41 protein-coding genes and 1 riboswitch (1 of these 42 running past the window's edge) are annotated in these 49,426 nt (G+C 44.8%); of the genes, 8 read left to right on the top strand and 33 right to left on the bottom strand.

All coding sequences use genetic code 11. The annotated features are described in order from the left end of the window. Positions 1 to 535 precede the first annotated feature (535 nt). The 12 genes from lysS to pth all read right to left on the bottom strand — a co-directional run bounded on the left by lysS (position 536) and on the right by pth (position 15,669). Entirely contained in the window at positions 536 to 2,035 is a 1,500-nt protein-coding gene (gene lysS / locus FFM84_RS08180; protein ID WP_130844108.1) for a lysine--tRNA ligase, read from the bottom strand. 102 nt (positions 2,036 to 2,137) lie between these two features. Beyond that, positions 2,138 to 3,154, bottom strand: a complete 1,017-nt coding sequence (gene dusB / locus FFM84_RS08175) for a tRNA dihydrouridine synthase DusB (RefSeq protein WP_130844729.1) — start codon at positions 3,152 to 3,154, stop codon at positions 2,138 to 2,140. A gap of 8 nt (positions 3,155 to 3,162) precedes the next feature. Beyond that, positions 3,163 to 4,050 carry an Hsp33 family molecular chaperone HslO gene (hslO, locus tag FFM84_RS08170; protein WP_130844109.1) on the bottom strand — a complete coding sequence of 296 codons (888 nt, stop codon included), beginning with the start codon at positions 4,048 to 4,050 and terminating at the stop codon, positions 3,163 to 3,165. A gap of 90 nt (positions 4,051 to 4,140) precedes the next feature. Next, positions 4,141 to 6,309: an ATP-dependent zinc metalloprotease FtsH gene (gene ftsH / locus FFM84_RS08165; protein WP_130844110.1), complete on the bottom strand. Its 2,169-nt coding sequence runs from the start codon at positions 6,307 to 6,309 to the stop codon at positions 4,141 to 4,143. A gap of 97 nt (positions 6,310 to 6,406) precedes the next feature. After that, entirely contained in the window at positions 6,407 to 6,949 is a 543-nt protein-coding gene (gene hpt, locus FFM84_RS08160) for a hypoxanthine phosphoribosyltransferase (protein WP_130844111.1), read from the bottom strand. After that, on the bottom strand, positions 6,946 to 8,325 hold the full coding sequence (gene tilS / locus FFM84_RS08155) for a tRNA lysidine(34) synthetase TilS (protein ID WP_225424763.1): 1,380 nt from the start codon (positions 8,323 to 8,325) through the stop codon (positions 6,946 to 6,948). The genes hpt and tilS overlap by 4 nt, the downstream gene beginning before the upstream one ends. A gap of 143 nt (positions 8,326 to 8,468) precedes the next feature. Further along, the gene (locus FFM84_RS08150; RefSeq protein ID WP_130844112.1) at positions 8,469 to 9,017 is read right to left on the bottom strand and encodes a S1 domain-containing RNA-binding protein; all 549 of its coding nucleotides are present in this window, start codon (positions 9,015 to 9,017) and stop codon (positions 8,469 to 8,471) included. 125 nt (positions 9,018 to 9,142) lie between these two features. Next, entirely contained in the window at positions 9,143 to 9,541 is a 399-nt protein-coding gene (locus tag FFM84_RS08145) for an FtsB family cell division protein (RefSeq protein WP_130844113.1), read from the bottom strand. 116 nt (positions 9,542 to 9,657) lie between these two features. Continuing rightward, positions 9,658 to 9,933 (bottom strand): RNA-binding S4 domain-containing protein, encoded by a 276-nt coding sequence (locus FFM84_RS08140; RefSeq protein ID WP_306418189.1) that lies wholly within the window; start codon positions 9,931 to 9,933, stop codon positions 9,658 to 9,660. An 8-nt stretch (positions 9,934 to 9,941) separates the two neighbouring features. Next, positions 9,942 to 11,543 carry a putative polysaccharide biosynthesis protein gene (locus FFM84_RS08135; protein WP_130844115.1) on the bottom strand — a complete coding sequence of 534 codons (1,602 nt, stop codon included), beginning with the start codon at positions 11,541 to 11,543 and terminating at the stop codon, positions 9,942 to 9,944. A gap of 19 nt (positions 11,544 to 11,562) precedes the next feature. Next, on the bottom strand, positions 11,563 to 15,090 hold the full coding sequence (gene mfd, locus FFM84_RS08130) for a transcription-repair coupling factor (protein ID WP_130844116.1): 3,528 nt from the start codon (positions 15,088 to 15,090) through the stop codon (positions 11,563 to 11,565). A gap of 21 nt (positions 15,091 to 15,111) precedes the next feature. Continuing rightward, positions 15,112 to 15,669, bottom strand: coding sequence for an aminoacyl-tRNA hydrolase (gene pth / locus FFM84_RS08125; RefSeq protein ID WP_130844117.1), 558 nt, complete (start codon positions 15,667 to 15,669; stop codon positions 15,112 to 15,114). Between the two features lie 291 nt (positions 15,670 to 15,960). Between pth and FFM84_RS08120 the strand changes: the two genes are divergently transcribed. The 3 genes from FFM84_RS08120 to cbpA all read left to right on the top strand — a co-directional run bounded on the left by FFM84_RS08120 (position 15,961) and on the right by cbpA (position 19,681). Next, on the top strand, positions 15,961 to 16,923 hold the full coding sequence (locus tag FFM84_RS08120; RefSeq protein WP_130844118.1) for an L-lactate dehydrogenase: 963 nt from the start codon (positions 15,961 to 15,963) through the stop codon (positions 16,921 to 16,923). A gap of 561 nt (positions 16,924 to 17,484) precedes the next feature. Beyond that, positions 17,485 to 18,879 carry a L,D-transpeptidase family protein gene (locus FFM84_RS08115; RefSeq protein WP_130844119.1) on the top strand — a complete coding sequence of 465 codons (1,395 nt, stop codon included), beginning with the start codon at positions 17,485 to 17,487 and terminating at the stop codon, positions 18,877 to 18,879. A 163-nt stretch (positions 18,880 to 19,042) separates the two neighbouring features. After that, positions 19,043 to 19,681, top strand: a complete 639-nt coding sequence (gene cbpA / locus FFM84_RS08110) for a cyclic di-AMP binding protein CbpA (RefSeq protein ID WP_130844120.1) — start codon at positions 19,043 to 19,045, stop codon at positions 19,679 to 19,681. Between the two features lie 241 nt (positions 19,682 to 19,922). Here cbpA and FFM84_RS08105 read toward each other — a convergent pair whose 3' ends face one another. From FFM84_RS08105 to argC, 6 genes are all read right to left on the bottom strand, one after another. Continuing rightward, positions 19,923 to 20,429, bottom strand: a complete 507-nt coding sequence (locus FFM84_RS08105) for a QueT transporter family protein (RefSeq protein ID WP_130844121.1) — start codon at positions 20,427 to 20,429, stop codon at positions 19,923 to 19,925. Positions 20,430 to 20,435: 6 nt separating this feature from the next. Further along, positions 20,436 to 20,480, bottom strand: a riboswitch (PreQ1 riboswitch). 49 nt (positions 20,481 to 20,529) lie between these two features. Then, positions 20,530 to 21,552: an ornithine carbamoyltransferase gene (argF, locus tag FFM84_RS08100; protein WP_137643810.1), complete on the bottom strand. Its 1,023-nt coding sequence runs from the start codon at positions 21,550 to 21,552 to the stop codon at positions 20,530 to 20,532. Beyond that, a complete protein-coding gene (gene argD / locus FFM84_RS08095; RefSeq protein WP_130844123.1) occupies positions 21,549 to 22,712 on the bottom strand; it encodes an acetylornithine transaminase in 1,164 nt (387 codons plus the stop codon). Before argD ends, argF begins: the two co-directional genes overlap by 4 nt. Continuing rightward, the gene (argB, locus tag FFM84_RS08090; protein WP_130844124.1) at positions 22,709 to 23,455 is read right to left on the bottom strand and encodes an acetylglutamate kinase; all 747 of its coding nucleotides are present in this window, start codon (positions 23,453 to 23,455) and stop codon (positions 22,709 to 22,711) included. Before argB ends, argD begins: the two co-directional genes overlap by 4 nt. Positions 23,456 to 23,468: 13 nt before the next feature. After that, a complete protein-coding gene (gene argJ, locus FFM84_RS08085) occupies positions 23,469 to 24,674 on the bottom strand; it encodes a bifunctional glutamate N-acetyltransferase/amino-acid acetyltransferase ArgJ (protein WP_130844125.1) in 1,206 nt (401 codons plus the stop codon). A gap of 15 nt (positions 24,675 to 24,689) precedes the next feature. After that, a complete protein-coding gene (gene argC / locus FFM84_RS08080) occupies positions 24,690 to 25,718 on the bottom strand; it encodes an N-acetyl-gamma-glutamyl-phosphate reductase (RefSeq protein ID WP_130844126.1) in 1,029 nt (342 codons plus the stop codon). Positions 25,719 to 25,985: 267 nt separating this feature from the next. Here argC and FFM84_RS08075 point away from each other — a divergent pair, with 267 nt between their 5' ends. Beyond that, positions 25,986 to 27,059 carry a carbamoyl phosphate synthase small subunit gene (locus FFM84_RS08075; RefSeq protein WP_130844127.1) on the top strand — a complete coding sequence of 358 codons (1,074 nt, stop codon included), beginning with the start codon at positions 25,986 to 25,988 and terminating at the stop codon, positions 27,057 to 27,059. After that, positions 27,052 to 30,105, top strand: a complete 3,054-nt coding sequence (gene carB, locus FFM84_RS08070) for a carbamoyl-phosphate synthase large subunit (protein ID WP_130844128.1) — start codon at positions 27,052 to 27,054, stop codon at positions 30,103 to 30,105. The genes FFM84_RS08075 and carB overlap by 8 nt, the downstream gene beginning before the upstream one ends. A 573-nt stretch (positions 30,106 to 30,678) precedes the next feature. Here carB and FFM84_RS08065 read toward each other — a convergent pair. The 9 genes from FFM84_RS08065 to FFM84_RS08025 all read right to left on the bottom strand — a co-directional run bounded on the left by FFM84_RS08065 (position 30,679) and on the right by FFM84_RS08025 (position 39,532). Further along, positions 30,679 to 31,071: a type II toxin-antitoxin system PemK/MazF family toxin gene (locus FFM84_RS08065; RefSeq protein WP_130844129.1), complete on the bottom strand. Its 393-nt coding sequence runs from the start codon at positions 31,069 to 31,071 to the stop codon at positions 30,679 to 30,681. 170 nt (positions 31,072 to 31,241) lie between these two features. Further along, a complete protein-coding gene (gene alr, locus FFM84_RS08060) occupies positions 31,242 to 32,390 on the bottom strand; it encodes an alanine racemase (protein WP_130844130.1) in 1,149 nt (382 codons plus the stop codon). Further along, entirely contained in the window at positions 32,390 to 32,752 is a 363-nt protein-coding gene (gene acpS / locus FFM84_RS08055) for a holo-ACP synthase (protein ID WP_130844731.1), read from the bottom strand. Before acpS ends, alr begins: the two co-directional genes overlap by 1 nt. 218 nt (positions 32,753 to 32,970) lie before the next feature. Further along, positions 32,971 to 34,569, bottom strand: coding sequence for a degradosome RNA helicase CshA (gene cshA, locus FFM84_RS08050; protein WP_130844131.1), 1,599 nt, complete (start codon positions 34,567 to 34,569; stop codon positions 32,971 to 32,973). A 275-nt stretch (positions 34,570 to 34,844) separates the two neighbouring features. Further along, positions 34,845 to 36,221 (bottom strand): UDP-N-acetylmuramoyl-tripeptide--D-alanyl-D-alanine ligase, encoded by a 1,377-nt coding sequence (locus FFM84_RS08045; RefSeq protein WP_130844732.1) that lies wholly within the window; start codon positions 36,219 to 36,221, stop codon positions 34,845 to 34,847. 196 nt (positions 36,222 to 36,417) lie between these two features. After that, positions 36,418 to 37,206: a hypothetical protein gene (locus FFM84_RS08040; protein ID WP_165450061.1), complete on the bottom strand. Its 789-nt coding sequence runs from the start codon at positions 37,204 to 37,206 to the stop codon at positions 36,418 to 36,420. 63 nt (positions 37,207 to 37,269) lie between these two features. Continuing rightward, positions 37,270 to 38,172: a zinc metalloprotease HtpX gene (htpX, locus tag FFM84_RS08035; protein ID WP_130844133.1), complete on the bottom strand. Its 903-nt coding sequence runs from the start codon at positions 38,170 to 38,172 to the stop codon at positions 37,270 to 37,272. Positions 38,173 to 38,183: 11 nt separating this feature from the next. Beyond that, on the bottom strand, positions 38,184 to 38,750 hold the full coding sequence (locus tag FFM84_RS08030; protein WP_130844134.1) for a LemA family protein: 567 nt from the start codon (positions 38,748 to 38,750) through the stop codon (positions 38,184 to 38,186). 77 nt (positions 38,751 to 38,827) lie between these two features. Continuing rightward, positions 38,828 to 39,532 carry a class A sortase gene (locus FFM84_RS08025; RefSeq protein ID WP_130844135.1) on the bottom strand — a complete coding sequence of 235 codons (705 nt, stop codon included), beginning with the start codon at positions 39,530 to 39,532 and terminating at the stop codon, positions 38,828 to 38,830. 748 nt (positions 39,533 to 40,280) lie between these two features. Here FFM84_RS08025 and FFM84_RS08020 point away from each other — a divergent pair. After that, on the top strand, positions 40,281 to 41,420 hold the full coding sequence (locus tag FFM84_RS08020) for a baeRF6 domain-containing protein (RefSeq protein ID WP_130844136.1): 1,140 nt from the start codon (positions 40,281 to 40,283) through the stop codon (positions 41,418 to 41,420). A gap of 65 nt (positions 41,421 to 41,485) precedes the next feature. Here the strand turns inward: FFM84_RS08020 and FFM84_RS08015 are convergent, their stop codons facing one another. The 6 genes from FFM84_RS08015 to FFM84_RS07990 all read right to left on the bottom strand — a co-directional run bounded on the left by FFM84_RS08015 (position 41,486) and on the right by FFM84_RS07990 (position 47,632). Beyond that, complete coding sequence (locus tag FFM84_RS08015) at positions 41,486 to 41,728, bottom strand: type B 50S ribosomal protein L31 (RefSeq protein ID WP_130844137.1); 243 nt, start codon at positions 41,726 to 41,728, stop codon at positions 41,486 to 41,488. A gap of 112 nt (positions 41,729 to 41,840) precedes the next feature. Next, entirely contained in the window at positions 41,841 to 43,133 is a 1,293-nt protein-coding gene (gene rho, locus FFM84_RS08010) for a transcription termination factor Rho (protein ID WP_130844138.1), read from the bottom strand. 94 nt (positions 43,134 to 43,227) lie between these two features. Beyond that, positions 43,228 to 44,502 carry a UDP-N-acetylglucosamine 1-carboxyvinyltransferase gene (gene murA / locus FFM84_RS08005; protein ID WP_130844139.1) on the bottom strand — a complete coding sequence of 425 codons (1,275 nt, stop codon included), beginning with the start codon at positions 44,500 to 44,502 and terminating at the stop codon, positions 43,228 to 43,230. A 255-nt stretch (positions 44,503 to 44,757) separates the two neighbouring features. Then, on the bottom strand, positions 44,758 to 46,368 hold the full coding sequence (gene pyrG, locus FFM84_RS08000; RefSeq protein ID WP_130844140.1) for a CTP synthase: 1,611 nt from the start codon (positions 46,366 to 46,368) through the stop codon (positions 44,758 to 44,760). A 173-nt stretch (positions 46,369 to 46,541) separates the two neighbouring features. After that, the gene (rpoE, locus tag FFM84_RS07995; protein ID WP_130844141.1) at positions 46,542 to 47,147 is read right to left on the bottom strand and encodes a DNA-directed RNA polymerase subunit delta; all 606 of its coding nucleotides are present in this window, start codon (positions 47,145 to 47,147) and stop codon (positions 46,542 to 46,544) included. A gap of 44 nt (positions 47,148 to 47,191) precedes the next feature. Beyond that, positions 47,192 to 47,632, bottom strand: coding sequence for a YwiB family protein (locus tag FFM84_RS07990; RefSeq protein WP_130844142.1), 441 nt, complete (start codon positions 47,630 to 47,632; stop codon positions 47,192 to 47,194). Positions 47,633 to 47,813: 181 nt separating this feature from the next. Here FFM84_RS07990 and FFM84_RS07985 point away from each other — a divergent pair, with 181 nt between their 5' ends. Together FFM84_RS07985 and FFM84_RS07980 are read left to right on the top strand one after the other, a co-directional pair. Further along, positions 47,814 to 48,626, top strand: coding sequence for a lipoate--protein ligase family protein (locus tag FFM84_RS07985; protein WP_130844733.1), 813 nt, complete (start codon positions 47,814 to 47,816; stop codon positions 48,624 to 48,626). Positions 48,627 to 48,670: 44 nt separating this feature from the next. After that, positions 48,671 to 49,426 carry the 5' portion of an HD domain-containing protein gene (locus FFM84_RS07980; RefSeq protein ID WP_130844143.1) on the top strand. Its footprint extends 564 nt past the window's final position, so only the first 756 of its 1,320 coding nucleotides appear in the window; the start codon lies at positions 48,671 to 48,673; its stop codon lies beyond the right edge, outside the window.

The raw sequence follows: 49,426 nt of genomic DNA, 5'->3' as shown, positions 1-49,426 counted from the left end.
GCAAATGTTTGTTGTGCTAACCTAAGTTAGCAGACCCTACACATTTGATTTGTCGAAACTTTGTTCAGTTTTCAAAGATCTAAATTCGTTGGTTGATTACCTCAACGCAACTTAATCATCATATCAAGTTATCAACATCTTGTCAACAACTTTTTATAATTTAATTTTCGTTGGAAGCAAGCGACTAACCGCTTTGTGCGCCTCAACAACGTATACTAATTTACCAATTATTCAGACTAATTGCAACCCCTAAATTGCAAAAATAACCGGTCATTATTATCATGTTTTGATTTACTTTTTATCAACGTACGGAAATTAATCATCGAGTCCTTTTACAGCCTAACTTTTCGACTAATATTGCCAACTTTTGGCAAGTATTAACAGACAATCGCCATAACAAGATCAACAATTGTTCGGCTAAAAAAATCTGAATTTTTTTCAAAATAATCCATTAACATCCTATTATTGCGTTAACTATAACAAAAAACTGCTTCAAAACCGGTATAAAACCAGTTTTGAAGCAGTTAAATTGTTACTATTTATCTTCGTCCGGACGCATCGTTGGGAATAATAAGACGTCGCGAATTGAATCCGCATCAGTCATTAGCATAACTAAACGATCAATCCCGATTCCAAGACCACCAGTTGGTGGCATCCCATATTCCAAAGCTTCAACGAAGTCTTCATCAATATGTTCTGCTTCATCATTTCCGGCAGTCCGTTCAGCAGCTTGAGCTTCAAACCGTTCACGTTGATCAATTGGGTCGTTTAATTCACTAAAGGCATTGGCATATTCGTTACCTAAGATGAACAATTCAAACCGATCCGTAAAACGTGGGTCGTCTGGGTTCTTCTTAGCCAATGGTGAAATTTCAACAGGATGACCATAGATGAAAGTTGGTTCATTTAAAGTATCTTCGACAAATTGTTCGAAGAACGCATTAATGATGTGACCGACCTTCCAGTATGATTCATACTTAACATGATGTTCATCCGCCAATTTTTGTGCGTCTTCAATCGACATTGGTTGCCAAAAATCAATTCCTGTTTGGGCTTTGATTGCATCGACCATGTGCACGCGCTTAAATGGTTGGTTAAAATCAACCGTTTGACCATGATAAGACACAATACCATCATCAGTCACAGCCTTAGCAGCAGCTTTGAAGATACCTTCAGTTTCATTCATCACATCATGGAAGTCAAAGTAAGCGACATATGATTCAAGCATCGTAAATTCAGGGTTATGTTCACGGTCCATCCCTTCATTCCGGAAAACTCGACCAATTTCGTAGACTTTTTCCATGCCACCAACAATCAAACGCTTCAAATGAAGTTCTAGCGCAATCCGCAAATATAAATCAATATTTAACGCATTGTGATGGGTAATAAATGGCCGTGCAGAAGCACCACCCGCTTGGTTGTGTAACATTGGTGTTTCAACTTCTAAGAAGTCATGGTCATCTAAATGATGACGAATCGCTGAAATGATCTTTGTCCGCTTCAAGAAACGATCAAAGCTTTCGCGATTTGAAATCAAGTCTAAATACCGTTGCCGATAGATTTGTTCCACATTTTGTAAGCCATGGAACTTGTCTGGTAATGGACGTAAGGCTTTCGACAAGAAAGTTAAGCCGGTGACCTTCAAGGTTAATTCACCAAAGTCAGTCTTGAAGACTTCCCCAGTAATCCCTAAGAAGTCCCCAATATCAGAGCGTTTGAAAATATGATAGACGTCTTCACCGACAACATCTTTCCGAATATATAATTGCATCTTACCGGAACGATCCCAAACATCGGCGAATCCGACTTTACCTTTACCCCGTTTAGCTAACATCCGACCGGCAATGGTGGCGGTCACTTCTTTAGCATCAAGGTCATCTTTATCCATTTCACCATACTTATCATGTAAATCTTGGGCTAAATCAGTCCGTTCAAAGCGGTGACCAAAAGGATCAATGCCTTCTTCACGTAATTCTTGCATTTTATCACGACGGACCTTAAGTTGGTCGTTCATCGTTTGTTCTTGTCGTGCCACTAGTGTTCCTCCATTTCTGTTCGACGTGCCAGATACTCTCTGACAGCGTTCCAACATTCAGTATACATTACAATTTTGACAATCGGACCAGCAAAATGCAAGTTAATTCTTCACTTTGTCCGCTGACCGCGCCAAATAATCAGTCAATTGGGCTTCAAAGGTCGTTAAAATCTGCAACATAGCGGTCGAAGAATCAGCTTCCATCAAAGCAACCTTAGTACGTGCTGAGCGCGGAATCCCTTTTAGATAATAAGGCGCCTGTTCGCGGAACTCATGACAGCCACCGCGTTCCCCTTTTAACGTCACTAAACGTTGCAGATGTTCACGAGCCGTCTGCATCTTCGCCATGGGACTAGGGGCTGGCAACAGCTCCCCCGTAGCCAAATAATGTTGCGTCTGTCGTAACATCCATGGATTGCCTTCAACGGCGCGACCAATCATCACTGCATCGGCCCCCACTTCCGTCAACATGCGTTTGGCATCCTGAGGCGTTAGCACATCGCCATTTCCCATAAATGGAATCGTCAAGGCATCGGCGACTTGCTTCAAGATATCCCAATCCGCATGACCTTGATACATTTGCTTCCGTGTTCGCCCATGCATTGCCACCGCACTAGCCCCAGCGCGTTCAGCAGCCAAAGCATTCGCTACCGCATAAATATGCTCGTCATCCCAACCCGTTCGCATCTTCACGGTCACCGGTTTATTGACAGCTGCGGTCACCGCCGCGACCATTTCATAAACCTTATCAGGATCTAATAGCCACTTGGCCCCGGCATCAGTCTTCACGACCTTGTTCACAGGACACCCCATATTAATATCAATGATATCAGCACTTGTCTGTTGATCAACAAACTGAGCAGCAGCCACTAAGCTTTCTTTAGTCCCACCAAAAATCTGAATGCTCATCGGATGTTCCTTAGCATCGACAAACATCATCTCTAACGTTTTCTGATTTTGATAACGAATGCCTTGGTCTGAAATCATTTCGCAAACCACGAGTCCAGCGCCAAATTCTTTACAAATAATCCGAAAGGCCGCATTCGTCACACCAGCCATCGGCGCCACAACTAGGCGATTTGGAATTTGGACATCACCAATTTGAAGGCCACTGTTCAACGACAACATTAGGCTTCGCCGTGTGACGCTGCTAAAACAGCTTTTAAGTCAGCTTCAGAATAGTGATACTCGTTCCCACAGAAATGACAAAGTGCCGTGGCCCCATGATCTTCATCAATCATGGCTTGAATTTCGTGTTTTGGTAAAGCTGCAAGTGATTCACTAAACCGTTCCTTGGAACAGTCACATTCAAACTTCACTGGCATCCGATCCAAGACTTTCACATCGTCATCAAACAATAAATTCAAGATATCTTCTGGCGTCTTACCATCACGTAATAATTGCGACACTAATGGTAAGTCTTTTAGTTTAGCTTCAAGACTATCGATCGCTTCATCAGTCGCATTTGGCAAGACTTGAACCAAGAAGCCCCCGGCAACATCAATCGTATTGTCTTCATTAACAAAAACTGACAGACCGACCGCTGATGGAATTTGTTCAGATTGGGCTAAGTAATACGTAAAGTCTTCACCCAATTCGCCCGAAACCAAAGCCACTTGACCAGTAAACGGATCACCGACGCCTTGGTCTTTAGTCACTGCCAAGAAGCCTTCAGTCCCTACCGCACCTTTAACATCAATTTTATGTTTCTCATTTAATGGTAAATGGACATGTGGTTCTTGGAGATAACCTTTTACCGTCCCATTAGCATTCCCATCAATGACGATACCACCGACTGGCCCATTCCCGTTAATTTTAACGGTCATCTTTTCTTGACCTTTTAAAACGGAGGTCGCCAGCAACAATGTCCCAACTAAGCTTCGACCTAAAGCCGTTGAAGCGGCACTCCATGTATCATGACGCCGCTGTGCTTCAGCGACAACCCCCGATGCATTGACCGCGTAGGCCCGAAACATGCCATTACCGGCAATGCTTTTAACTAAATAATCTTCCATCAATAAGCTCCTATCTACTGGTTAATATTCTGATTAATCATACAACAGAAAAAGAGCCGAGACAAAGTCTCAGCTCTTTTATTTGTTAGATTAAGCTTGGCTGCCAGAATTATCACTAGAATCTGCCGCACTAGTTGGTTCAGTTGCGCTTGACGCGTTAGCTGACGTACTGGTTACATCCGCTGCACTAACAGCAGAGTCAGCCACGTCACTAGCTGCCGATTCACTTGGGAAAGTGGTTTCGTCAGCAGTGCTAGTTTGGTTTTCCGCATGCTTTTCAGCTTCGCGGCGTTCTAATTCACGTTTAGATTCTTCGAAAGTGGCCGCTTTTTCACTAGGAAATTCGCTGGCACTATCTTTTTCAGGCATCTTCCCAGTATTAAATAAACTGAGAATTTGCTTTTCATCCAAGGTTTCATACTTCAATAAGGCTTCCGCAATCAACTTATGTTGGTCACGGTGTGATTGAATAATATCAATCGCAGTTTGGTGCGCTTCCGTTGCCAAGTTGCGAATTTCGTCATCAATCAATTGAGCCGTATGTTGTGAAAAGGCGCTAGCGCCCATCCCTTGTTGATAAGCAGCTTGCTGGTTGGCGTTTTCTAATTCAACAGGGCCAAGTTTTTCGCTCATCCCATATTGAGTGACCATGGCCCGTGCAATTTGCGTGGCTTGTTCAAAGTCATTAGAAGCACCAGATGATTGTGCATCGAAGATAATTTCTTCGGCGGCACGACCACCCATTAACCCAGCCATTTGTTCCTTGGCATCGCGTTTAGACATCAGCATCTGGTCTTCACGTGGCAACATGATCGCGTAACCGCCAGCGCGGCCCCGTGGCACAATAGTTACCTTGTGAACAACCCGAGCATCGTTTAAGACTAACCCAACAATCGTATGACCCGCTTCATGGTACGCCACAGTTTCCCGTTCGTGCTTAGAAACGACCCGATCATGTTTAGCTGGTCCGGCGATAACCCGATCTTCAGCTTCATCTAAATCAGCAGCGTCAACTTGTTTCTTATTACGACGAGCCGCAAGTAAAGCCGCTTCATTTAATAAGTTTTCCAAGTCGGCCCCAACGAACCCAGGAGTTTGCTTAGCGATTTCTTTCAAGTCAACGTCACTAGCCAATGGCTTGTTCTTAGCGTGAACTTTCAAGATCGCTTCACGACCCTTGATGTCTGGACGACCAACCAAGATCTTCCGGTCAAAACGACCTGGACGAAGCAAGGCTGGATCTAAGACATCAGAACGGTTGGTCGCTGCCATGACGATAACACCTTCGTTACCCGTAAACCCATCCATTTCAACCAATAATTGGTTCAAGGTTTGTTCACGTTCATCATGACCGCCGCCCATACCGTTACCACGTTGCCGCCCAACAGCATCGATTTCATCAATAAAGATGATCGATGGCGCATTCTTCTTCGCTTGTTCGAATAAGTCCCGGACACGACTGGCCCCAACCCCAACGAACATTTCAACGAAATCTGAACCAGAAATTGAGAAGAATGGCACGCCAGCTTCACCAGCGACCGCTTTGGCAAGCAACGTTTTACCAGTACCAGGAGGCCCCTCGAGGAGTACCCCCGATGGGATCCGAGCGCCCAGCGATACGAACTTGCGCGGATCTTTCAAGAATTCGACAACTTCGACCAATTCTTGCTTTTCTTCTTCTTCACCAGCAACATCTGAGAAACGAACTTTGTTTTCTTTACTATCGGCTGGTTTAGCCTTAGTCTTCCCAAAGTTCATCACTCGGTTGTTCCCGCCGCCTTGACCAGCTTGTCCCATCATCATATAGAATAGGAATACAAACAAGATCAATGGCGCCACATACATCAACAACGTGACCCAAATCCCGCTAGATTCTTCAGCTTTCGCCGTTAATTTAACGTTGTTTTTGTTGGCTAACTTGGAAACCTGTTCAACCGTGGAATTGTTCTCTAACATGGTCGTTGAAAACGAAGTCGTTTTCGACGATGAGCTGCTAGAAATCCCTAACGCGTTGGTCGATTTGACCTTACGTGCTGTCCGGTATTGACCGGTTACCTTGTAGACGCCACCACTAGGCTGGATACTAACGTTCTTGACGTTATTCTTGTCTAATTGTTTGACAAATTCGCTATAGCGGATAGCTTGTGTTTGAGAACTAGAATTACCACCAAAGAAGAAATAGATAATCCCCATTAAACTCAAGAACAGCAAGATATAAAATAAGCTATTACGAAAGAGTCCATTGCGTCGATTGTTCATATGTGCCTCCTTCATCGAAACTTTTATAACCTGTTATTAAGCACGGTACTAGACTTCGATAGTCTAAATCATAGCACATTTGACTATCATTGACCAATTATTTATGCTCGTAAATTGCGGGTTTCAGAATCCCAACATATGGGAGATTCCGATAACGTTCCGCATAATCTAAACCGTAACCGACAACAAACTCATTTGGCACCTCAAAACCAATATAATCAGCCTTGATATCGACCAAGCGACCAGCCGGTTTATCAAGTAACGTACAAACCTTGACTGAGTTAACATCGCGTCGTTTTAACAGATCCACCAAGAACTTCAATGTCCTCCCCGTATCAATGATATCTTCAATCACTAAAACATCGCGTCCCGTCACATCGGCATCCAAATCCTTGGTTAATTGGACTTCCCCACTTGAGATCGTTTCATTCCCATAACTAGACAAGTTAATGAAATCTAAATCAAGATACGTATCCATCTCGCGGATAATATCCGTGGTAAATAAGACGGCACCCTTGAGTACACAAATGACCAACGGGTTCTTCCCCGCATATGCCGTCGTTAATTCCTGACCCAATTTCTGCGCAACTTCCTGAATTTGTTCGCGACTATAGAGTACTCGTTCAATGTCGTTGTTCATCGTTTCAGATGTGCTCCTTTCGACTCCGTCTGTTTTTTTAAGGCTAAAAATACTGTTTGGGCCGCCGTTTGCGGATCCCGGTAACTTACCTTGTACCCGACTAACCACAAAACCGTCCCCTGGGCGTTGACCAATACCATTGCTAGTGGACGCTGGGTCACTGGGACCTTTTGATCAATTAAGATGCGTCGTACCAACTGATGGCCACCACCTTTCAAGGTGAGTTGATCCTGTGGTTGCCACGGTCGCCAACTTAATGGCCAATCAGTCGGTCGAATTGGAAACGGCTGACTAGTTGGCGTTGGCGGCTGTTCAAAGACTCCCGCGGTTTGGGTCGCAGTAATTTTCTGCCATTGGTTTAAGTCTACCATATTTTTTTCAACGGGCCTTAACTTTTTAACCCTTTTTTTATGCGGACAAACGTCAATGATCCCAGCAGCTTTGACCAATTGCCAGTGAGCGTCGATATTCAGCTGCCCCGTGGGCTGTTGTTCATTCAAGATCCAATGGTGCCACGGGGTTAATTTGTCAGTTGACCACACTTGTCCGGTTCGCTGAGTCAACCACGTTTGTAGGACTGGCACTTGCCAAGTCGTTAAAACTTGGGTAAAAGCAGCGACACTCAACGCATTCTTTTCAGTCATCACCGTTGGCAAAAGTTGGGTCATCATCTGTGCTTGCGCCGTCAGCAACGCCTGCAATTGGGCCTGGTAGGCCGCAACATGTTGTAAGAAGGCGGGATTGACCACTGTCAATTCAGGTACCACGCGCTGGCGAATCCGATTACGTGTTAAAGTAATATCTTGATTCGTGACATCTTCAAACCAGGTCAAACCATTAGTCACCGCATAATCACGCAGCGTCGCCTTAGCAAAAGGTAACAGTGGTCGTACCAGCTGTTTGCCATGAAATGCCCGGTTAGTCGCCATCCCCGTTAATTGTGCCAACTCGCCACCACGCGCTAACTTCATTAAATAAGTTTCAGCTTGATCATTGGCGTGATGCGCCGTTAACACGGCATCGGCCCCAGTTGTTTTTAACACCGTTGCAAAAAAGTCATAACGAAATTGGCGGGCCGCCGCTTCAACGCCAGTCTTAGGGTGCGCGTCAATTGGCCAATCAACTAACCGCAACGGCAACTGATGCTGGTCACAATACGTTCGTAAATACGCCGCTTCTTGTGCGCTTTGGCGACGTAACTGATGATTCACATGAGCAACGATTAATTGTGGCCGCTGCTGTATCGGCAATTGTTGCAATAACGTTAGTAAGACCATGGAATCAACACCCGTCGAAACGGCCACGATCACGGTTTTAGCTGGTGATAATAACTTAGCAGCAGCCAACTGGCGTTTAAATAGTCGCGCTAGTGCCACGTTGATCCCCCCTTTGTTAGCATTTGGAATAAAACCCAAACTCGTTTTGAATCTCCGAATATTTATAGCCGAAACTTGTGACAAAAGAGCCCAGGACGCTTGTCCCAGGCTCTTTGCCGTTTACATTTTAAGTCAATACTGGGTTAGCTACGACGACCGCCTCGGCCACCGCGCTTGCCTTCCGTGTTCCGCTTTAAAGTCGTTAAGCGATCTTCGCTTTCCTTTAAGAACCCGGACATTAAGGAGTCAAAATCTTGTTTCTTATTTTCATGTTGCCGTGATTGGAAACGACCACCGCCGTTGCCACCCCGACTATGAAAGTTATTAGTACGTTCACGGTGGTTACCTTGGTGTTCACCACGATCAGTCCGACCATGAGCATTGTTGCTTGGGCGGGCACTACCTTGATGACTGCTACTTTGGTGATGATCACGGTCTGTATGTTCACCCTTAGGATGATCCACAGCCTTCCGAATCGACAAGCCAATTTTACCGTCATTACCGACCGTTAAAACTTTGACTGTCACTTCATCGCCGACACTCAACACATCATGAATGTCTTTAACAAATCCATCGGAAACTTCACTGATATGCACCAGCCCCGTTTGATTGTTACCCAAGTTCACGAATGCACCAAAATTAGTGATCCCAGATACTTTACCAGTGACTTTCGTACCTACTTCAATTGCCATAAAAAAAGTTGTTCCTCCTATGAAATAATGGTTTTAGTATAGCATATTTTGTGAAACTTTGAGTTAAATTATTTAAGGCATCTGTTAACAATGGTCTACATATAAACATTCGCTAAAAGCCCCGACTAATTAGCAGTTACGTCAGATGCATTATCATTTGGTAAGCTATAAACCGTTTCGCCACTCTTCGTATAATCATACTTTGAACGCAATAACTTTTGTAAATAGTCCTTGTTATTGAGTTGTTTGATTTGGGTATCCAATTGGGTATGCTTCGTTTGAACCTTATTTAATTTAACTTGACTAGTCGCAACTTGGCGATTCACCGTCCGTAAACTCGCACGGGTATTGATTAATTGAAAACCAAAACATAGCAACAATGCGCCAAAGACGGCGACGATGGCAATAAAGCGACGACGCCGAACTTGTAATCGACGTTGTTGGTAGCCCTGATGATCACTCGCGACTTGGCGGGTATAATCATTATCTAACTGTTTGATCTTACTGTGAGAATCGTTCGTCATCTTGACCAGTCCTTTCTACCGAGGTTGATTAAATTATAACAACTTCCGCTGATGGTGTAAACGACATCATGCGGATTAAATCAAGGTTTTCAGCCTTTTTTCAAAACACGTTTAACCTAGGGTTCCGCGCGGTAATCCGTTTTGTATGCTTCGTTCACGATATCATACATGAGCTCCGCATCATTTTTCTTAGTTGTTTCCAACAATTGGGTCACCTTAACCGTTAATGTTTTATTACCAAATCCAATAATCAATTCATCGCCAACACTAACGTTGGTTGAAGACTTAGCAACTTTATCGTTAATTTGAATCCGGCCTTTGTCCGCGATTTCTTTAGCCACTGACCGCCGTTTAATAATCCGTGAAACTTTCAAAAACTTATCTAAACGCATACTCATTTTTAATGATGTTCCTTTCCTTTGGCAACTAACTTAATTAACCGTTTGCCATATGGGAGGACTAACCACTCCCGAATTGTGAATAACCGAGCGCCAATTGCCCCTGCAACGAAGACAACGACCCCCACTAAAATACCAATAAACGTGATGATGCCAGCAAAACTACGTTGCTGGGCCATCATGGGTCCAGCTAAGGCTTGTAACTCACGACTGGTTAAAATAACCACCAATCCCATCGCGCCACTGACCAGCAATAACTTAATCAAGTAGCCACTTTCCAGTAGCACTTGGCGTAAATCTTCTGGTGACCCTAGCCACATAATCCCAAACATCACTGCTAAACTCAAAACCGTAGTGGCACTAGCACCATTGATGCCAAAATGCACAACCATCTGATAATTTAACAGTAACTTCGTCCCTAAGCCGGCAATAATGCCCATAATCATGGCACTATATTGATCTAAACTTTGTAAGACACTCGTGTACGTGGTAATTAACGCCGCAAATAAAATACTAATGACATAAACACGTAATGCGGTGGTCCCTTCTAACGACCCAAACAACAAGCGATTGATCTGGGGCATCAGTGCAATGAGACCAACAGTGGCCGCCATTGACAAGGCCAAGCTGACATGGACCATCGCGCGGGTATGGCGCTTAAATTCAATTAATTGGCGATGAGCTAAGGCGTTTGTTAACGCTGGCAGTAAAGTTGCTGAAAACGAGGTTGCCACCACCAATCCTAGCTGAACCAATGGTTGGCCACGATCATAGACCCCTTTAACAGCCTTAGCCACATCTATCAGCATGCCTTGCCGGGTTAACCCGCGCATCACTGAAAATGAATCAATCAATTGCAGTAAAACCACCACGGCGGCCACTAAACATAGCGTCCCACCTTCAACAATAAAACGGCGCGTCAACTGCCGATAACTGGGCAAAGGGCGTGTTGCTGCTGGCGCTGGTGCTAATAAATAACGCAAGCCAAAACTGACAAAGATTAACGACGAACATAACGCTGCAATTGCTGCCGAGCTCATCGCCCAGCTTCCCATGTGATAGTCATCCCAGCCACGATGAACCCCAATGTAGGCAGCCATAATAATCACCCCGACTCGGACCACTTGCTCAATGAGCTGTGAAACTGCTGTCGGCCCCATCAAAAAACGTCCTTGGTAATAACCACGACCAGTTGCCAACCATGGCATGAACAGGAACATCCAGGCAACCGCACCAATAATCGGTGCTAATTGGCCATCACCCATTCGAACGGCCAACCATGGCGCCCCGACTTGTAAACAAACGAAGATTCCTAGTGAGAGGCCACTCAAAATATGAAAGGCGCGCCGGGTCACTAAAGCTTGACTCGTATCGTCTGGCTGTTCCGCGACTAACTTTGAGATAAACGTTGGGAGCCCATTTAAAGCAAAAGTCATCCCAATCCCATAAATAGGGTAAATCTGTTGATACACATAAAAACCAGTATTGCCGACCATATTTTGAAATGGAATTCGGTATACTGCACTTAGAATTTTCGCGACTAATGATGAAATCGAAAGGATTAATGCCCCCCGAAACATGGTGTTCAAGCGATCTTTTGGCATCATAAATCCCTTCTACCGATTACTTACTCGGTGTCGCCGCACTTGGCGCAAGAATCAAGCTAAGTTGTTGCACGAATTGGGTTAACTGTGCCAGCCAATCCGCTTCTTGCATCTGCGGTTGAATCACTAATTTAACCTTCATTTTATCATCATCAATCCCGACTGTCGCTCGTAACTTCGTTTTTGCTAACGCCTTAAAGATATCTTTAGTATCTAGCTTAGCCGTCCCAATCTTCGATAACGTCAATGCTAACTCATCATCATGACGTTGAATCTTCTCAATTAAGGCGTTATCCGCTAGTAATTTCAACTTACCTACCGCCAGTAAACCAGCCACTTCAGTTGGATAATCGCCAAAGCGATCAATCAAATCAGCTTGAACTTCCAAGAACTGATCATTATTTTCTAACTGGCGAATTCGTTTATAGATTTCGATCTTTTGACGTTCATCTTCAATATACGTCGTTGGCAAATAAGCTTCAATGCCCAGTTCAATCGTGGCATCAGTCTTCGCTGCCACTTTTTGACCCCGTTTCTTCGCAACTGCTTCAGACAGCATCTGTGTATATAGATCATACCCGACAGAGTCGATGAAGCCGTGTTGCTGCTTACCTAACAAATTCCCGGCCCCGCGAATTGACAAGTCGCGCATCGCAATTTTGAAACCAGAACCTAATTCAGTAAAATCTTTAATCGCTTGCAGCCGTTTTTCGCCAACTTCGGTCAAGACCTTATTTTGTTGGTACGTAAAGTATGCATAGGCCACCCGGCTACTTCGACCAATTCGGCCACGCAATTGATACAACTGCGACAAGCCCATGTGATCAGCGTTTTCTACAAACAGCGTATTAACGTTGGGAATATCAACCCCGGTCTCAATAATCGTTGTCGTAACTAAGACGTCATATTCTCCGCGGATGAAATCATATAAGATGCCTTCCAATTGCGACTCTGGCATCTGACCATCAATATGTGCCACTGCCGCTTCCGGCACAAGATCCTTAATCTGAGCCACCACTTTATCAATGTCTTGAACACGATTGTGTAGGTAGAATACTTGACCGTTCCGTTGCATTTCGCGTTCAATTCCATCCTTAATTACACCAAAGTTTTGTTCCATGACGTAAGTTTGGATCGGATAACGATTGGTCGGTGGGGTCTCAATGACTGATAAATCACGCACCCCAAGCATCGACATATGCAAGGTCCGTGGAATCGGTGTTGCAGTTAACGTCAAGACGTCGACGCTAGCTTTTAGTGCCTTTAGTCGTTCCTTATGTTTAACCCCAAACCGTTGTTCCTCATCAATAATGAGTAAGCCAAGGTCTGCGAATTGAACATCTTTAGAAAGCAACCGGTGCGTCCCGACCACAATATCTAAATCACCCGTCTTTAAATCAGCTACCGTGGCTTTCATTTCTTTAGCAGTTCTAAAACGCGACAGCATCCCCACATTAACCGGGTAACCTTCAAACCGATTCAGCATGGTCTCGTAATGCTGTTGCGCGAGAATCGTGGTTGGCACTAGGAAAGCCACTTGTTTACCAGCTTCGATGGCCTTAAAAGCAGCCCGTAGTGCAACTTCGGTCTTCCCATAACCCACATCACCAACTAACAACCGGTCCATTGGTTTTGGCCGTTCCATATCATGTTTGATTTCTTCAATCGTCCGTAACTGATCAGGCGTTTCCGCATAAGGGAATTCATTGTCGAAGTCCGTTTGATAGCTGTCATCAACTGGAAAGGCATACCCTTTTTCAGCTTCGCGTTTCGCGTACAATTCCACGAGTTCATCGGCGATATCTTCAATTTTAGCGGCAACTTTACTTTTGGCTTTCGTCCATTCTGTACCGCCGAGTTTATTAATATGTGGTGTCTTAGATTCTGACGACACATACTTCTGGACCAAGTTCAGCTGCGTCACTGGAATAAAAATCTTGGCATTATTTTGATAGGCAATCGTGATGTAGTCCTGATGAACACCGTCAACTTCTAACGTTTCCATCCCGACGTACTTCCCGATCCCATGATTCACGTGCACCACAAAGTCACCGGGCTTTAAGTCAGTATAACTTTTCAGCCGTTCCGCATTGGCTAATGTTTGTCGCCGTGGTCGTTTCTTGGTGACCTTCTTGAACATTTCCTGTTCCGTAATCACCACTAAATGCCCATCAGCAAATTCAAAGCCGTTTTGTAAACTACCTTGCACAATCTGCACCGTATTTGGTTGCAAATTATCAGCCTTAGTCATCACTGCTTGGATCTCAAAATCGGTTAGCGTATCACTAACCTTCGTTAACCGGTCTTCTTCGGCAACCATCAAAACCACAGTTTGTTTGAGATTTTGCCACCGGTCCAATTCAGTTTTTAAGGTTGGCAATTGACCAAAGAATTCTTGCATCGGTCGTGTACGCACGTTAGTAACTTGCGCTAACTTAACATTACCAATTCCTTTTTGAAAAAGTGAAATCAATAATTGCGCATGTTGATCCGTTTTTAATAAGTCACGCATATCATGCCCATAATTAGCCGTTGATAACACCCGTTGATGCGCTAATTGGTCGGTGACCCAGTCCGCTTCTTGTTGGACCAATTGTTGTTCATTATCCAAGATGCGAGAATACTCATCAAAAATCACGATGCCATCAGCTGGCACGTAATCAAATAAACTGGTTTTCTGACCGTACAAATAATCGCCATATAATAGAAGATCGTTCCCAATAATGCCTTTTTGCATATCGGCTAATGGCTGAGCCAAATTGTCAGACAACGTTTGTCGTTCAGCCGGCTTCAACCGTTTGCTTTCAGTCTGTAACGCTTGTTGCAACTTATCAGCACCAGTTTTCAGCATCTCATTAGTTAAAATAAAATCAGTTGCCGGTAAGACGGTGAAATCATCCAAATTAGCTACCGATCGTTGAGTTTCAGGGTCAAAGTACTTCAACGTATCAATTTCAGTATCAAAAAAGTCCAAGCGTAACGGATAATCCGCATCTAGTGGATAGATATCGACAATTGAGCCCCGAACTGCAAAATCCCCGGGACGGGCAACGAGTTTTTCTTTGAGATACCCCATATCATGTAGCTGCACTTGTAAGGCTGCCAGGTCAACATCTTGACCAACCTTCAGTGGTAAAGTTGCTTGTTTAAATTGGTCAACTGGAGGCAAAAAGCGCCGAGCCCCCGCTACCGAAGTCACGACAACTGCTGGTTGACCATTCGTTAAGGCATTTAAAGCCTGCACCCGCTGTGCACGATATTCCGGTGAACTCGTCGCGATTTCCGCCGCCACATTTTCTTCGGCCGGAAATAAGAAAACACGGTCATTTGGTAACAAATTCGTTAAATCATCCACCAATTGACTGGCATGAAAAAGATTATCGGTCACGATCAGTTGTGCGTGTTGTGCTTCACGATTAAGTGCACTTTCATAGACCGTTTTTGCTGACCCATTCAGTCCAGTAATCAATTGCCGACTAGCTGGCGCAATTCCAGCTAAAACCGTTTGAAATTCTGATGTCTGGGCAACAATTGTTTCAATATCCATGGCGACTTCCTTTCTCTAATTTTAGTTATATTGATTCATTACAGCCGCAAAATCATCATTGGCGAGCCACGCTTCAATCGCTGCCACGGCCGTTATTTTTGCATCATTAAATAGTGGTTGTTGCGCCGGGGTAAACTTGCCCAAGACGTAGTCAACCACACTCATCTTATTCGGGTGATCAATGCCGACTTTAACCCGTTTGAATTTTGGATCACCAACATGACTTAAAATACTCTTGATTCCATTATGACCACCAGCTGATCCCTTTTGCTTCAACCGAACTTTGCCTAAAGGTAAATCCAAATCATCATGAACCACTAACAAATCGGCCGGATCGACTTGATAATACGTCATCAACGGTCCAACCGCGCGACCCGAATCATTCATATAAGTCGATGGCTTAACTAGCAAAACTTTTTCACCGTTCACAAAAGCACTCGCCACTTCGGCTTCAAATTTGCTGGCTTTAAAATCAACGCCTAATTTAGCGGCAATCTCATCTACAATCATGAACCCAACGTTATGTCGCGTTTGCGCGTACTTTGACCCAATATTACCTAAACCTACAATCATTTTCATTTGTTTGTTAAACTCCTCTATACTATCAGTCAGTTAAATGCAAAACAGGCCGAACCAATCAAGCGTTGGTTCGGCAAACGTTGCCGATCTATGTCATAATCGGCGTCGTGACCCATTTTCAGTGCCAATAGTATACCATATCCGCCTGTTAAACACATACCACAAGCGTTTGTGGCCTCAATGGCAATTCCATTAAAAGCGTGGCTAAATTAGCGACTTCTTCTAGTTAAACATGGTATACTCTAATCGTTGAAACCAAAATAAATTTTTCCAACGAGAGGATGACCAATTTTGTCAAGCATGCCAAACCATCAAAAAGTTGTACTTGTCGGTGACGGTGCTGTTGGCTCAAGTTACGCTTTTGCCATGGCCCAACAAGGAATTGCTGAAGAATTTGTAATTGTCGATGTCGCTAAAGATCGGACTAAGGGTGACGCCCTTGATCTTGAAGACGCCCAAGCTTTCACCGCTCCCAAGAAGATTTACTCCGGCGAATACGCCGACTGCCAAGACGCAGATCTTGTAGTGATTACTGCAGGTGCGCCTCAAAAACCTGGCGAATCTCGGTTAGACTTAGTCAATAAAAATTTAAACATTCTATCATCGATCGTTAAACCCGTCGTTGATTCCGGCTTTGACGGTATCTTTTTAGTTGCCGCTAACCCCGTTGATATTTTAACTTATGCCACTTGGAAGATTTCTGGTTTTCCTAAGGAACGCGTTATCGGTTCTGGGACTTCACTTGATTCATCACGTTTACGGGTTGCTTTGGGTAAGAAGTTCAATGTGGACCCACGTTCCGTTGATGCTTATATCATGGGCGAACATGGTGATTCAGAATTTGCCGCTTACTCAACGGCGACAATTGGGACTCGTCCAGTTAAGGACATTGCTAAAGAACAAGGCGTTTCTGATGCTGACTTAGCTGAACTTGAAGATGGCGTTCGTAACAAGGCTTACGACATCATCAACTTAAAGGGTGCCACATTCTATGGAATTGGGACTGCCTTAATGCGGATCTCCAAAGCCATCTTACGTGACGAAAACACGGTCTTACCAGTTGGGGCCTACATGGATGGTCAATATGGTTTGAACGATATTTATATCGGGACGCCAGCCATTATCGGTGGCACTGGTTTGAAACAAATCATCGAATCACCTTTATCTGCCGATGAATTACAAAAGATGCAAGACTCAGCTGCTACTTTGAAAAAAGTTTTAACTGACGGTTTAGCAACTTTAGAAAACAACTAATTCGTTCCATTGCAACCGACGACCGCCACTTGGCATCGTCGGTTTTTTAATTGTCTTTTAGCGCGTTCGCGGATCAAATATCCCATACTTGCCACCTGCCGTTCGCCCACCTTGAGCCGGAACGCTTCAGCCAAAATGCGGTCTGAACCGTCGTTTTGAACCACCAAACCCGTGTTTCAAAAGCGCCAGACTCTAAGCGATAAATCGCTAAGAGTCTTCCACGGCTGGGCTCAACGTGAGCTCACTCACGGTTACACTGATAATCACTAAATTGATCCACAAGATAACTGGAGTCAGCTAGTGATGGCGCCGGCCGTGAAAAACATTGGCTGACGTAGGTGTCAAACTGAATACGGCCTAAGCCATTGGGGATTATCCAAATATTTTCACTAATAATTAGTTTCAACTTATCCATATAAAACAACTTGTTTTTTCATTGAGAACGCCATCATGCTGATGATAACGTCCTTTACCCCCTCTTTTTGCTAAGCTACTCATTTGCCATTCGGCTCGAAATGTTATAAGGTGAGAACATTAATATGCGCATGGAGGCATTCTTAAATGAAACACAACCGGGGGATCGCGATCGCCGGAACTGTCGTTGGTTTAATTGCAGTTGGGTATATCGCCACAAGTCTCACATTACAACATGGTCAAAAATTTCTAATGAACACTCAGGTCGCTGGTGTTGACGTCAGTAATAAGTCGGCTAATCAAGTTGCCAGTAAGGTTAGCCACGCCTTAGAACATCGTACTTATCACGTTGTTGAAGGTGGACAAGCGATCTATTCTTTCAATAGTAAATCGGCTGGGATTCAAATCGATACCCAACACGACTTGACCAAAATGGTTAAAAATCAAAATTACTGGAGTTGGCCATTATCACTGATGAATCAAGCCAATGCCGATGACACTGCTAGTTTAGGTAAGCTAACGGTTTCCAGTTCCAGTATGCAACAATTGGTCAACCGGATTATGAAAAATGCTAGTCAAACTAGTCGGACTAAAACTGAAAACGCCAAGTTGGTTTATCAAAATGGCCAAGTGGTCATCAAGAAAGAAGTCCAAGGGACCGAAATTGATCAAGCAACGTTAAAACAAGTTGTTAAAAAAGCCATGGCTGATGGCAAGACCAGCATCAACTTAAAAGATGCTTACGTTAAACCAACTGTCACGAGTACGAGCAAAACATTAGCCACTGCTAAATCCAAGGCCGCACCTTATGCCAAAGAAACCGCTAAGTACAACATTAATGGCCATAAGTTCCAAATTTCAAACGATAAAATTTTGAGCTGGATTCAAGTCGATAGTGCTGGTAAAGTCACGTTAGACCAAAAGGCCGTCAAAGCTTATGTCACCCAGTTAAATGCCAAATACCATACGTATCATACAACCCGGACCTTTAAGAGTACCTTACGTGGCACCGTTAAAGTCAGCGGTGGATTTTATGGTTGGACCATCAAGATCAACAAGGAAACGGCCGCTTTGACGAAACAAATCTTAGCTGGTAAGGATTTCACCCGTTCACCATTAATCAGTGGTTCCGGCTATAATAACAAGAAGACCGATATTGGCAATACTTACGTTGAAGTTGATAAACAAAATCAACATATGTGGGTTTATGTCAACGGTAAGGTTAAAGTATCGACGGATGTGGTTACTGGGAAGCCAGGCGCTCATGCGACAACTACTGGAGTTTGGGATATTTGGAGCAAACAGCGTAATGCCACTTTAAAGGGGCAAAATGATAATGGCTCTAGCTATTCACAACCTGTTTCTTACTGGATGCCATTTGATGACACTGGTGAAGGGATTCATGATTCTTCATGGCAACCACAATACGGTGGGACTTGGTACAAGACTCATGGTTCTCACGGTTGTGTGAATACCCCACCTTCGATTGTCGGCAAAGTTTACAATGCCGTTTCTGTCGGGACGCCGGTCGTTGTTTTCTAATTTAAATCTAATTTTAAAAAGTCAGTGGGCCACTATGGTCACTGACTTTTTTGTCGTTTAAATCCATGCATTCCGTGATTATCACGCTCCCCCTATTCGGGCTTTTATGGTATCCTTAAATTAAAATAAGTCTCATAAATTAAATATCTGGGGGATCATGATTATGCTCTTAAAAACTTTAGTTAAACCCAAAGAACGCCTCACAACGGTCACCGCTGACGCAACTTTAGAAGAAGCACTCCAAGTACTCGAAGATTCAGGTTTCCGTTGTGTGCCAATCTTGGACGAAACCGGTCATATTTTCCGTGGTAATGTTTATAAAATGCACATTTACCGTCATAAATCACGTGGCGGCGATATGTCACTGCCCGTCACCACCTTATTAAAGAACGCGACTAAAACGATTCAAGTTGATTCAGCGTTCTACAATGTCTTCTTCTCAATTAAGGATTTACCTTACATTGCCGTTTTAGACGAACATGGCTACTTCTACGGTATCTTAACCCATACCCGTTTGTTGGATATGCTCTCACAATCTTGGAACGTCAATGTGGGTAGTTATGTCTTAACGGTCGTTTCAATTGGTGAACGTGGTGATTTAGCGGCGATGGCTAAGATCATCACCAAGTACACCTCAATCGCCGGTTGTTTGACGTTAGATGTTCAAAATGGCACCCTGGGACACCGGACCTTATTTACCCTTCCAGAAGATGTGGATGCTGAAAAGCTTAAACGGATTACCGATAACTTGAACCGTAAACAATTCAAAGTTATTGAAGTGGAAGATCTCCAAGCTGAATAGTTTGTTATGTTAGCCACTTACATCGGCCAGTGCTTCTGACGGCTATAATTATTAATCACTTTTATAGCCGAGAGTGAGCGAACAGCAGGCGGCAGAATCACTGGCTGGCGTAGGTGACAATTTAATCCAACTTAAGTAAATGTTGGTAAGGTTTCGACCAATACATTTAACTTTCAACCTTTAGTTAAACAATCAAAAAAATTAGCGTTCTTAGTCGTCATCGACTAGGAACGCTAATTTTTTATTGAATCCGATCACTGAAATGTAACACACGATCCAAAATATACATAATTGGTGCAGTAACGGTCATGATGATGAATTCCGAAACAGCGGTGGTCAAATATGTTGGCCAAAAAGCCGTCCCACCACCAACTAACATGAGCATCCAAGCAATCATGCACATCGATACCGTGAATAAAACGACATTTAACGCCATCCGTTGCCACACCGTTTTTAGCTTAGGACCAAGCCAGGTCACAATGAGTAACGCAATTAATGATTGGGCCCCACCGAATAAGACATTCAACAGACTAGCCCCTGGTCCAAAAGCGTCAAATAAAATGACCCCAGCAACAATTCCCCAAATATATTTACGGTTAAAAATAGCTAAATGATTTAAGCCTTCAGAAACCCGAAATTGAATCGCGCCAGAAGCCAGATTAAAGGCCGCTGGACCAACTGATAATACAATATATAACGCCGCGACTAATGCATTAATGATCCACGGCCGAATTTTTGACGATGTCATTGATAAATCCTCCTAGTTTTTTAACGTGGGATGGTTACGAACCACGAAAAATTGACAAGCGAGTTATATCGTAGCACTCAGACATCATCGCCGCAAGTTTTTAAGCGAATAGGCTATCAGGAATAAAGAGCTCACCCAAAGTCGCCGCCATAATCGCCTTAATCGCTGGCATCCGATTAGCCGCTTCTTCAAAGACGACAGCTTGCTCACTATTGAAAACGTCATCCGTCACTTCAAACGCTGGTAAAGCAAACTGGGTCCCAAGCTTAGCACCTAATTCAGTTTGATGATCATGTAATGCTGGCAAGCAATGCATAATAATTGTCCACGTTTTGCCAGTCCCAGCAACTAAATCAGCATTAATTTGGAAAGGCAATAATGCTTTAATCCGATCACCATAATCGACTTGTTCACCCATTGACACCCAGACATCGGTATATAAGGCATCGGCGCCAGCTACGGCTTGCTTAGGATCAGCGGTAATTAAAATGTCACTACCACTAGTCGCAGCATAGTCTTTAGCGATTTTTACCACCGCATCAGCTGGTTGAAGATCTTTAGGTGCGCCAATATGAATATTGACGCCCAGCATGACACTGGTCACTAGCAAACTGTTCGCCATGTTATTGCGACCATCACCAACGTAAGTCAATGTCAATCCGGCTAGATGCCCAAAATGCGCCTTTAGTGTCATAAAATCGGCGATCATTTGCGTGGGATGCCAGTCATCAGTCAACCCATTCCAAACCGGAACCCCACTCGTTTGCGCTAAAGTTTCAACAGTTGCTTGATCGAAGCCCCGAAATTCAATGCCATCAAACATTGACCCCAAGACTTTTCCCGTATCACCAACCGACTCTTTACGCCCTAATTGAATATCGTTTTGGCCTAAAAACTCAGGGTGCGCACCTAAATCATTCGCCGCTACCGTAAAAGCTGAGCGCGTCCGTGTTGAGGTTTTTTCAAAAAGTAACGCAATGTTTTTTCCTTGCAAATAGGGATGTGGGATATGTTGCACTTTTAAAGCCTTCAAATGCAATGCAAAGTCGATCAAATACGTTAACTCGGCGGGGGTAAAGTCGATTTCTTTTAAAAATGATTGTCCTGCAAAATGATTGTTCATGCCATGACCTCCGAACTTAATTTGACAAGTAAATGCTTAATCGTGGTTAATCCAGCTAATAAATCAGTGGACGTCATAACTAGCGGTGGTAATAATCGTAACGTATTGTCACCAGCTGATAACGTTAATAGCTGTTCTGCCTGTAGTGCCGTAATCACCTTGGCAACCGGTAATGATTCAGCCAAATGAATGCCAATCATCAGGCCTTTCCCGGTCACTTGATTAACGACCGGCAAGGGGGCAATTTCAGTTTGGAGATAAGCCCAAACTTGATCAGCCTTCGCTTGAACTGCCGTTAAAAAGTCAGGTGTGAGTGTTTGTAACACGACTTTCGCGGCCGCCATTGAGACCGGATTGCCCGCAAAAGTCGACCCATGACTACCGGGCCCAAACGCGGTGGCTAACTGCTTTTTACCAACCATAGCGCCCACCGGTAGCCCATTGGCCAACCCTTTAGCCACCGTATAGATATCAGGGTCTAAGCCGTAACCTTCAAACGCTAACCGATAACCGGTCCGCCCCATCCCAGTTTGGACTTCATCAATAATCAACAACACGCCTTGCTCATGACAAGCTTGATTAACCGCCGCTAACCACGCAGGCTCGCCGACAAAAACACCGCCTTCACCTTGTACAACTTCTAAGATCACTGCCGCGAGATCCGGCGTAATTTGATCAAGTGCCGCGGGATCATTATAAGTAGCGAATTGAACGCCCGGAACTAATGGCGCATAACCAGCTTGAATATGTGGATTTCCCGTCATCGACATGGCCCCATAAGTCCGCCCATGAAAGCCATGTTCAAAAGCTAAAATCGCACTTTTTCCCGTAAACTTCCGAGCTAATTTCAAGGCTGCTTCATTGGCCTCAGTCCCAGAATTGGCAAAAAAGACACAGCGATCCTCACCATTGACCAACAACTGGGCCACTTCTGTTTGTAAGTGATTTTGATATAAATTCGACGTATGCCAAATTTGATCGAGCTGCGCTTTGACTGCCGCTTGCAATGTGGGTACCTGGTAACCGAGATTACAGACGCCAATCCCAGCTGTGAAATCTAAGTAAGTTTGCCCGTGGTCATCGGTTAACTGCACCCCTTGCCCACTTTCAATGGCAAATGGGAACCGTTGGTAAGTTGGAAATAAAACCTCTTCGTTCATATTGCGGCCTCCTGAATAATGGCTGTTCCTGGTTGGTCAATGGCATTCGTAATCACGGCTTGTGCAACACCGGCTTGAATCGCTTGAATCGCCGCTTGCACTTTTGGCCGCATCCCCGCCGTAATGACCGCTTGTTGGGTTAACGTTTGGGCTTGGTGTGGCGACAACGTGGTCAAGACATTACCGTGATGAATAATCCCTGGTACATCAGTTAACAAAACGAGTTTTTCAGCTTGTAACTGTTGTGCCAAGGCAGTTGCCGCCACATCGGCATTGACATTCAACCAATGTCCAGTCGCCGTTAACGCTAACGGGGCTAGTACCCCAATGTGATGGGCTAAACTAGCCTGCAAATAACTTTGGTTCACGGTGGTCACCTTGCCGACCGCACCTAATTGGGCTTGGTTCACATAGTCACCGACTAGTAACTGATTGTCAGCTGCATTTAATCCAATCACTGGCAGATGATGTTGTGCTAATTGGGTAAGTAACGCTGGTTGCGCCTCACCCAGTAGTACTAGTTTCGTCAATGCTAATGTCTGGTCGTCAGTGACCCGCAGCCCGTTCATTTTTTTAACTGGTAGCTGTAATCGCGTCATCAATTGACTGATCATGGGTCCACCGCCATGCACGATTAAGATGCGATGTCCTTGCAAATGCCATGTTTGTAGTTGATGAAAAAAAGCGGTCGTTAATTGTTGAATGGCCGCGCCACCAATCTTAATGATGATTAATTTTTTCATTAGCAGCCTCCATTTAAGTGTGGTAGCTGGCATTGATCTTGACATAGTTATAAGTCAGATCACAACCCCAGGCCTGTCCACTCGCGTCCCCATGTTGGAGATCCACATCAATCGTGATTTTTGACTGACCTAAGGTGGCCTTCACGGTGGCTTCATCAAATGGCAATGCCAAACTATCTGCCACTAATGGCAAGCCGTTCATCGAAATATTGACATGGTCGATATCCAGATCAGCCGGTGTCGCGCCAATTGTACTGATAATCCGTCCCCAATTGGGATCTTCGCCAAAGATAGCGGCTTTCACTAGGTTGGAGCCGACAATGGCCTTAGCTACTTGTTGACCATCGGCTTCACTAGCCGCATGCCAGACGTTACATTCGACTAATTTTGTTGCTCCTTCACCATCCGCCGCAATTTGTTTAGCCAGCTCACCTAACACCGTATGAAAAGCAGCTGCAAAGGTCGCATAGTCAGCAGTATCCGGTGTTAAATTCGGATTTTCGGCCAACCCATTCGCCATGGTGACCACCATATCGTTGGTCGACGTATCACCATCAACCGTGATCTGATTAAAGGTTTCGTCAACTTGGTCACTCAATAAGGCCTGTAAGTCTTCGCCAGCAATTTGGGCATCAGTGGTGATAAATCCAAGCATCGTTGCCATCTTGGGATGAATCATCCCCGACCCTTTGGCAAAACCCGTGATAGTGACCAAGTGACCACTTAGTTCACATTGCACGCAAATCGTTTTAGGCTGTTTATCGGTCGTTAGCACCGCATAAGTCACCGCGTCACTTTTGGTGGGGGTGAGTTGCGGCAAACCATTTTTAATCACATCCATTGGTAACTGTGCGCCGATTAAGCCGGTTGAGGCAACGCCAATCAAGCTCGGGTCCACTGCTAATTTATTGGCTAGCCAAGTTTGTTCTTGCACCGCATTATCCCAACCTTGTTGACCGGTACATGAATTAGCCACCGCACTGTTGAGCAGTAAGCCTTGCAGCTGATGATCTTGATCAATCATGGCCTTAGTTAACTTAGTTGGTGCTGCTTGAAACTGATTAGTCGTATACGTCCCAGCGGCCGCGGCCGGGACTTTTGAAAATAGCCAGCCGAAATCCTTTTTCTGCCGACGAAGGCCGATATGAATGCCATCACTATAGAACCCCTCTGGCCATTGAAAGGCGACTTTTTGAAACGATTTAGTTAACACTTGCATGAATAAGACCCCTTTCTAAGGAAAGACTGGCAGGTCAGGAAGTCCTGCTGTCGCTGGATATTGAAACAGTTGATTGAAGTTTTGAACCGCTTGTCCCGCGGCCCCCTTCATTAGGTTATCGATCACACTAACGATCAGAATCGTGTTGGTGATCGGATTGTAGTTCACACCGATGGCGCAGTCATTACTGCCAACGACTTGTTTTAGCGTTGGTAAGTCGTCAGCTGGTAATACTTGGACAAATGGTTGATCTTGATAGACTTGCTGATAAGCCGCTACTAGTTCGGCCGTCGTCGTTGGTTGTGCCGCTTTGGCATAAATCGTACTCATAATGCCGCGGGTCACCGGAATCAAAGTCGTCGTAAATTCTAATGCCGGCACTTTAGGCCACCATTGCTGTAGTTGTTGCATGATTTCTGGAATGTGTTGATGTTGATTGAGTTTATAAAGTTGTAAATTGTCATTCACCATCGTAAATTGACTCGTCGTGCTTAATTTTTTGCCGGCGCCTGATAATCCGGATTTCGCATCAACGACAATACTAGTTGGCTCAATAAGGTGTTGCTGCACAACCGGGGCTAACCCTAATAAAGTTGCCGTTGCATAACAGCCGGGATTGGCAACATAGGGCGTTAAGTGGTGATTAAATTCGGCAAGACCATAGCTGGCTTTAGCCAATGCGGCTACCGGAGCGGCCGTTTGATGATACCAAGTCTCATAAGCATCTGGTTGCCGTAATCGGAAATCCCCCGATAAATCAATTACCGGAAAGTTTGCCGCAATTAAAGGTAACGCCAGTGTTTTCGTGACGCCCGCTGAAGTTGCGAAGAAAACGACGTCATTTTCAGCCATTACCGTTGCCGCATCAAATGGTCGGACGCGCACCGTTTCTTTCTGAAAAACCGGTACGAGTGCCGCCAATGTGGTCGGCTTGCTGTCGGTATGTCCATATAACTTAATCTGGTCAACGGCGGGATGCTGCTTCAATAATCGATACAACGTCATCCCGCTATAGCCATTAACGCCAACTAGCGCAACTTGCATAAAATCACCTCAAATATTCAAAATTAGTGTTATTAACGCATAATCATGCGATAAGCATGCTTCACACTATATTCTCATCATTTTAAAAATGCAAGTGCTTTTGCAAAAATATACGTCTTTACTATATTTTATGCATATTTAATCTTATTTTTACGTATATATTCATAATTTATGTATTTGTTGCTTGACTTTTCAATTGGATAATTGTTTACTAGTGTCACGAGCTTTATTAACTTTTAATCTAATTATCAGAAAGGTCGGCAACTCATGCAAAAATACTTAACTTTAGCTGATGGCACCCAATGGATTGGAACGGCCTTTGGCGACCGATCCATTGAAGGTGCTGGACAACTTGTTTTTAATACCGGCATGACCGGTTACCAAGAAACGGTGACCGATCCATCTTACTTAAATCAATTAATCGCATTCACGGCCCCCTTAATCGGAAACTATGGTATTGATCCCACGGTCAATCAGGCCGCAACGCTTGGGACCCAAGCCGTTATCGTCCATGAACTAACAACCTTTAGCGATCATTACACGAGTCGCCAAACATTTGACAACTTTCTAACGATTCATCACGTTCCTGGATTGCAAGGCATTGACACTCGCGAACTCACAATTCACTTACGTCAAACCGGTACTCAAGCGGCCATTTTAAGTAATCAGCCAATCCTCAATTTTGACGCTAAATTCGCCAGTCTTCCATTAAAAGCCCTAACGCCTCAATCATTACCCGTAGCCTTACCAAAGCCCACGCAACCGCACATTGTGGTCATAGACTTCGGCGAAAAGACCGCGATTACAACGGCCCTCATCAAACGTGGTTGTCAGGTCAGTATCTTGCCCGCAACGAGTTCACTCAAGCGTATCCAAGCCTATCAACCAGATGGTATCTTGCTGTCCAATGGCCCTGGTGACCCACAACAGTATCCAGCCGCGCTTCCGTTGATTCGGCAACTCGCCAATCGCTATCCGTTAGCGGGCATTTGCTTAGGTCATCAATTATTAGCACGTGCCTTTGGTGCCAAAACCTATCAATTAACATTCGGTCATCATGGTTTAAACCATCCCGTTAAAGATTTGGCGACTGGCCAAGTGTGGATGACCGCCCAAAATCACGATTTTGCTGTTGATCCAGCCTCCGTAACCACTACCCCTTTACAAATTACAACCATCGAATTAAATGATGGCAGTGTCGAGGGCCTACGTTTACCCGGACGCCCTGTGATATCGGTTCAATTCCATCCCGAAGCGCATCCTGGGCCACTAGAAGCCGGTCAATTTTTCGATCAATTCATCCAAATGCTGCATCATCAGGAGGTTAGTGCCAATGCCTAAAAATCAACACATTCATTCCGTTGCCGTCATCGGCTCTGGACCCATAAAAATTGGTCAAGCCGCTGAATTCGACTATGCCGGAACGCAAGCTTGTCTAAGTTTAAAAGCCGCTGGTTACCACGTTATTCTCATTAATTCTAATCCGGCCACAATTATGACTGATCCAACAACTGCCGATGAAATTTATCTCAAACCGTTAACACTCGCAAGTGTCACCAGTGTTTTAGAAGCCAGTCGGCCCGATGCTTTGTTACCAACACTAGGCGGTCAAACGGGGTTAAATCTTGCGATGGCTTTGGACAAAGCTGGCGTACTGGATCGACTACACATTCAACTACTAGGGACATCCCTAAAAACCATTAACCAAGCAGAGGATCGCGCTGCTTTTAAAGCCCTAATGACCAAATTAGGTGAACCCATCCCGGCTAGCGCTACCGTGCATCACCTGAGTAGTGGTCTAACAGTCGCCGAAAACATCGGTTATCCCGTCATCGTTCGTCCAGCCTTCACATTAGGTGGCACAGGCGGCGGGATTGCCAACACGGCCAGTGAACTCACAACAATTTTGCAACGTGGCCTAGCATTGTCCCCCGTCACTGAATGCTTAATCGAACAAAGCATCGCGGGTTACAAAGAAATTGAATTCGAAGTGATGCGTGACAATCTCGGCAATAAAATTATTGTTTGTAGCATGGAAAACTTTGATCCTGTCGGCATTCATACTGGTGATTCCATTGTTTACGCACCCGCATTAACGTTGACCGATCTCGAATATCAAGCCCTGCGTCAAGCAGCTTTAAATATCGTTGAGGCGCTAGATATAAAAGGTGGCTGTAACGTACAGTTAGCGCAAGATCCACAGAGCGCTCAATATTACATTATCGAGGTTAACCCACGGGTCAGTCGGTCTTCGGCCCTGGCCTCTAAAGCTACTGGCTATCCAATCGCCAAACTGGCTGCCGACATTGCCATTGGGCTCAATTTGAGTGAAATTAAGAATCCCGTTACCCAAACAACTTATGCGGCTTTTGAACCGACGTTAGATTACATTGTTGCCAAAATTCCCCGTTTTCCATTCGATAAATTTCCCACTGCCACCGCACAACTCGGCACGCAAATGAAAGCCACTGGTGAAGTGATGGCAATTGGGTCCACCGTTGAAGAAGCCACGTTAAAAGCCATGGCTTCAATGGAAACGAGCCCAGTTGAAGCCATCACCTTGCTACCAGCACAGACCTTAACTACGGCCGAATTGATAACGCTCTTAAGCCACGCGACTGATCAACGCCTCTGGGCCATTTTAGCGGCCTTTAACCAAGGTTGGCCGCTTGCCAAAATCGGGCAATTGACCAAGATTACCCCATTTTTCTTGAGCAAGTTGCAGCATATTAATGAATTAACTCAAGCGCTAACTAACCAGCCAACCACCAATCAATTACTAACCGCCAAGAAATACGGCTTCAGTACGGTCACTATGGCCCACTATAGCGGACTGACCGCCGCACAGGTTGACGCGGCTACCGCTGATCAGCCCTTGGTGTATAAGATGGTTGATACGTGTGCCGGTGAGTTCGCTAGTGCCACGCCGTATTTTTACAGTACTGCTTTTGGTCGGACCTCAGAAAGTCAACCACTAGGCCACAGTATTTTGGTTATCGGTTCGGGGCCTATCCGAATTGGCCAAGGAATCGAGTTTGATTACACTACCGTGCATTGTGTTCAAGCCATTCAACAAGCCGGTTACAACGCCATCGTCGTCAATAACAATCCTGAAACTGTCTCAACCGACTTCTCTAGTTCGGATAAGCTCTATTTTGAACCGTTGACGTTAGAACGCTTGTTGCCGATCATTGACCTAGAACACCCACTCGGGGTTATTGTTCAATTTGGCGGTCAAACGGCAATTAATTTGGCCCAAGCCTTAGCTGATCACGGCGTCAAAATTCTTGGCACTAGCGTTGCGGCAACTGCCATGACCGAAGATCGGCAACAATTTTCGGACCTTTTAACCACTCACGGTATCGCTCAAGCCACTGGGACAACGGTCACGACCTTACCAGCCGCGCAAACAGCCGCCGAAAAAATTGGTTATCCGTTACTCGTACGGCCAAGCTTCGTACTCGGTGGTCGCGCAATGGCCGTGGTTCATCAAGCTAGTGAACTCACAAAAGTTGTCAAAGCGGCAGTTGCCGCGGGACATGGCGCGCCCATTTTAATGGATCGTTATTTAGCTGGGATCGAATGCGAAGTGGATTTATTGAGTGATGGTCACGACGTCTGCATTCCCGGCATTATGGAACACGTTGAAGGCGCCGGCGTCCATTCAGGGGATTCGATTGCGATTTATCCACCACAACGCTTAAGCAAACAGACACAAGCAAAAATCATCAAAATTGCAACAGCATTAGGCCAAGCGCTCCACTGCGTCGGCATGATGAATATCCAATTTGTCGTTACAGATGATGTCTACGTCATTGACGTCAATCCTCGGGCCAGCCGAACCGTGCCATTCATGAGTAAAGTGACCGGCTTGGCCTTGGCCCAACTTGCAACTCACTTAATCTTGGGTCAAACGTTAACTGAGCTGCATTTACCTACTGGCTGTTATCCAAATCACGGCCAAGTGGCAGTTAAAGCACCAGTTTTCTCATTTAATAAATTGCCACAAATGCCGACCAAACTCAGTCCAGAAATGAAATCCACCGGTGAAACAATGGGGATGGGAACAACGTTAACCACCGCTTGGCAAGCCGCAATGGCAGATAGCTACCACGTTCAAGCTTGGCAAACTCATGACGGCTTATTAGTCGATCAGGTCACGGCCCACGATCCAATTGTGGCAAAATGGCTATCGACGTTAACACTACCAGTTACCATCGTGACACCAACCACGACTTTGCCAACTGACTTTCATGGCATCGTCTTTAGCTTAGCGACCAACTCATCCGTGGCGACCTGGGCCTTAAATCATGCTTTGCCGTTATTCACTGCACTTGATACGGTTAAAATGCTAGTTTCACTAGCTGCAACACCAGTGGTGGCATAGGTTTGTTACGCTTTGACTTAAGTTGCAACCTACGCCAGTCAGCGATTCTGCCGGCTGTGAGACCGGCTCCAGCCAAAATTTGGGCTTCCACCTCGCTTTTAAGCCTAGCCCAAACCACTAGTCTTAATAGTCGTCCACAGCGTAAGCCCGGGAAAATCCCCCGGACTAACGCTGTTTTCACGGCCGGCGCCATTACTGGCTGACTCCGGTTACGTTGCGAATACAAATCAATTTAGAGACGACTGTTATAACCGAGAGTGAGCTCACATTGAGCCCAGCCGTGGGAGCTCTTAGCGATTTATCGCTTAGAGCTTGGCGCTTTTGAAACACGGGTTTAGTGGTTCAAAACGACGGTTCAGACCGCTTTTTGGTTGAACCGGTCCACCCACAGCGTTCCGGCTCAATGTGGGCGAACGGCAGGTGGCAAGTCGATCTATTTCAATCGTTGAATACTTACCCTATCAACAATCATTGCTAAAAAAGCGCGGTGGATCTAACCTTGGTTGGTTAGATCCACCGCGCTTTAACTGTTAAAAACAGTCGGCAATATGTAAATGTTGCGATTTGGACTAGTTATCGTGTGACTGGTCGGCGTGTATGCCGCTTGGACCGGTCAGCGAGACCAATACTAATTAACAACGCTTCATCAACTCGTTGCATCGTTTGTTCATCTAAATGGGTTACGCGATCCTTTAATCGCTGCTTATCAATCGTTCGCACCTGTTCTAATAAGACAACCGAGTTTTTTTCAATCCCCGTGTGCGCCGCATTGATATTCACATGCGTCGGCATTTTCGCTTTTTGAACTTTTGCGGTAATCGCGGCTACAATGACCGTTGGACTGTAGTGATTACCGACATTATTTTGAACGATTACGACCGGCCGCATCCCGCCTTGCTCAGACCCCACGACTGGTGATAAGTCAGCGTAAAAGATGTCACCGCGCTTAATGTCAGCTACGGCCATCACCTCATCTCCCTTTACACAGACCCGCTTCACCAGCGTCCCCCTATAACGACACTAGTTAAGCTGTTATTGATGTTAATCATAGCATGAAAGCTCGCCGATTAGCAACCGTTAACATATATCATAAACGGCGCATGATCAAATGATCATGCGCCGTTATTTAGGCCATCTTATTCAGTTAAACCGGCTGCAACATCCGTATAAACCCGCGGTACCCGCGTTGCTAGCCCACAGGCAATCTCATAATGAATCGTCCCACAATAGTCCGCAACATCTTGTAAACTAATCGTTTGATCGCCATCGGTTCCGACTAATGTCACTTTAGTTCCAACTGGAAGTTGCTTTGGTAGACGGACCATCAACTGATCCATGCAAATTCGCCCAACAATTTCACAGAATTGACCGTCAATTAAGACGTGAAAGCCTTGCAAACGTCGTTCATACCCATCAGCATAACCAATTGGCACGGTTCCAACCCATTCATCCTGTTGCGCCGTGTACGTGGCCCCATAGCTTACCGATTGACCCTTAGCTAGTGGCTTCACAAAAGTTAATGCCGCCGTCAAACTCAACGCGGGCTGCAAGTGATATGGCGCGGTTAGCTCAGTTCCCGAAGGATTTAACCCATACAAAGCAACGCCAAAGCGGATCAGATTACCATTACAAGCTTGATGCCATAAACTCGTCGCCGAATTGGACACATGCACATATCGTGGTAAGTCATCAACGACGGCAATCAAGGCTTGCCATTGATGAATTTGATGCATAAAGTACGTATCATCAGCTTGATCGGCAGTCGCAAAGTGGGTAAAGATCCCTTCAAAATCAAAAGGTGAATTTGGTTGACGCAATGTTTGTACGGCGACACTTAAATCAGCAGGCGTTTGAAACCCAATGCGGCCCATGCCAGTATCTAAAGCCAAATGAACAGCTAATGGTGCAGTAACCTTATTCGCCGTTAAAACAGCGGCCGCATCATCAAGCCAAGCTTGTGACCCAACGGCCACCGATATATGTTGTTCTGCAATCAAAGCGGCGTATTCCGGTTCAACAATGCCTAACACCAAGATTGGTTCCGTCAAACCAGCCCGTCGTAACGCCAACGCTTCATCTAAGATTGCCACGCAAAATCCCGTTGCACCAGCTTGTTTAGCTGCTTGTGCAACCGGTACGATCCCATGTCCGTAACCATTGGCTTTAACCACTGCCCATAGTTCCGTTAGTGGATCTTTACGCGTCATTTCCTCATCAATATTATGTTTAATTGCCTGCAAGTCAACATGAACTTGTGTGTGGCGGTGTTCCCCAATTACAACCATCACTCATTGCCTCTTTCCAAAATTACTTGTGTCATGACTAATTGATCAGTATGTGAAATCGAGACCCAGGCCGGGCCGTCAAATGGATGTTTGGTGATCGCTGGCCGTCCCAACGCGTTATCCAAGATTTCAATGTCTTGAAACCCCACCTGCGCACCAATTCCAGTCCCAAAAGCCTTACTGTAAGACTCTTTAGCCGAAAAACGGCCGGCCAAAAATTCAGCACGCCGCTTTTGACCATACGACTGAAATACCGTTAACTCAGCCGGTGTCAGGACTTTTTCGGGCAACTTCAATCCCGCTTGTAACATGCTTTCGATTCGCGCAATCTCCGTCAAATCAATCCCGGTGCCATAAATCACATCCCCATCGCCTTTCAAATATGATATTTCCAATTTACCACAGTCCGTAGCAATGTAACAGCCCGTTTACATGCAACCTTTTCACTCACTGATGAACAAATCGCACACTGACGCCTACTTGCCTTCATTCTAGCATGTTAGCCAAATAAAAAAGCCGAGGTTACCCTCGACTTTTCCAGAAAACTAGCCGTTAGCTAGTTCACTTTATTTAACTTAATTTAGTCGTTTGTCCGGATCGTGAAGTTCCGTTTGCTGCTTTGCTTACGGCCTTCATCATGATTCCGGTTGTTGCTACGATTGTCACTCCGGCTCTTGTAGCCATTGCTCTTACGATCGCTGCTACCGCCATTACGACGATCCCGATCACGGTCACGACTACGACCATTGTGTGAATAATCACGGCTACGGCCATTGCCGCCGCCACGATTACCATTACGGTTCCGGTTACCACCACGATAGCCACCGCCACGACGGTTACCACCACCGCCTTTATGACGAGGTAATGGGCGTTCTGGGGTAATCTTAACTGGAACAGCAGTTGCATCGTCCTTGGTTAAATCATTTAATAACGCCGCAACTAAGTCAGTTGCATCGTATTTAGCCAATAATTCAGCAGCTTGTTCAGCATATTTGCTCGTATCAGTCTTAGCAAGCAAAGTCCCAACATTTTCTTCAGCCGCTGCGATTTGACCTGCAAAGGCTTCGGCTTCAGTTGGTGGCTTCAATGGTAACATCCGCTTCTTGGTTAACTTTTCGATAACCCGCAAGTATTCCATTTCGTTAGGCGTTACAAAAGTTAATGAAACCCCTTTGTGCCCGGCCCGGCCAGTCCGGCCGATACGGTGAACATAACTATCTGGATCTTGAGGAATATCGTAGTTATAAACGTGGGTCACACCAGAAACATCAAGTCCCCGGGCAGCCACATCGGTTGCAACCAAGATATCCAGCTTGCCAGCCTTGAATTGACGCATGATTTGCGTCCGTCGTTGTTGACTTAAGTCCCCATGAATCCCGGCAGCATTGTAACCGCGAGCTTCAAGGCCTTTAGATAATTCATCAACTCGACGCTTCGTCCGACCAAAGACAATGGTTAATTCAGGTGCCTGAACATCGAATAAGCGCGTCATAATATCGAACTTTTCGTATTCCTTGGCTTTAACGTAGTATTGGTCAACCGTATCAGCGGTCATTTCTTTTGACTTAATCTTAACGTGGTGTGGTTCTTTCATGAACTGCACCCCGATGCGCTTGATTTCAGGCGGCATCGTTGCTGAGAATAGCATCGTTTGGCGTTCTGATGGTACTTGTTTGATAATTGATTCGATATCTTCTAAGAAACCCATGTTTAACATTTCATCGGCTTCATCTAAGACTAACATTTGGACGTGGTCCAACTTAACGGTCCCACGACGAATGTGGTCTAATAACCGACCAGGAGTCCCAACAATTACTTGTGGGTTTTGCTTCAGGTTTCTGATTTGGCGACGAATGTCAGCCCCACCATAAACGACTTGGACCTTAGCCCGTTCGTCTTTACCTAAGCGGAAAATTTCTTCCTGGGTTTGAATCGCTAATTCCCGCGTTGGGGAAATAACTAAAGCTTGGATATTGTGATTATCAAAATCCAAACGTTGGAGGATTGGTAACGCAAACGCGGCGGTCTTCCCGGTCCCGGTTTGGGCTTGCCCAATCACATCTTTCCCGGCTAAAACCATTGGAATGGTTTCGGCTTGGATGGGAGTGGCTTCTTCATAACCTGCTCGATTAACTGCTTTAAGTAGGCTTTCAGATAAGCCTAATTCTGTAAACTTCAAATATGTTTCCTCCTAAGGATGACACCATGGGATTACTGGCAGCTAGAGAAAAATCCGTTCTCCATGAGGCGCATGCAAGTAAGCCAACGGTTTGACTTGTTTCTGTTCTTTCAAATGGTACAACTGAATTATCATACACCGGTTATTCTAAATAAGCAAGCACGTTGAATTGGTTGCTAACACGCGGATTCACACCAACAATAAGCCCCGACTCACTTTATACGTGTTTAAATTCATGAAAAAAAGACTAACTTTTTCAGTTAGTCTTTCATTTGCTATGCTTCAAGTGCCGCTAGCACATTTTCTAAATGAATCCCATGACTCCCTTTTAATAAGACTTCATCATCGGCAGTCACAGTTTGTTGTAAATCATTAATAAGTTGTGGTTGTTCATGTGTTGGATAATAATGAATCGCCGTTGCCGGATACTTAGTTGCTAAGTCCTTCGCCAAAGCACGCATGTGTTCACCATTCAAGTAAACGGTTTGAATGGTTTGTGGATCTAATTCGGTTGCTAAGCTGGCGTGCAACGTATCCGCTTGTTCGCCAAGTTCCAGCATATCGCCTAATACGGCAATCCGCTTGCCAGTCACTGGTGTTGCCGCAAATGCTGCTAGGACCCGTTTGGCAGCTGTTGGATTAGAATTATAAACATCGCTCAAAATCGCTTCGCCATGTTGTCCCGTCAACCATTCCGTCCGATTTTCCGTTGGGACAAACTTCGCCAATGCTTGTTGGGCCACGTTGGCACGAATATGGAACGTGTCAGCGACTAGCAAGGCCGCCATCGCATTGTTGACATTGTAAGCCCCCATCATCGGAATCGTAAACGTGGTTTCAGGCCACAAGTTTGTCTTGAAACTGGTCGTTGCCCGACTTGTTTCGATAGCACTTGCCGCTAATGTATTCGTTTCCTGTAACCCGAATGTTCGTTGACGTTGGTCAATGGTTTGCGCCCGTTCTTGTAATAACGGTTCGTCACCATTATAGATGAACGTCCCGTCTTCTTTTAAGCCATGGACAATTTCCATCTTAGCATCCGCGATCTTATCGCGAGTCCCAAAGAATTCAATATGAGCTTCACCAATCATGGTAATCACCGCAACATCTGGTTGCACTAATTGACTCAAAAAGTCGAGTTCCCCGAAATGATCCATGCCCATTTCAACCACCACAACTTCAGTGTTAGGTTCCATACTCAATAAGGTAATCGGGACGCCAATTTGATTATTGAAATTAGCATGCGTCTTGGTTACGTTGAATTGAGTTGCTAACACACTGGCAACCATATCCTTAGTCGTTGTCTTCCCGTTACTACCCGTTACGGCAACCACTTTAGGATTGATTTTTTGTAAATAGTATTGCCCTAATTGCTGTAAGGCCACTAACGTATCGGGTACCAAAATAACCGGTAGCGTCGTTGGTGCTTGCGCCGCATGATCTTCAGCCCATAAAGTTGCCACGGCACCATGATCAATCGCACTTTGAATGTAATCATGGCCATCATTAGCCCCACTTAATGGGACAAATAATGATCCAGCGGTTAACTTCCGACTATCAAACGCGACTCCCGTAACCTTGACGTCTGGCCAGGCTTGCGCTGCATTGCTGGCTTGAACGGCCTTGGCAATCTCGGTAACTTGCATCTTCATATGTTTATAACTCTCCATTCACGGTTCTTAGTCTCTCAAGAACCCGTATTCCTGACTATTTCAACCACAATCCGAGCTAATCCGATTAGGTTATCCCTAAAAAAGACTATTCGCACTCAAAATTATACCACTTTGTCCCCTGAAAGTGTGCAATCAAAAAAGCTTGGGCCTCAACCCAAGCTTTTCACATGTTAACTTATAGATGATCTTCAAAAGCCGTTTGATCGTGCACTTGCAATTCCCACACGCTAGTCACTAAGTTAAACTTTAACGTGGCGACATTGTGTGTGCGTTGTCGTGATTCACTACGAGCCGGATCAAAAACTTCAATCTCATCATTATTAACCTCGGTATGCACCGGTACTAATAATTGCCGCTGGCGAACCATCGACTGATCAAAATAAATAAATAGTCCGTCCGGCATGAGTTGAACTAACTGCTTCAAAATCTCTTCTGGGACCCTTGGCACCCGAATCGAGCGCATAAACATCCGCCGACTACGATAGGCCGCTAAAGTATGCCGAATAATCGCGGCATTCAAAATATGCGTAAACGCTGAGATGTAATAGAAGTAAAACTTGATGCCACCATTACGTTGTTCCAAAAAGACATAATGGTTGCGCAACTTATAATTAAATGGCGAGCGAATCGGTCGATTCATATGCCCTAAATACAACAATTCTGCAATTTCAGTTGCAGTTAAGAAATCCAAATCACCGACTTCGTCATAATCCATCCACTTGACCTGACCCGGATGGCTTTGCAACAAAAAGCGCCGAATGTCATTTTCATCATTAATCACATTCAAGCCAGTATGAGCATTCACAGCATGCTGTTCATCGTCCAGACCAACTAACGACACTAAGTTGTCAGGGAGCCGTTTGATGCCATGCACGAAATCGCTCTGGTCAATGCCATAAGCAAACACTAAATTATCAATTTTTTCTAAATTGGCGTAAATATATCTGCGTTGCAATCGACTCACTCTTTCAACTGTCTATTTATTACTTACATTATAAGCCGTTCAGCTCAAAATATCTGCCTTGAATTACATCTTTTCTAATCGCGCAATCCGATCCGCAATCGGCGGGTGTGTTGCCAGCAAATGCGACCACGATTTTTTCTTAATCGGATCTGAAATATACAGTGCCGCACTACTAGGATCAGCCTGTTGCATCGGTTGGCTATCGTCAATCTTCGTTAACGCTTGAATCATCCCTTGTGGATTTCGGGTCAATTCAACACTGCCGGCATCAGCCAAATACTCCCGATTGCGAGACAATGCCATCTGAACCAGACTGGCGGCGAGTGGTGCCAAAATCATCACCACAATAGCCACCAACATTAAAATCACTTGTAGACCGCCGTTGCCACCATCACGATCATCATCTCGGCGACGGCGACCGCCACCCCACCAAAATGAATTCATGCCCCAATTAACCAGTAAACTAATCGCAGCGGTTAAGGCTAACGCAATGGTTTGTAACCGAATATCATAGTTGCGGATATGGGTCATTTCGTGACCGATCACGCCTTCCATCTCTTCTCGGTTCAATCGTTGCTGAATCCCCGTTGTTACTGCCACAGCGGCATGCTCTGGGTTATTCCCCGTTGCAAAAGCGTTGGGACTTGGATCATCAATGATAAAGACTCGTGGCATCGGCACTTTAGCAACCAACGCCATATCTTCAATCGTGTGCCACAATTCAGGATCATCATCGGCTGAATGTAATTCACGCGCATGATTCATACTCATCACCACGCTGGTCGATTGACTAACCATAATCCCGATATACACCAATGACACCACTAGTGCCATGATCAAACCAGCTACCGTACTATCAAAAAAGACGTAACCTACAGCCGCCCCAATCATCGCAACCAGTAAGACAAAAGCGGCCATCACGTAAACCGTGTGCCGCTTGTTGCGGGCAATTTGCTCAAATAACATGGGCCTAACCTCTAATCTTGATCATCAAATGAAACAGTTGGCGCCGCTTTTTCAGCTTCGGGAACTGCCAAAAATTCAGAAGATTGAAAATGATGGATACCAGCCACGATGTTTGTGGGAAATTGTTGGAGCTTCATATTGTAACTAGCGGTACTAGAATTAAAGAGTTGCCGTGAATAAGCAATCTTATTTTCTGTATTGGTTAATTCTTCCATTAACTTATTGAATTCTTGATTAGCTTTCAAATCAGGATAACTTTCCGATAAAGCAAAGATGCTCTTTAAAGAATTGGTTAATTGATCTGAAACGGCCATCGCTTGTTGATGGTCGCCACTAGGAACTTGCGTCATTTGGTTCCGTAATTCAACAACGGCTGCCAATGTTGTTTTTTCATGTTTGGCATAGCCTTTAACTGTGTTCACTAAGTTTGGGATCAAATCGTTCCGGCGTTTTAATTGCACGTCGATTTGGCTCCAAGCCTCTTGCGTGTACATCCGAGCTTTGACCAAGCCGTTATAAATAATGGCGTAGATCGCAACCAATACTAAGATGACCGCAATAATAATTAATCCAACCATATCAGTGGAACCTCCTTGTATTTGCTTACCTTAATTGTAACGTGAATCTCGCTTGGACCACAAGCCGTCTACCAAATTTAATACTTGTTATTGAAATGACTCGTAAATGACTTTTGAATCGTCGTTGGTGCTTGTTTAAAGGCCCATTTCTGAACATAAGTCCCACGAATCATCAATCGTCCAGCCCCTGTCTTATCACACGTGATCAGTGTGACTAGCTTTTTACCAGGAACGTCATCAATCACTTGCACATCCGTGGCTTTAATAAACGTTCGTTGGCTGGTCCGATAAGCGTAAATATGCGTTACATCTGACAAGTAAATCATTTGACCAACTTTACTGCGATAATACAATGGACTAAAAAGTGCGCCGTGTTTGATCATGTGATGGCCGGCTAACGCATAGTTACCTTGGCCCATTGTTTGATCTGCTTTTAACGTTCCCGCCGCTAATGCCAACGTCTCATTGCTAACCCCTTTGCCGATTGGCAGATAAAGGTCAACTGACGGAATCGCAATTGACCCAATCACTTTAATCGAACTCTTATTCATCCGTGCTTTCGCTACCGTCTGAAAATCCAATGACTTCACTTTAGAGAAATTGAAATTACCTTTTTTAGTTTGATTCTTTTTAACCGTTTTTGCTGTAACCGGTGGCGAATACGAACTCACCAACCAACTCTTAATTTGTTCATTAAAAATCAATGCTAACGAAATCACAATTAAAATGACGAAAACGATCCGCCATAACCACTTTAACCCGGTATGCTGCTTTTTCGGCATGCGCCCGCCTCCCATATTTTTAAGCACCCTAACTATTTTTAAACTACCGTAAATATACCTTAATTTCAGTTAATAAGAAAGGTAACGGTTTCGTTTTTTAGTATTGTAACTAAAGGTTGAAAGTTATATATATTGGTCGAAACCTTACCAACATTGACTTAAGTTGGACTAAATTTGTCACCTACGCCAGCCAGCGATTCTGCCGGCTGTGGGGACCGGTTCCAGCCAAAATACGGGCTGCCACCTCGCTTTTGAGCCTAGTCAAAATCACTAGTCTCAAAAGTCGTCCATATCGTAAAGTCCGGGAAAATCACCCGGACTAACGATATTTTCACGGCCGACGCCATCACTGGCTGGCTCCGGTTATATTGCGACTACCAATAGCAATCACTGTCATAACCGAGAGTGAGCTCACATTGAGCCCAGCCGTGGGGACTCTTAGCGATTTATCGCTTAGAGTCTGGCGTTTTTGAAACACGTGGTTGGTGGTTCAAAACGACGGTTCAGACCGCCTTTTGGCTGAACCGGTCCGCCCACAGCGTTCCGGCTCAAGGTGGGCGAACGGTAGGTGGCAAGTACGACTAGTCTTGATCGATGAATACCTATCATATCAACGATTATTGCTAAAAAGTAGCTTTCAACCTTTAACATTGTAATTATTTTTCGCTTATCAAGACCATAACATTTGCATAATTATATTAAATCCTGCTATCCTAGTATCAACAAATAAAGAAAGTAGGTCGGACCTATGGATATCTTGGTAAAAAATGATCTCAACCAATTAATGCAACAACGCGATGCTGGACCATTCATCGCCATCTATCTAAACACCGATGCCGTCTTAAACGACTTGAATCAGCGCCGCTTACAGTTAAAAGAACTCGTTGCAACCGCTGAACAACAATTGGCACAACGCTTTCCTAAAGAAAACTTTCGGCCGTTCCAGGTCCAATTCGACCGCTTGGCCGCCGACAACAGTTGGTGGTTACAACATACCGGTCCTCAAACCGGCTTGATTGCCAACGCGCATACCTTAGTGACTTTTGACTTACAAACGCCAACTGAAGCACAAGTCATTGTCAATAGTATGCCAGCAATTCGCCCCATTTTGGCCGATCGCCAACAACAATTTGACTTTGACTTATTAGCCTTAAATGAAACTTCGATGGCCATGTATCAGCACCGGGAAAGTCGCTTAATTGAAACCCCACTTCCAGCTGATGCACCGATCGATTTAAAAACCACTCTCGGCACTGAAAAACGAGGCGGTGACTTGAACTTTAACTCCAGCCCAGCCCACGGTGTTAATTATCATGGTCACAATGCCAAAGCCGAGGAACGCGAAATTGATCAACGTAATTACTATCAACAAGTTGACCAATATATTTTAGATCACTATTCAAAATCGTCACAGCGACCATTAATCTTAATCGGGTTACCGCATAATCAAGCCGTTTTCCGGAAATTGAGCAAAAACCCTTATTTATCACAACATTTAATGTTGGATCAATCACCAAACGGCTTAGATTTACCGGCATTGCAGGAAGCAGTTAAGCCATTGCAAGATAAGTGGCATACGCAACTGACAGATATCTTGCTGAGTCGCTACGACCAAGCCCAATCTCGCAAGTTAGCTTTAGCCGATCCATTCGATATGATTAAACCGGCCTTGGCTGGCAGAATTGATACCTTGATTGTCGCTAGTAATGCCCAAGTGAGTGGGACATTAAACACTACTGATGGCAGTGTCGATACCGACTTACCATTACCAGACAACTTGATTGATGATTTAGTCGATGAAGTGCTCAGTAAGCAAGGTCAAATCCGGATGATCCCCGCTGATCGGATGCCGACCGAAACAGCTGCCTTAGCGTTACTTCGCTACTAACCTATCAAAAACAGCACAAAAAAAGCCAACCGACAAACGCCGGTTGGCTTTTATTAATTGTAAGCTTATTTGAGGCCGTATTTCTTGTTGAAACGATCGACCGCACCATCGGCTTTGGTAAACTTTTGCTTACCAGTGTAGAATGGATGTGAGTCTGAAGTAATTTCAACACGGATCAATGGATAAGTGTTACCGTCCATTTCAACCGTTTCTTCTGAGGTTGCAGTTGAACCTGAGATGAACTTGAAACCAGTCGTTGAGTCTTGGAAGACGACTTCGTGGTAATCTGGATGAATTCCTTTACGCATAATATTACGCTCCTTTGCCCTGAATCATTTGCTGAAACAGAGATTATCATAGTTTTAAACAACCTTGATAGTTTAGCATGAATTGCCAGTTACCGTCAAGGGGTCTTGCTAGTTAACGCCGTGGTCGCCGAGTTGACGAACTATTGATCTTTAACCCGGATAGATCATGCAAAAAGGCGTCATTCGTATCACTGTGTTTTAAGAATTGCAGCAATTGCTCAGTATATTCCAGCGCACTGCCAGTCATTGATCGGCGAATTTGCCAGATAGGTTCTAACGCTTCACGTTTGATTAGGAGCTCTTCTTTACGTGTGCTAGACTGTTTCAAATCTAACGCTGGGAAGACCCGCCGTTCCGCTAATTCACGCGACAACTGCAATTCTGAGTTTCCAGTTCCCTTAAATTCCTCATAGATCATATCATCCATCCGGCTACCCGTATCAACTAAGGCGGTCCCTAAAATCGTCAGACTGCCACCTTCTTCAATATTTCGAGCCGAACCGAAGAATCGTTTGGGTTTATAAAAAGCAGTTGGATCAAGTCCACCAGATAACGTCCGCCCACTAGACGGCATCGTTAAGTTGTAAGCCCGGGTTAGTCGCGTAATCGAATCTAACAAAATAACCACATCTTGTTTGTCTTCAACTAATCGCCGTGCCCGTTCCAATACTAATTCCGCAACCCGGACGTGATTTTGTGGTTGTTGATCAAAAGTGGAACTTACCACTTCACCTTTGATGGACCGTTCTAAGTCGGTGACTTCTTCAGGTCGTTCATCGATCAGTAACATGATCAACTTTACGTCTGGGTAATTGGCCATAATGCCATTAGCGATATTTTTAAGCAACGTGGTTTTACCCGCTTTGGGTGGTGCCACAATTAAGCCCCGTTGACCAAAACCGATTGGGACAAACGTATCAATCAGACGGGTCGACAAGATTTGTTTCGTCGTCGTTAACTTGATTTGTTGTTGTGGATATAACGGCGTTAACGCTGGGAAATGTGGCCGTTGCTTGGCTTCATTAGGATCTTTGCCATTGACCGTGCCAACTCGCATCAACCCATAGTACCGTTCATTAGGCTTAGGCGGGCGCGCTTGCCCGGCCACATAATCGCCATTTCGTAGCCCGAAACGGTGAATCTGGGATTGTGAGATATAGATATCTTCCTGTGACGGCCCATAGTTAATCGGCCGCAAGAAACCATAACCCTCTTGACCAATAATCTCGAGGACGCCTTCCATCTGCACAAAACCACGTTTTTTATCTTGTTCTCGTAAAACAGCTAACGACAATTCTTTTTTATTCATTTGTGAATAATATTGAATCTTGTAGTCGCGCGCATAAGTGTAGATTTCCTTGAGCGTTTTTTGTTCAAGGTCATGCATTGTTAAAATTTTTTCCATACTCACTGCTCTCTCTCGATTAATGCAGGCTAGCTAAATTTGGGTACAACAAAAAGCGGCGCTAATTGCCCCTTTTTTGCTAACTAAACCAACATTAAACTTGCACTTCGTCAGCCGCAATTTCAACTTGCGCGCCTAACGAACGCAACTTATCAATCACGCGATCATAACCGCGCAGGATATTATCGGCCCGTGAAATTTCAGTTGTGCCACTGGCGACCAACCCAGCAATCATCAAAGCTGCACCTGAACGGATTTCTCCGGCTTCAACGTGCGCACCTTGCAGATGTGATGAATGACCGACCACAATTAAATTATCCTGAACACGAATATCTGCGCCCATCTTACGTAATTGGGCAATATGTTGTGTCCGTTGTGGATAAATCGTATCAATGACCACACTATTGCCGTTCGCCCGTAATAATAATGGCGTAATTGGCTGTTGTAAATCCGTGGCAAAGCCAGGATAAGTCATCGTTTTCACCCGAACTGGGCTTAAGTCGCTGACGCGTGGCACATAAATACTATCTTCGTTAATTTGTAAATCAACACCCATTTCCAGCATTTTTGCGGTAAAGGATTCCATATGTTCTGGAATCACATTCTTAAGCAAAATGCCATCACCAATCGCTGCTGCGAGTGATAAATAGGTGCCAGTTTCAATCCGATCAGGAATAATCGTGTGCGTAGCTCGTGACCGCAAAGAATCAACGCCTTCAATCCGGATGACGTCGGTCCCCGCGCCGCGAATCTTGGCACCGAGATTATTCAAGAATGTTGCTAAATCAATAATTTCAGGTTCTTTGGCTGCATTTTCAATCGTGGTTGTCCCATGAGCTTTAACCGCTGCCAAAATGATATTAATCGTGGCCCCAACGGAAACCACATCTAAAAAGATGCGGGCTCCGTGTAACCCTTCAGTACCCGTTGAAATAAAAACTGAATCATTCTTTTCAACGACATTGGCACCGAGTGCTTTAAAGCCTTTAATATGCTGGTCAATCGGTCGAGGACCAATATTGTCCCCACCTGGGAAGGTGACGGTTGCTCGGTTAAAACGGCCGAGTAACGCGCCCATAAAGTAATAGGAAGCCCGCAAACTTTTAATTGCGTGACTTGGTAATTCAGATTCTTCTATTTGAGTTGGATCAATGGTTAAAACATCGTCTTCAAAAGTGGAATGAACATTCATTGATTCCAAAATTATTTTTAAATTGTGAACGTCTAAGATGTGCGGAACCGTGTCAAATCGGACCGGAGTGTCTGCGAGAATCGCAGCAGGAATCAGTGCGACGGTACTATTTTTTGCGCCACCGATCGTCAATTCCCCAGAAAGTCGTTTTCCGCCATGGATAATCATTTTTTTCATAACATAACTTTCCTCGCTAAATAAGTGTCACACTGTACAATTACAATCAATAACCATAATAAAGAATGTCTCACAAAAAAACAACCAATATCAGGAAACTGTAATCTTTTAACACAAAATAATCGTAAAATCCGATCATTCAACCGCTTTCACAACTCGTTTTTGTCATTTACTTAATTTTTCCCTAAAGCTGGTTACAAAAAACGAGTCTAGGACAAAATCCCAAACTCGTTTTTACAGCTCTGAATATGTTAATTATTTAGTCGTACCAGTTTCATTAGCCGCATCGATGAATGCTTTGAACAACCCTTCAGGACGGTTTGGCCGTGACAAGAATTCTGGATGATATTGGCAACCCACGAAGAACCGTTGTTTTGGTAATTCGATGATTTCCACCAAACGGTTGTCAGGTGAGGTCCCAGAGAAGACTAAGCCCTTAGCCGTCATTGCTTCACGATACTTGTTGTTGAATTCATAACGATGACGGTGACGTTCCATCACAACTTCTTCGTTACCATAAGCAGCAGCCGCAACCGTTCCGGGCTTCAACTTGCAAGGATAAGCCCCAAGCCGTTGCGTCCCACCCATATCTTCAACATCTTCTTGATCAGCCATCAAGTCAATGATGTTATCTGGCGTCTTTGGATCAATTTCAGCGGAGTTCGCATCTTTCAAACCAAGGACGTTACGAGCAAATTCAACACTCGCCATTTGCATCCCTAAACAAATACCAAGGAATGGCACATCATGTTCACGAGCAAACTTAATCGCTGTAATCTTTCCTTCGATCCCACGATCGCCGAAACCACCAGGAACCAAGATCCCATCAACATCACCTAAGAGGCTGTCCACGTTTTCTGGCGTAACTTCTTCGGCTGAAATCTTCCGTAAGTCGATATCAGCATCATCCGTATAACCGGCATGCTTCAATGCTTCGGTCACTGAGATGTACGCATCTTGTAAGGCCACGTACTTCCCAACCAAGGCGATCTTGATCGTCCGTGATAAATGTTGCACGTGATCTTCTAATTTAACCCAGTCGCTCATATCAGCTTGTGGGGCTTTGACGCCAAAGTGATCTAAGACGATATCATCCATCTTTTGTTTTTGCACGTTTAATGGAATTGAGTAAATCGTCTTAACATCCAATGATTCGATGACAGCTTCTGGTTCAACGTCACAGAAAGACGCAATCTTGTTCCGCATTTCCCGGGTGATAGGTTGTTCAGTCCGTACAACTAACATGTTTGGTTGAATCCCATAGCTCCGGAGTTCTTTAACTGAATGTTGCGTTGGTTTCGTCTTCATTTCCCCAGCGGCCCGTAAGTATGGAATCAAGGTTGTATGAATGTAGAAGACATTGTCAGAACCCAAATCACTCTTCATTTGCCGTAAAGCTTCGATAAATGGTAATGACTCAATATCCCCAACAGTCCCCCCGATTTCGGTAATCACGATATCCGAATCCGTGGTTGTCCCAGCGCGCATGATTTTTTCTTTAATCGCGTTAGTAATGTGTGGGATAACTTGAACCGTTGCGCCCAAGTAATCGCCACGGCGTTCCTTTTGGAGGACTTCTGAATAAATCTTCCCAGTGGTGACATTTGAATACTTATTCAAATTAATGTCAATAAACCGTTCGTAATGCCCAAGGTCCAAATCAGTTTCGGTCCCATCATCGGTTACAAAGACTTCACCATGTTGGTAAGGACTCATCGTACCAGGATCAACGTTGATATATGGATCAAACTTCTGAATGGTGACTTTTAAGCCCCGATTTTTCAGTAATCTCCCTAGTGAAGCTGCGACGATCCCTTTACCAATTGACGACACAACGCCACCAGTTACAAAAATATATTTGGTCATGTGATAACTCCTTAAAGATTTATTTCGTGGGGAATAATTAAATAAAGAAAACTCCCTATTCAATGAATAGGGAGCTTGATTTCGTTTGAATGTCCTTAGTAGGTTTACCAAGGAGCCCAATAAAGATAATACAAGGAGATTCAACTTTCGTCAAGTCAAATCACAACTTGTCTTTATTTGTTTTCTTCTTCGTCATCATCATCGTAGTCGTCATCATCATCGTTCAATTCTGACAATTGGCCTTCGATGCCATCTGGTAACGTTTCTTCCGCAGCGTCGTCATCATCGTCAACCCCAGCAAGTTCATCATACTTGCCAGCGCCTTCGGAATCATCATCGTCGCTGTCAGTTTCATCGTCATCTTCGTAATTGTCGTCGTCTTCAGGATCATCGTCATCATAATCGATAACGTCATCATCATCGCCGGCGTCAGCTAAGAAGGCATTAACCTTCTTACGCTTCTTACGCTTTGGTCGATCTTCATCTTCATCATCGTCCGTATGAATTACGGCTTCGTCGATGGATTCAAATGGGTACCATGCACGCAGGCCCCACATATTGTCACCGAGCGAAATGAAACTACCATCGATGTTAAGATCCGTATAAAATTGTGATAATCGTTCCCGAATCTCTTCGTCGCTTTTACCTAAATAAGATTGTACCGCGTTGGTCAAATCGGCAAACGCCATCACGTCACCATGTTGTGCCAAAATCGCATGCGCAACCTCGATTAAAGATAATTCGGACTTTTTTTGTCCATCAAATTGTTTAAGTTCCAAACTGGTGCACGTCCTTTCCACAGTTTACAGTTCATCATACCAAATCAAGCTGTAAATTGCAATCGTAACTTATAGTTACCGATTAACTGTTCGCCGGCATATAAATCATAGTTGATCTTGATCTCACCTGAAAATGGGCGTTCGCGTAACCGAACTTGTAGTAATGGTGTCACCGTATCAACTGGCAAGACCCCCATGGGCGTGCGATAACGAGCTTGCACCCGTTTACCATTGGAAAAATGTAACTGTAACCGATTCTCCGCGCTCCGCGTCAACACGACGTCCCCATTGGACACCAATTTAATCGTTACGGGTACTGGTTCTGGGTGATCGTCGCTCACTTCCTGATATCGTAAATAAAAAGTGTCACCCATTTGTACCAATTGGCCGTCAACATCTAAAGCATAGTTAGCTGCTTCGCCCTCTTGCACGGCTTCGGTTTCCAAATGAATCGCCACCGGAACACCCGTCGTTAAATCATCCATCGTTTTACCTCCTCAGAAGACAGCTCGTCACCATCGAGCCATCGCCACAATCTTCCTAACAATTATAAGCCATCTGCGCCAAAAAGACTAAAAATCCATCTACACTTGGAATTTCCCTGCGGATACCGGCATAATCGCGTATAATTGAAAGCGAAACTAACGGTTCGAGGTGATTTACATGATGGGTCAACCGACCATCGCAACGTTAACACAACATTATCAACCGGGTGACTTATTGGATAGTTTTGCCACCACCAACGCTTTACTCTGGTTGACTGCCAAACAACAACAGCCCATCGTCCATTATTGGCAACAGTCGCCAACGGTCATCTTGGGATTATTGGATCAACAGCTGCCAGCCTTAGCTGATGGCATCCACTTCTTAACCCAATCCGGTTATCAAGTCATGCTCCGTAACTCCGGCGGTCTCGCCGTTGTCGCCGATGCAGGTGTTTTAAACGTCTCTTTGTTCTTACCGGCCGATCGTCAAGCCTACACCATTAACGCCGCTTATGACCTGATGACTCAAGCTGTTCAGTCGGTTTGGCCAGCCTTACCCATTGTGGCTGGTGAAATTAAACACTCTTATTGTCCCGGTGATTACGATTTAAGTATTCACGGTCAAAAGATTGCTGGCATGTCCCAAAGGCGGACTGCTAAAGCCTTGGTCATCATGTTGTATATTAGTATTAACGGCGATCAAGCCCAACGCAGTCAATTAATTCAAGACTTTTATACCCGCAGTCTAGCCGGACAAATCGATGACCGCTTCCCACAAGTTGACCCCACCGTCATGACCACGGTCGCTGCTCAACTTGATCAAACGATTACCCCGCAACAGGCGATTACACAATTCAATCAACACTTAGCTACTCATGGGTCACTCGATACGGAGTGGTTACCCTTAGTGACGACAGAGCCTGAATTTCAAGCTCATTTAACCCAAGCTTTTCAAGAGATGGCACGCCGCCAACAACGGCTACCTGAACGTTAACGAACGGAGGCATTCATTTGACAAGTCAACATCAACGACTTCCCATGGAAAAGGTTTTTCGTGACCCCGTCCATGACTATGTTTATATTCAACACCAACTCATTTTAGATTTAATTAATACTTCAGAATTTCAACGATTACGACGGATCAAGCAGCTCGGGACGACATCGTTAACTTTCCACGGTGCCGAACACTCCCGCTTTGGTCACTGTCTAGGTGTCTATGAAGTCACCCGTCGTATTTGTGACAATTTCGCCCGTAACTATCCCACCCAAACGCCCGGTGACGGTGGCTGGGATGACAAAGAGCGATTAGTGGCTCTTTGCGCCGCTTTATTACATGACATCGGTCACGGTCCTTATTCACATACGTTTGAACACATTTTCCATACGGACCACGAAGCTTTAACCGTCCAAATCTTGACGTCACCAGAAACTGAAGTGAACCAAGTCTTACGCCAAGTCGCTCCTGACTTTCCCGCTAAAGTCGCGGCAGTCATTCAAAAAACGTATCCCAATCCTCAAGTCGTCCAAATGATTTCTAGTCAAATTGATGCCGACCGGATGGATTATTTACTCCGTGATTCTTACTTCACCGGAACCAACTACGGTAACTTCGATTTAACTCGGATCTTACGGGTGATGAAGCCCTACCAAGGCGGCATTACTTTCGCCATGGAAGGGATGCACGCGGTCGAAGACTACATAGTGAGTCGCTTCCAGATGTACATGCAAGTCTATTTCCACCCAGTTTCACGATCAATGGAAGTTATCTTGGATCACTTGTTGGAACGAGCCAAC

The sequence above is a fragment of the Lactiplantibacillus mudanjiangensis genome (assembly GCF_005405385.1).
GTDB lineage: Bacteria > Bacillota > Bacilli > Lactobacillales > Lactobacillaceae > Lactiplantibacillus > Lactiplantibacillus mudanjiangensis.
Note: the sequence above shows the minus strand (reverse complement) of the source record. Positions and strands in the feature narration are given on the sequence as shown.

Excerpts from the sequence above, each read along its gene's own strand:
- argF (WP_137643810.1), bottom strand. The coding sequence starts at position 21,552 with ATGAACAATCATTTTGCAGGACAATCATTTTTAAAAGAAATCGACTTT.
- FFM84_RS08025 (WP_130844135.1), bottom strand. The coding sequence starts at position 39,532 with ATGCCGAAAAAGCAGCATACCGGGTTAAAGTGGTTATGGCGGATCGTT.
- FFM84_RS08015 (WP_130844137.1), bottom strand. The coding sequence starts at position 41,728 with ATGCGTAAAGGAATTCATCCAGATTACCACGAAGTCGTCTTCCAAGAC.
- hslO (WP_130844109.1), bottom strand. The coding sequence starts at position 4,050 with ATGGAAGATTATTTAGTTAAAAGCATTGCCGGTAATGGCATGTTTCGG.
- FFM84_RS08135 (WP_130844115.1), bottom strand. The coding sequence starts at position 11,543 with ATGCCAAAAGATCGCTTGAACACCATGTTTCGGGGGGCATTAATCCTT.
- ftsH (WP_130844110.1), bottom strand. The coding sequence starts at position 6,309 with ATGAACAATCGACGCAATGGACTCTTTCGTAATAGCTTATTTTATATC.
- rho (WP_130844138.1), bottom strand. The coding sequence starts at position 43,133 with ATGGAAAAAATTTTAACAATGCATGACCTTGAACAAAAAACGCTCAAG.
- pth (WP_130844117.1), bottom strand. The coding sequence starts at position 15,669 with ATGAAAATGATTGTAGGTTTAGGTAATATTGGGTCAAAGTACGCGCAA.
- alr (WP_130844130.1), bottom strand. The coding sequence starts at position 32,390 with ATGGTTGTAATTGGGGAACACCGCCACACACAAGTTCATGTTGACTTG.
- argJ (WP_130844125.1), bottom strand. The coding sequence starts at position 24,674 with ATGCAAGTGTTAACTAAATCGTTTCAAAAAGTCGCCTTTCAATGGCCA.
- FFM84_RS08145 (WP_130844113.1), bottom strand. The coding sequence starts at position 9,541 with ATGACGAACGATTCTCACAGTAAGATCAAACAGTTAGATAATGATTAT.
- cbpA (WP_130844120.1), top strand. The coding sequence starts at position 19,043 with ATGCTCTTAAAAACTTTAGTTAAACCCAAAGAACGCCTCACAACGGTC.
- FFM84_RS08030 (WP_130844134.1), bottom strand. The coding sequence starts at position 38,750 with ATGGTTGGATTAATTATTATTGCGGTCATCTTAGTATTGGTTGCGATC.
- FFM84_RS08045 (WP_130844732.1), bottom strand. The coding sequence starts at position 36,221 with ATGAAGATGCAAGTTACCGAGATTGCCAAGGCCGTTCAAGCCAGCAAT.
- FFM84_RS08065 (WP_130844129.1), bottom strand. The coding sequence starts at position 31,071 with ATGGCCGTAGCTGACATTAAGCGCGGTGACATCTTTTACGCTGACTTA.
- FFM84_RS08140 (WP_306418189.1), bottom strand. The coding sequence starts at position 9,933 with ATGCGTTTAGATAAGTTTTTGAAAGTTTCACGGATTATTAAACGGCGG.
- murA (WP_130844139.1), bottom strand. The coding sequence starts at position 44,502 with ATGAAAAAAATGATTATCCATGGCGGAAAACGACTTTCTGGGGAATTG.
- FFM84_RS08075 (WP_130844127.1), top strand. The coding sequence starts at position 25,986 with ATGCAAAAATACTTAACTTTAGCTGATGGCACCCAATGGATTGGAACG.
- FFM84_RS07990 (WP_130844142.1), bottom strand. The coding sequence starts at position 47,632 with ATGGATGATTTAACGACGGGTGTTCCGGTGGCGATTCATTTGGAAACC.
- argD (WP_130844123.1), bottom strand. The coding sequence starts at position 22,712 with ATGAACGAAGAGGTTTTATTTCCAACTTACCAACGGTTCCCATTTGCC.
- FFM84_RS07985 (WP_130844733.1), top strand. The coding sequence starts at position 47,814 with ATGGGTCAACCGACCATCGCAACGTTAACACAACATTATCAACCGGGT.
- argB (WP_130844124.1), bottom strand. The coding sequence starts at position 23,455 with ATGAAAAAATTAATCATCATTAAGATTGGTGGCGCGGCCATTCAACAA.
- htpX (WP_130844133.1), bottom strand. The coding sequence starts at position 38,172 with ATGTTATTTGAGCAAATTGCCCGCAACAAGCGGCACACGGTTTACGTG.
- hpt (WP_130844111.1), bottom strand. The coding sequence starts at position 6,949 with ATGAACAACGACATTGAACGAGTACTCTATAGTCGCGAACAAATTCAG.
- FFM84_RS08150 (WP_130844112.1), bottom strand. The coding sequence starts at position 9,017 with ATGGCAATTGAAGTAGGTACGAAAGTCACTGGTAAAGTATCTGGGATC.
- pyrG (WP_130844140.1), bottom strand. The coding sequence starts at position 46,368 with ATGACCAAATATATTTTTGTAACTGGTGGCGTTGTGTCGTCAATTGGT.
- argC (WP_130844126.1), bottom strand. The coding sequence starts at position 25,718 with ATGCAAGTTGCGCTAGTTGGCGTTAATGGCTATAGCGGGATGACGTTG.
- FFM84_RS08105 (WP_130844121.1), bottom strand. The coding sequence starts at position 20,429 with ATGACATCGTCAAAAATTCGGCCGTGGATCATTAATGCATTAGTCGCG.
- FFM84_RS08020 (WP_130844136.1), top strand. The coding sequence starts at position 40,281 with ATGGATATCTTGGTAAAAAATGATCTCAACCAATTAATGCAACAACGC.
- carB (WP_130844128.1), top strand. The coding sequence starts at position 27,052 with ATGCCTAAAAATCAACACATTCATTCCGTTGCCGTCATCGGCTCTGGA.
- FFM84_RS08115 (WP_130844119.1), top strand. The coding sequence starts at position 17,485 with ATGAAACACAACCGGGGGATCGCGATCGCCGGAACTGTCGTTGGTTTA.
- mfd (WP_130844116.1), bottom strand. The coding sequence starts at position 15,090 with ATGGATATTGAAACAATTGTTGCCCAGACATCAGAATTTCAAACGGTT.